This window comes from Paenibacillus sp. Marseille-Q9583, from assembly GCF_976954365.1.
On record NZ_CDRJTB010000032.1, the window covers coordinates 1 to 56,393 of the forward strand.

The 56,393-nt window shown below is 44.8% G+C and carries 70 protein-coding genes and 1 other annotated feature (1 of these 71 running past the window's edge); of the genes, 69 read left to right on the forward strand and 1 reads right to left on the reverse strand.

Annotated elements, in window-relative coordinates:
* The first annotated feature begins 418 nt into the window (after positions 1-418).
* The 12 genes from ACWNM1_RS15770 (at position 419) to gltX (ending at position 14,109) form a co-directional block, all read left to right on the forward strand.
* Complete coding sequence (locus ACWNM1_RS15770; RefSeq protein WP_449601701.1) at positions 419-1,591, forward strand: GNAT family N-acetyltransferase; 1,173 nt, start codon at positions 419-421, stop codon at positions 1,589-1,591.
* A gap of 387 nt (positions 1,592-1,978) precedes the next feature.
* Positions 1,979-2,440, forward strand: coding sequence for a CtsR family transcriptional regulator (locus ACWNM1_RS15775; protein WP_042131251.1), 462 nt, complete (start codon positions 1,979-1,981; stop codon positions 2,438-2,440).
* Positions 2,441-2,470: 30 nt separating this feature from the next.
* Entirely contained in the window at positions 2,471-2,995 is a 525-nt protein-coding gene (locus tag ACWNM1_RS15780) for a UvrB/UvrC motif-containing protein (protein ID WP_042192214.1), read from the forward strand.
* 28 nt (positions 2,996-3,023) lie between these two features.
* On the forward strand, positions 3,024-4,088 hold the full coding sequence (locus ACWNM1_RS15785) for a protein arginine kinase (protein WP_042131249.1): 1,065 nt from the start codon (positions 3,024-3,026) through the stop codon (positions 4,086-4,088).
* Positions 4,089-4,123: 35 nt separating this feature from the next.
* On the forward strand, positions 4,124-6,592 hold the full coding sequence (clpC, locus tag ACWNM1_RS15790) for an ATP-dependent protease ATP-binding subunit ClpC (RefSeq protein WP_042131248.1): 2,469 nt from the start codon (positions 4,124-4,126) through the stop codon (positions 6,590-6,592).
* Positions 6,593-6,784: 192 nt separating this feature from the next.
* The gene (gene radA, locus ACWNM1_RS15795; RefSeq protein ID WP_042131247.1) at positions 6,785-8,152 is read left to right on the forward strand and encodes a DNA repair protein RadA; all 1,368 of its coding nucleotides are present in this window, start codon (positions 6,785-6,787) and stop codon (positions 8,150-8,152) included.
* Positions 8,153-8,166: 14 nt separating this feature from the next.
* Entirely contained in the window at positions 8,167-9,243 is a 1,077-nt protein-coding gene (gene disA / locus ACWNM1_RS15800) for a DNA integrity scanning diadenylate cyclase DisA (RefSeq protein WP_449601702.1), read from the forward strand.
* Positions 9,244-9,307: 64 nt separating this feature from the next.
* Entirely contained in the window at positions 9,308-10,045 is a 738-nt protein-coding gene (pssA, locus tag ACWNM1_RS15805; RefSeq protein ID WP_449601703.1) for a CDP-diacylglycerol--serine O-phosphatidyltransferase, read from the forward strand.
* A gap of 179 nt (positions 10,046-10,224) precedes the next feature.
* Positions 10,225-11,313 (forward strand): PIN/TRAM domain-containing protein, encoded by a 1,089-nt coding sequence (locus tag ACWNM1_RS15810; protein WP_339267430.1) that lies wholly within the window; start codon positions 10,225-10,227, stop codon positions 11,311-11,313.
* A gap of 95 nt (positions 11,314-11,408) precedes the next feature.
* Positions 11,409-12,107, forward strand: a complete 699-nt coding sequence (ispD, locus tag ACWNM1_RS15815; RefSeq protein ID WP_076286858.1) for a 2-C-methyl-D-erythritol 4-phosphate cytidylyltransferase — start codon at positions 11,409-11,411, stop codon at positions 12,105-12,107.
* A complete protein-coding gene (gene ispF, locus ACWNM1_RS15820; protein WP_449601704.1) occupies positions 12,104-12,592 on the forward strand; it encodes a 2-C-methyl-D-erythritol 2,4-cyclodiphosphate synthase in 489 nt (162 codons plus the stop codon). Before ispD ends, ispF begins: the two co-directional genes overlap by 4 nt.
* Before the next feature lie 53 nt (positions 12,593-12,645).
* Complete coding sequence (gltX, locus tag ACWNM1_RS15825; RefSeq protein ID WP_449601705.1) at positions 12,646-14,109, forward strand: glutamate--tRNA ligase; 1,464 nt, start codon at positions 12,646-12,648, stop codon at positions 14,107-14,109.
* Here the strand turns inward: gltX and ACWNM1_RS15830 are convergent.
* Positions 14,089-14,487 (reverse strand): hypothetical protein, encoded by a 399-nt coding sequence (locus ACWNM1_RS15830; RefSeq protein ID WP_449601706.1) that lies wholly within the window; start codon positions 14,485-14,487, stop codon positions 14,089-14,091. The genes gltX and ACWNM1_RS15830 overlap by 21 nt on opposite strands.
* Positions 14,488-14,620: 133 nt before the next feature.
* Here ACWNM1_RS15830 and cysE point away from each other — a divergent pair, with 133 nt between their 5' ends.
* From cysE to ACWNM1_RS16115, 57 genes are all read left to right on the forward strand, one after another.
* Positions 14,621-15,313 carry a serine O-acetyltransferase gene (gene cysE / locus ACWNM1_RS15835; RefSeq protein WP_042192199.1) on the forward strand — a complete coding sequence of 231 codons (693 nt, stop codon included), beginning with the start codon at positions 14,621-14,623 and terminating at the stop codon, positions 15,311-15,313.
* A 49-nt stretch (positions 15,314-15,362) separates the two neighbouring features.
* Entirely contained in the window at positions 15,363-16,772 is a 1,410-nt protein-coding gene (gene cysS / locus ACWNM1_RS15840; protein ID WP_449601708.1) for a cysteine--tRNA ligase, read from the forward strand.
* Complete coding sequence (locus tag ACWNM1_RS15845; protein ID WP_449601709.1) at positions 16,769-17,203, forward strand: Mini-ribonuclease 3; 435 nt, start codon at positions 16,769-16,771, stop codon at positions 17,201-17,203. The genes cysS and ACWNM1_RS15845 overlap by 4 nt, the downstream gene beginning before the upstream one ends.
* Before the next feature lie 37 nt (positions 17,204-17,240).
* Entirely contained in the window at positions 17,241-18,005 is a 765-nt protein-coding gene (gene rlmB / locus ACWNM1_RS15850; RefSeq protein ID WP_042131237.1) for a 23S rRNA (guanosine(2251)-2'-O)-methyltransferase RlmB, read from the forward strand.
* A gap of 2 nt (positions 18,006-18,007) precedes the next feature.
* On the forward strand, positions 18,008-18,529 hold the full coding sequence (locus ACWNM1_RS15855; protein WP_076286854.1) for an NYN domain-containing protein: 522 nt from the start codon (positions 18,008-18,010) through the stop codon (positions 18,527-18,529).
* Positions 18,530-18,687: 158 nt separating this feature from the next.
* Complete coding sequence (sigH, locus tag ACWNM1_RS15860) at positions 18,688-19,332, forward strand: RNA polymerase sporulation sigma factor SigH (protein WP_036680496.1); 645 nt, start codon at positions 18,688-18,690, stop codon at positions 19,330-19,332.
* A gap of 391 nt (positions 19,333-19,723) precedes the next feature.
* The gene (gene rpmG / locus ACWNM1_RS15865) at positions 19,724-19,873 is read left to right on the forward strand and encodes a 50S ribosomal protein L33 (RefSeq protein ID WP_076099620.1); all 150 of its coding nucleotides are present in this window, start codon (positions 19,724-19,726) and stop codon (positions 19,871-19,873) included.
* A gap of 20 nt (positions 19,874-19,893) precedes the next feature.
* Entirely contained in the window at positions 19,894-20,085 is a 192-nt protein-coding gene (secE, locus tag ACWNM1_RS15870; protein WP_036680497.1) for a preprotein translocase subunit SecE, read from the forward strand.
* A 21-nt stretch (positions 20,086-20,106) separates the two neighbouring features.
* Entirely contained in the window at positions 20,107-20,640 is a 534-nt protein-coding gene (nusG, locus tag ACWNM1_RS15875; protein ID WP_036680499.1) for a transcription termination/antitermination protein NusG, read from the forward strand.
* Positions 20,641-20,715: 75 nt separating this feature from the next.
* Positions 20,716-21,141, forward strand: a complete 426-nt coding sequence (gene rplK, locus ACWNM1_RS15880) for a 50S ribosomal protein L11 (RefSeq protein ID WP_042131235.1) — start codon at positions 20,716-20,718, stop codon at positions 21,139-21,141.
* Positions 21,142-21,223: 82 nt separating this feature from the next.
* The gene (gene rplA / locus ACWNM1_RS15885) at positions 21,224-21,916 is read left to right on the forward strand and encodes a 50S ribosomal protein L1 (RefSeq protein WP_036680504.1); all 693 of its coding nucleotides are present in this window, start codon (positions 21,224-21,226) and stop codon (positions 21,914-21,916) included.
* A 67-nt stretch (positions 21,917-21,983) separates the two neighbouring features.
* Positions 21,984-22,136: a sequence feature (ribosomal protein L10 leader region), on the forward strand.
* Between the two features lie 64 nt (positions 22,137-22,200).
* Entirely contained in the window at positions 22,201-22,704 is a 504-nt protein-coding gene (gene rplJ / locus ACWNM1_RS15890) for a 50S ribosomal protein L10 (RefSeq protein ID WP_042192187.1), read from the forward strand.
* A gap of 66 nt (positions 22,705-22,770) precedes the next feature.
* A complete protein-coding gene (gene rplL, locus ACWNM1_RS15895; RefSeq protein WP_036680508.1) occupies positions 22,771-23,130 on the forward strand; it encodes a 50S ribosomal protein L7/L12 in 360 nt (119 codons plus the stop codon).
* 208 nt (positions 23,131-23,338) lie between these two features.
* The gene (locus ACWNM1_RS15900) at positions 23,339-23,938 is read left to right on the forward strand and encodes a class I SAM-dependent methyltransferase (RefSeq protein WP_449601711.1); all 600 of its coding nucleotides are present in this window, start codon (positions 23,339-23,341) and stop codon (positions 23,936-23,938) included.
* A gap of 423 nt (positions 23,939-24,361) precedes the next feature.
* Entirely contained in the window at positions 24,362-27,907 is a 3,546-nt protein-coding gene (rpoB, locus tag ACWNM1_RS15905; protein WP_042131231.1) for a DNA-directed RNA polymerase subunit beta, read from the forward strand.
* Positions 27,908-28,021: 114 nt separating this feature from the next.
* Positions 28,022-31,633 (forward strand): DNA-directed RNA polymerase subunit beta', encoded by a 3,612-nt coding sequence (rpoC, locus tag ACWNM1_RS15910; protein WP_042192182.1) that lies wholly within the window; start codon positions 28,022-28,024, stop codon positions 31,631-31,633.
* Between the two features lie 179 nt (positions 31,634-31,812).
* Positions 31,813-32,064 carry a ribosomal L7Ae/L30e/S12e/Gadd45 family protein gene (locus tag ACWNM1_RS15915; RefSeq protein ID WP_042131229.1) on the forward strand — a complete coding sequence of 84 codons (252 nt, stop codon included), beginning with the start codon at positions 31,813-31,815 and terminating at the stop codon, positions 32,062-32,064.
* A gap of 133 nt (positions 32,065-32,197) precedes the next feature.
* Complete coding sequence (gene rpsL / locus ACWNM1_RS15920) at positions 32,198-32,617, forward strand: 30S ribosomal protein S12 (protein ID WP_036680518.1); 420 nt, start codon at positions 32,198-32,200, stop codon at positions 32,615-32,617.
* Positions 32,618-32,661: 44 nt separating this feature from the next.
* A complete protein-coding gene (gene rpsG, locus ACWNM1_RS15925) occupies positions 32,662-33,132 on the forward strand; it encodes a 30S ribosomal protein S7 (protein ID WP_036680520.1) in 471 nt (156 codons plus the stop codon).
* Between the two features lie 47 nt (positions 33,133-33,179).
* Entirely contained in the window at positions 33,180-35,258 is a 2,079-nt protein-coding gene (gene fusA / locus ACWNM1_RS15930) for an elongation factor G (protein ID WP_283909224.1), read from the forward strand.
* A gap of 109 nt (positions 35,259-35,367) precedes the next feature.
* A complete protein-coding gene (tuf, locus tag ACWNM1_RS15935; protein ID WP_042192178.1) occupies positions 35,368-36,558 on the forward strand; it encodes an elongation factor Tu in 1,191 nt (396 codons plus the stop codon).
* A 273-nt stretch (positions 36,559-36,831) separates the two neighbouring features.
* Complete coding sequence (locus ACWNM1_RS15940; RefSeq protein ID WP_449601720.1) at positions 36,832-38,157, forward strand: protoglobin domain-containing protein; 1,326 nt, start codon at positions 36,832-36,834, stop codon at positions 38,155-38,157.
* A gap of 225 nt (positions 38,158-38,382) precedes the next feature.
* Positions 38,383-38,691, forward strand: a complete 309-nt coding sequence (gene rpsJ / locus ACWNM1_RS15945) for a 30S ribosomal protein S10 (protein WP_017692074.1) — start codon at positions 38,383-38,385, stop codon at positions 38,689-38,691.
* A gap of 42 nt (positions 38,692-38,733) precedes the next feature.
* Complete coding sequence (rplC, locus tag ACWNM1_RS15950) at positions 38,734-39,357, forward strand: 50S ribosomal protein L3 (RefSeq protein ID WP_076286852.1); 624 nt, start codon at positions 38,734-38,736, stop codon at positions 39,355-39,357.
* Positions 39,358-39,382: 25 nt separating this feature from the next.
* Positions 39,383-40,006 carry a 50S ribosomal protein L4 gene (gene rplD / locus ACWNM1_RS15955; protein WP_042192174.1) on the forward strand — a complete coding sequence of 208 codons (624 nt, stop codon included), beginning with the start codon at positions 39,383-39,385 and terminating at the stop codon, positions 40,004-40,006.
* Positions 40,006-40,299, forward strand: a complete 294-nt coding sequence (rplW, locus tag ACWNM1_RS15960; RefSeq protein ID WP_036680537.1) for a 50S ribosomal protein L23 — start codon at positions 40,006-40,008, stop codon at positions 40,297-40,299. Before rplD ends, rplW begins: the two co-directional genes overlap by 1 nt.
* 27 nt (positions 40,300-40,326) lie before the next feature.
* A complete protein-coding gene (gene rplB / locus ACWNM1_RS15965; RefSeq protein ID WP_042192171.1) occupies positions 40,327-41,157 on the forward strand; it encodes a 50S ribosomal protein L2 in 831 nt (276 codons plus the stop codon).
* A 76-nt stretch (positions 41,158-41,233) separates the two neighbouring features.
* Positions 41,234-41,512: a 30S ribosomal protein S19 gene (gene rpsS / locus ACWNM1_RS15970; RefSeq protein WP_036652940.1), complete on the forward strand. Its 279-nt coding sequence runs from the start codon at positions 41,234-41,236 to the stop codon at positions 41,510-41,512.
* A 33-nt stretch (positions 41,513-41,545) separates the two neighbouring features.
* The gene (rplV, locus tag ACWNM1_RS15975; protein WP_036680546.1) at positions 41,546-41,878 is read left to right on the forward strand and encodes a 50S ribosomal protein L22; all 333 of its coding nucleotides are present in this window, start codon (positions 41,546-41,548) and stop codon (positions 41,876-41,878) included.
* 13 nt (positions 41,879-41,891) lie between these two features.
* The gene (gene rpsC, locus ACWNM1_RS15980; protein WP_042192169.1) at positions 41,892-42,557 is read left to right on the forward strand and encodes a 30S ribosomal protein S3; all 666 of its coding nucleotides are present in this window, start codon (positions 41,892-41,894) and stop codon (positions 42,555-42,557) included.
* A gap of 2 nt (positions 42,558-42,559) precedes the next feature.
* Entirely contained in the window at positions 42,560-42,994 is a 435-nt protein-coding gene (gene rplP, locus ACWNM1_RS15985) for a 50S ribosomal protein L16 (RefSeq protein WP_042131224.1), read from the forward strand.
* Positions 42,984-43,181 carry a 50S ribosomal protein L29 gene (gene rpmC / locus ACWNM1_RS15990; protein WP_019908232.1) on the forward strand — a complete coding sequence of 66 codons (198 nt, stop codon included), beginning with the start codon at positions 42,984-42,986 and terminating at the stop codon, positions 43,179-43,181. Before rplP ends, rpmC begins: the two co-directional genes overlap by 11 nt.
* A gap of 43 nt (positions 43,182-43,224) precedes the next feature.
* Positions 43,225-43,491: a 30S ribosomal protein S17 gene (gene rpsQ / locus ACWNM1_RS15995; RefSeq protein ID WP_042131223.1), complete on the forward strand. Its 267-nt coding sequence runs from the start codon at positions 43,225-43,227 to the stop codon at positions 43,489-43,491.
* Positions 43,492-43,529: 38 nt separating this feature from the next.
* Complete coding sequence (gene rplN / locus ACWNM1_RS16000) at positions 43,530-43,898, forward strand: 50S ribosomal protein L14 (RefSeq protein WP_036680556.1); 369 nt, start codon at positions 43,530-43,532, stop codon at positions 43,896-43,898.
* Positions 43,899-43,947: 49 nt separating this feature from the next.
* Positions 43,948-44,301, forward strand: a complete 354-nt coding sequence (rplX, locus tag ACWNM1_RS16005; protein ID WP_076286851.1) for a 50S ribosomal protein L24 — start codon at positions 43,948-43,950, stop codon at positions 44,299-44,301.
* 31 nt (positions 44,302-44,332) lie between these two features.
* Positions 44,333-44,875 (forward strand): 50S ribosomal protein L5, encoded by a 543-nt coding sequence (rplE, locus tag ACWNM1_RS16010; protein ID WP_042131222.1) that lies wholly within the window; start codon positions 44,333-44,335, stop codon positions 44,873-44,875.
* 49 nt (positions 44,876-44,924) lie between these two features.
* Complete coding sequence (locus ACWNM1_RS16015; protein WP_013312154.1) at positions 44,925-45,110, forward strand: type Z 30S ribosomal protein S14; 186 nt, start codon at positions 44,925-44,927, stop codon at positions 45,108-45,110.
* Positions 45,111-45,142: 32 nt separating this feature from the next.
* Positions 45,143-45,541 (forward strand): 30S ribosomal protein S8, encoded by a 399-nt coding sequence (gene rpsH, locus ACWNM1_RS16020; RefSeq protein ID WP_036680560.1) that lies wholly within the window; start codon positions 45,143-45,145, stop codon positions 45,539-45,541.
* A 30-nt stretch (positions 45,542-45,571) separates the two neighbouring features.
* Positions 45,572-46,114: a 50S ribosomal protein L6 gene (rplF, locus tag ACWNM1_RS16025; RefSeq protein WP_042192166.1), complete on the forward strand. Its 543-nt coding sequence runs from the start codon at positions 45,572-45,574 to the stop codon at positions 46,112-46,114.
* 84 nt (positions 46,115-46,198) lie between these two features.
* On the forward strand, positions 46,199-46,567 hold the full coding sequence (rplR, locus tag ACWNM1_RS16030; RefSeq protein WP_042131220.1) for a 50S ribosomal protein L18: 369 nt from the start codon (positions 46,199-46,201) through the stop codon (positions 46,565-46,567).
* Between the two features lie 27 nt (positions 46,568-46,594).
* Entirely contained in the window at positions 46,595-47,092 is a 498-nt protein-coding gene (gene rpsE, locus ACWNM1_RS16035; protein ID WP_036652980.1) for a 30S ribosomal protein S5, read from the forward strand.
* A gap of 14 nt (positions 47,093-47,106) precedes the next feature.
* Positions 47,107-47,292 (forward strand): 50S ribosomal protein L30, encoded by a 186-nt coding sequence (gene rpmD, locus ACWNM1_RS16040; protein WP_036680567.1) that lies wholly within the window; start codon positions 47,107-47,109, stop codon positions 47,290-47,292.
* A gap of 40 nt (positions 47,293-47,332) precedes the next feature.
* Entirely contained in the window at positions 47,333-47,773 is a 441-nt protein-coding gene (gene rplO, locus ACWNM1_RS16045) for a 50S ribosomal protein L15 (RefSeq protein WP_036680569.1), read from the forward strand.
* Positions 47,773-49,071, forward strand: coding sequence for a preprotein translocase subunit SecY (secY, locus tag ACWNM1_RS16050; RefSeq protein ID WP_042131218.1), 1,299 nt, complete (start codon positions 47,773-47,775; stop codon positions 49,069-49,071). Before rplO ends, secY begins: the two co-directional genes overlap by 1 nt.
* Positions 49,072-49,167: 96 nt before the next feature.
* Positions 49,168-49,812, forward strand: coding sequence for an adenylate kinase (locus ACWNM1_RS16055; protein ID WP_042131217.1), 645 nt, complete (start codon positions 49,168-49,170; stop codon positions 49,810-49,812).
* Positions 49,813-49,816: 4 nt separating this feature from the next.
* On the forward strand, positions 49,817-50,569 hold the full coding sequence (gene map / locus ACWNM1_RS16060) for a type I methionyl aminopeptidase (RefSeq protein ID WP_042192159.1): 753 nt from the start codon (positions 49,817-49,819) through the stop codon (positions 50,567-50,569).
* Between the two features lie 11 nt (positions 50,570-50,580).
* Positions 50,581-50,889: a KOW domain-containing RNA-binding protein gene (locus ACWNM1_RS16065; RefSeq protein ID WP_076300964.1), complete on the forward strand. Its 309-nt coding sequence runs from the start codon at positions 50,581-50,583 to the stop codon at positions 50,887-50,889.
* A 2-nt stretch (positions 50,890-50,891) separates the two neighbouring features.
* Positions 50,892-51,107 (forward strand): translation initiation factor IF-1, encoded by a 216-nt coding sequence (gene infA / locus ACWNM1_RS16070; RefSeq protein WP_036652996.1) that lies wholly within the window; start codon positions 50,892-50,894, stop codon positions 51,105-51,107.
* Positions 51,108-51,160: 53 nt separating this feature from the next.
* Complete coding sequence (rpmJ, locus tag ACWNM1_RS16075) at positions 51,161-51,274, forward strand: 50S ribosomal protein L36 (RefSeq protein ID WP_003322638.1); 114 nt, start codon at positions 51,161-51,163, stop codon at positions 51,272-51,274.
* A 19-nt stretch (positions 51,275-51,293) separates the two neighbouring features.
* The gene (gene rpsM, locus ACWNM1_RS16080; protein ID WP_036680583.1) at positions 51,294-51,662 is read left to right on the forward strand and encodes a 30S ribosomal protein S13; all 369 of its coding nucleotides are present in this window, start codon (positions 51,294-51,296) and stop codon (positions 51,660-51,662) included.
* Between the two features lie 19 nt (positions 51,663-51,681).
* Positions 51,682-52,077 carry a 30S ribosomal protein S11 gene (gene rpsK / locus ACWNM1_RS16085; protein WP_019908251.1) on the forward strand — a complete coding sequence of 132 codons (396 nt, stop codon included), beginning with the start codon at positions 51,682-51,684 and terminating at the stop codon, positions 52,075-52,077.
* Between the two features lie 130 nt (positions 52,078-52,207).
* The gene (locus ACWNM1_RS16090) at positions 52,208-53,152 is read left to right on the forward strand and encodes a DNA-directed RNA polymerase subunit alpha (protein ID WP_036680585.1); all 945 of its coding nucleotides are present in this window, start codon (positions 52,208-52,210) and stop codon (positions 53,150-53,152) included.
* A gap of 33 nt (positions 53,153-53,185) precedes the next feature.
* Positions 53,186-53,551, forward strand: a complete 366-nt coding sequence (gene rplQ / locus ACWNM1_RS16095) for a 50S ribosomal protein L17 (RefSeq protein ID WP_019908254.1) — start codon at positions 53,186-53,188, stop codon at positions 53,549-53,551.
* Between the two features lie 300 nt (positions 53,552-53,851).
* Positions 53,852-54,649 carry a tRNA pseudouridine(38-40) synthase TruA gene (truA, locus tag ACWNM1_RS16100; protein ID WP_339798887.1) on the forward strand — a complete coding sequence of 266 codons (798 nt, stop codon included), beginning with the start codon at positions 53,852-53,854 and terminating at the stop codon, positions 54,647-54,649.
* A gap of 313 nt (positions 54,650-54,962) precedes the next feature.
* A complete protein-coding gene (rplM, locus tag ACWNM1_RS16105; RefSeq protein WP_036680589.1) occupies positions 54,963-55,400 on the forward strand; it encodes a 50S ribosomal protein L13 in 438 nt (145 codons plus the stop codon).
* Between the two features lie 20 nt (positions 55,401-55,420).
* Positions 55,421-55,813: a 30S ribosomal protein S9 gene (rpsI, locus tag ACWNM1_RS16110; RefSeq protein WP_025706574.1), complete on the forward strand. Its 393-nt coding sequence runs from the start codon at positions 55,421-55,423 to the stop codon at positions 55,811-55,813.
* Positions 55,814-56,047: 234 nt separating this feature from the next.
* Positions 56,048-56,393, forward strand: the 5' portion of a protein-coding gene (locus ACWNM1_RS16115) for a phosphoadenylyl-sulfate reductase (RefSeq protein WP_449601713.1). The gene runs 347 nt beyond the window's last position; 346 of the gene's 693 nt are visible here — the first part of the coding sequence; the start codon lies at positions 56,048-56,050; its stop codon lies beyond the right edge, outside the window.

A 56,393-nucleotide genomic window follows, 5' to 3' on the forward strand; every position in this document is an offset into this window, starting at 1 on the left:
AATTAGACCACTGTTGAGTAATCGACAGTGGCTTTTTTGCGTTTATTATAGACTGTGGAAAACTTGTGGATAAACTTTTGGGTTTGCAGAAAAGTTACGCACATGTGGATAGATGATTGAAAGAGAAATGAGCCCTAAATATTGTGGATTAAATACATATTTATATGGATCTGTCAACAGAAAACCTAAGTAGTACACGGGTTGCTGTGGATATAGACGGGATTATGTGGATAGAGCTATTGATAAGTGGATAACTATTTTAACTTGGATGTGACAAGATTTCAAGACTATTTTTAAAACCGCATAGAGCTGTGGATAACTAAAAATAAAGTTATAAATAATGCAATAGATTAGCGCACAATTGACGCTCTTGTTATACTTATCCTAAAAGTAATTTTATAAAGGATGAGGTGAGTTTGTGGTAATAAGACAGTTACGTTCAGAAGAATTCGATGCAAGCATGAACTTGTCAGAATATGCTTTTCAGTACAAGCTTCCTAGTGAAAAAAGGGCAAGTGCTAAGGAAAGATTCAAGCCTGAACAGGTATGGGGTGCTTTTGAGGACGGAACATTGGAAGCTAAATTGACGATTATTCCTTTCCAAGTCTACATACAGGGCAGAGTGGTACCTATGGGTGGTATAGCAGGAGTGGCTACATGGCCAGAGAACCGCAGACAAGGACATGTGGCAAATCTTTTGTCTCATGCGCTGCATACGATGAATGAGGCAGGTCAAAAGCTCTCTTTTCTACACCCGTTCTTGATTCCGTTTTATCGTAAATTTGGCTGGGAGGTTTATTGTGAATATAAGAAATACTCTATTCCAGTAGCGAAGTTTCCCAAAAAGGTTGAAGTTGAGGGCAAGGTTAAACGGGATATCAAAGATATCGACGTGTTGGATAGCCTATACAATCGATTCGCTGTCAGTTATAACGGGACACTTAAGCGCGATTTGGGTTGGTGGGAGAACTCTGTTCTAGATGATGAAGGAAAGAGTGCGGTTTTTTACTCCAAGAGTGGTGAACCAGAGGGATATGTGCTGTATAAGGTAGAGAACAGAGAACTGGTCATTGATGAATTTGTTTTTTTGAATGAACAAGCTCGGCAGGGGCTGTGGACATTTCTTGCGAACCATGATTCGATGGTGACCGGTGCATCCTTAAAGCTGGTGCCTTCGGATGATATGTTACCTTTCTTGCTGCCAGATCCACGTATAGGACAAGAGAATTATCCTTATTTTATGGGGCGGATTGTTAATGCCAAGTCATTCATTGAAACTTACACCTTCAGAGGAAACAGTAGTCAAAAGAAGCAGCTTATATATATCGAAGATAAGTATGCAGCTTGGAATGATGGGTTATGGGCATGGAATATCTCTAATGAGGGCTCGGCTACTTTGACACGAGTGGAAGGGGAACGGGCGGAAGCAGACTTGAGCTGTGATATAGGCACTTTGACGGCCTTGATGCTTGGATACAAACGACCAACAGAGATGGCTCGTTATGGAAGTGTCTCTGGCCACGCAGCAGCACTGGAATGGTTTGAAGAAATTATTCCACAAGCACAGACAGCTTTATTTGATCATTTTTAAAAATATAAGAAAGTATAAGTTTCACGCTATACATTATCCTTATATTTCTCGCATAAACGCTTATCGTCCTAATAAGGATACCGAAGGCGTTTATTCTTGACAAAAATTAGGCTCTCCCCTTCGAAAGAAGTTGGGAGAGTTCTTTATTTCCGAATACATTCGCTGAAAAAAGTGAAAAATAAGAGAATCCACTTGGAATTAGCACAGAATATGTTATAATATTAAAAAGTCAAAGAAAGTCAAAGTCAACGAAGCTTAATGACAGCGATCCGATCCTTTGAACACGTGGGATTATCCACAAATGTTTAAGTTCAATTAAAGACCATTGTCATTATGAATGCAAGTTGCAATCGGTATTATAAAGATTTAAGCACTGGAGGATGAGTGATGCGCAATATCTCTGATATTATCGAACAATATCTGAAGAATATTTTGCATGAAAGTCCCGAAGGTACGGTGGAAATCCAGCGAAATGACCTGGCGGACCAGTTCTCATGCGTACCGTCACAGATCAATTATGTCATCAGTACACGCTTTACTCTGGAAAAAGGTTATGTGGTGGAAAGTAAGCGTGGTGGCGGGGGATATATTCGTATTCAACGTTTTGAATTACCACCAAACGTGGCACTGCATGCCCATTTAAACCATACTATAGGTGGCGGGATTGATCAGAACGCTGCTGAAGGGCTGATTTATCAGCTGGAGGAAGCTGGTTTTCTAAGTAAGCGTGAAGCGTGCCTTATGCGCGCTGCTGTTTCTCGGGAATGCCTAACGGTTAAGATTCCATACCGGGATGAGATTCGTGCCAAGATTATGAAGGCGATGTTAATCTCTTTGTTAGGCAAATAATTGTCAACCATAAGGGAGGGGCTTTCGCTTATGCAATGCCAGGAATGTGGCGTCAAGCCGGCAACACTCCACTTCACTAAGATCGTGAATGGAGAGAAGACGGAGTTTCATATCTGCGAGAGCTGTGCACGGGAGAAGGGTGAACTCATTCCCGGAACGGCTGGAGGATTCTCTATTCACAGTCTGCTCTCAGGTCTGCTTGATCTTGAAGGTGCCGGCAAGGAGAAGTCGGCTGCAACGAAGACAACGCAGAGTCTGCAATGTGAGAATTGTGGGATGACTTACTCCCAGTTTAGCAAATTAGGCCGTTTTGGCTGTAGCTCCTGTTATGAATATTTTAACAGCGCACTGGACCCGCTTTTTAAGCGAGTGCACGGCAGTACTTCACATGTAGGTAAGATTCCGAAACGTGCAGGAGCTCAGATTGTGTTTAGACGCCAAATTGATGAACTCAAGCAGGAATTACAGCAAAGTATTACACAAGAAGAATTCGAGAAAGCAGCGGAGCTGCGAGATCAGATTCGTAAACTTGAAAAAGAAATAGCACAAGAGTAAAGTCTTTGATATATAGGGGGGATATGACATGTCAAGTCTCCGATTTACTGAACAAGCGCTTAGTGATTGGATGCGTTCTGGAGGTAGTCACTCCGAGATTGTAATTAGCAGTCGTATGCGTATTGCCCGTAATCTAGAGCATCTTCCGTTCCCAATGCTGGCTTCCTTAGAGCAATCGGAAGAAGTATTAGAGCTACTGGCTCCTGTGTTTCATGAGGAAGCAGCTGCAGATTTCGGATCTTTTCAACTCCTAAAGCTTGATGAAGTGAATGAACTGGACAAAAAGGTACTGGTTGAGAAGCATCTAATCAGTCCTAACTTGGCTAATGATTCGCGCAGTGCGGCTGTCTTATTAAATGAAGATGAGTCGGTCAGTATCATGATTAACGAAGAGGACCATCTGCGAATCCAATGTCTGTTTCCTGGTCTTCAGGTCAGAGAAGCATGGGAACGTGCGACGGCGATCGATGACATATTCGAGGCAGCTGTTAATTACGCTTTTGATGATAAAAGAGGATATTTGACTAGTTGTCCCACCAATGTTGGTACTGGGCTTCGTGCCTCGGTAATGCTGCATCTACCAGCGCTTGTAATGACTCATCAGATCAATCGCATATTGTCTGCAGTGAACCAAGTGGGATTGACTGTAAGAGGAATTTACGGTGAGGGTAGCGAAGCAGTAGGGAACATCTTTCAAATTTCTAATCAAATCACCCTCGGTCAAACGGAAAGTGAAATTATAGAGAACCTTCACAGTGTAGTTACCCAGATTATTGAGCATGAGCGAAATGCACGTGAACGGTTGCTTGTTGATTCCGCCCTGAGAATAACAGACCGAGTGAAGCGTTCTTACGGAATTTTATGTTATGCAGCTCTTATGGAGCTTAAAGAATCTGCTCAACGCCTATCTGATGTGAGACTTGGGGTTGACCTTGGCATTCTGGAAGGTCTTTCGATTTCAGTGCTTAATGAACTTAACGTTAAGACACAGCCAGGATTTCTGCAAAAGATGTTCGGCGATGAGCTGAACGCTACTGAACGAGATATGTATCGGGCAAAACTGCTCCGAGAAACACTGGGAACACAACATTAATATAGATATTTATTATTCATGGAGGTGCAGGAGATATGATGTTTGGAAGATTTACGGAACGCGCACAAAAAGTGCTAGCGCTGGCGCAGGAAGAAGCTGTTCGTTTAGGACACAACAATATTGGTACAGAACATATTTTGCTCGGACTTATTCGTGAAGGAGACGGCATTGCTGCTAAGGCATTAATAGCTTTAGGGCTAGGTCTTGAAAAAATCCAGGACGAAGTGGAGACACTGATTGGCAGAGGTCAAGAACAGCCTACGAACATTGCTTATACTCCTCGCGCTAAAAAAGTGATTGAGCTGTCGATGGACGAAGCCCGCAAATTGGGTCATACGTATGTTGGCACTGAGCATATTTTGCTTGGACTTATCCGTGAAGGGGAAGGTGTCGCGGCTCGTGTGCTTAATAACCTCGGCATCAGCTTGAACAAAGCTCGTCAACAAGTTCTTCAGCTCCTAGGAAGCAGCGAGGCTGCCTCTAGTCATAGCGGGACTCCGGCTAACGTCAGCACACCGACCCTAGATGGTCTTGCGCGCGATTTGACCGCCTATGCTAAGGAGGGCAATCTAGATCCAGTTATCGGCCGTAGTAAAGAAATTGAACGTGTTATTCAGGTACTGAGTCGCCGGACTAAGAATAACCCGGTACTGATCGGTGAACCTGGTGTTGGTAAAACAGCTATCGCTGAAGGACTTGCACAAAAGATTATCAATAATGAAATCCCAGAAACACTTCGCGACAAACGCGTCATGACGCTCGACATGGGCTCAGTAGTGGCTGGAACAAAATATCGCGGTGAGTTTGAAGACCGCCTCAAGAAAATTATGGATGAGATTCGTCAAGCAGGTAATATCGTGCTCTTTATCGATGAGCTTCATACGCTGATCGGTGCTGGTGGCGCGGAAGGTGCGATTGACGCATCTAACATTCTGAAGCCGGCTTTAGCCCGTGGAGAACTTCAGTGCATTGGTGCGACTACGCTTGACGAATATCGTAAATATATTGAAAAAGATGCAGCATTAGAGCGTCGTTTCCAACCGATTACGGTGGATCAGCCATCTCCAGAAGAAGCAGTCCAAATTCTGTTCGGACTTCGCGATCGTTATGAAGCGCATCACCGTGTGAAGATTACGGATGAAGCTATAGTGGAAGCAGTGAAGTTGTCCGATCGTTACATCCCGGATCGTTTCCTGCCAGATAAAGCGATTGACCTTATCGATGAAGCAGGATCTAAAGTAAGGCTTCACTCTTACACCATCCCGCCAAATCTGAAGGAACTTGAAATGCGCTTGGATGATATCCGTAAGGAGAAGGATTCCGCAGTGCAGAGTCAAGAGTTTGAAAAAGCGGCGGCCTTGCGTGATACAGAGCAAAAAATCCGTGAAGAGCTTGATACGACTAAGAATCAATGGAAAGAAAAACAGGGTCGCACGGATTCAGAGGTTACACCTGAAGACATCGCACAGGTTGTAGCTAGCTGGACGGGTATACCTGTAAGCAAGCTGAAGGAAGAGGAGACCGACCGTCTACTTAACATGGAGGCTTTACTGCATGAACGAGTGATCGGTCAGGACGAAGCTGTTAAGGCAGTTAGCCGGGCACTACGCCGTGCGCGTGCGGGTCTTAAAGATCCGAAACGTCCAATGGGTTCCTTTATCTTCCTCGGTCCTACTGGTGTAGGTAAAACTGAGTTGGCTCGTGCATTGGCTGAAGCCATGTTCGGCGATGAGAATGCGGTCATTCGTATTGATATGTCGGAATACATGGAGAAGCACTCCACGTCCCGCTTAGTCGGAGCCCCTCCTGGATATGTTGGCTATGAAGAAGGTGGCCAATTAACTGAGAAGGTACGCCGTAAACCTTATTCTGTAGTGCTGCTTGATGAAATTGAAAAAGCGCACCCAGAAGTATTCAACATTCTGCTGCAAGTTCTTGAAGATGGTCGTTTAACTGACTCTAAAGGACGGGTAGTCGATTTCCGTAATACATTAATTATTCTGACTTCTAACGTAGGCGCACAAGCGATCAAGAAGAATTCGACACTTGGATTCACAGCTGTGCAAGATGCTGGAGCAGAATACGGTAATATGAAGGGCAAGGTTATGGAAGAGCTTAAGAAGAGCTTCCGTCCTGAGTTCTTGAACCGGATTGACGAAATCATCGTCTTCCATTCCCTCGATGAGAAGCATATTGCTGAAATCGTTACATTGATGTCTGATGAGTTGCGCAAGCGGCTGCGTGAATATGATGTTGATTTCGTTCTCACGGATGCGGCGAAGGCTTTCCTGGCTAAGGAAGGTTACGACCCAGCCTTTGGTGCACGTCCATTACGTCGTGCGATTCAGAAGCATATTGAAGACCGTCTTTCCGAGGAATTGCTCCGAGGAAATATCCAAAAGGGTGATTCGCTCAACATTGATGAAGTTGGCGGAGAACTTGTAGTGAATAAAGTGGATGCTCCTGTAGCGCCATTGCTTGAAAAAGAAGTAGAATCCGAATAAAAAAACGGAATTAAAAAAGCTTCCGCTCCTCAGTTTATAGAGGGGCGGAGGCTTTTTTAATATAAATTTATCACTTAAAAATATACATTTAGTACAAATTCCGAATGACCTTTCGTTAAAGGGGCAGAAATGGTAAACTTTCATTAGAAGAAAATATCCGCAATTTAAAAGTTCGGACCGTAAGGAGAACAAATGGCTAAACCAAAAACTAAATTTTTTTGCACCGATTGTGGATACGAATCGCCAAAATGGTTCGGAAAATGTCCCGGGTGCCAAGCTTGGAACTCCATGGTGGAGGAAACGGAAAGCGTAGTCAAAACACAGGGAATGAATGCCCCTATTTTTCATAGTAAAGAAAAGGCACAATCGATCATAAGTATAGAAAGTGACAAGGAACCGCGCATACTGACAGGTATAGGTGAGCTTAACCGTGTTCTCGGTGGGGGGATCGTACCAGGATCGCTGGTACTAGTAGGGGGAGACCCAGGAATCGGTAAATCTACGCTCTTATTACAGACGTCGCATGCTCTGACAACTCAGGGATTGCGAGTGCTGTACATTTCGGGCGAAGAATCGGTAAGGCAAACTAAACTACGTGCGGATCGCCTCGGTGCGTTGTCAGCTGAGCTATATGTACTATGTGAGACGAATATGGAAAGCATAGAAGAAGCGATTGAACAAATTCAGCCGCAATTTCTTGTTATCGATTCGATTCAGACTGTATTTATGCCAGAAGTAACTAGTGCGCCAGGCAGTGTGACCCAGGTTCGGGAATGTACGACAAGATTTATGCGTATCGCTAAGATTCGGGGGATTGCTACAGTTCTCGTTGGGCATGTCACCAAGGAAGGCGCTATTGCAGGCCCACGGATGCTTGAACATATGGTGGATTGTGTGCTGTATTTTGAGGGAGAGCGGCATCATACGTATAGACTCCTGCGGGCTGTAAAGAACCGCTTCGGTTCAACGAATGAAATCGGCATTTTCGAAATGGGTGAAGTGGGTCTAACAGAAGTAGAAAATCCATCGGAGCTCTTCTTATCGGAGCGTCCACTCGGCGTAGCCGGATCTACAGTCGTGGCTAGTATGGAAGGGACTAGACCGGTGCTTGTTGAGCTTCAGGCTCTTATCGCTGCCACTCATTTCCCCTCCCCACGCCGGGTGTGCACAGGTATGGATCACCAGCGGATGGCACTCATTATCGCTGTACTTGAGAAGCGGATGGGCATGTTCCTGCAAAATCAGGATGCATACCTTAATGTTGCTGGAGGAGTGAAGCTGGATGAACCGGCGATTGATTTAGCAGTAGCTGTTAGTATCGCTTCCAGCTTTCGTGATATTTCAACAAAACCTTACGATGTTTTCTTCGGTGAAGTAGGACTTACAGGTGAAGTAAGAGGTGTTTCACGCGCGGAAATGCGTGTGAAGGAGGCCGCGAAGCTAGGCTTCCGGCGGGTGATCATGCCAGAGAAAAGTTTGAAGGGCTGGAAGCACCCGCAAGATATCCAGATTATTGGCGTCAGTACCGTAGCAGATGCACTATCGGTCGCGTTAGATTAGGGGGCACAGGGATTATGAAAGAATATAACCAATTAGAGAATATGAATGATCTGCTCAGACTGGCGGCACCGGGGACACCCTTTCGGGAAGGTCTTGAGAATGTGCTGCGCGCTAAGACGGGAGCACTAATCGTCGTTGGATATAGTCCTGAGGTGATGGAGGTAGTGGATGGAGGATTCTCCATTAACTGCGATTTTTCGCCCAATTATTTATATGAGCTCGCCAAAATGGACGGTGCCATTATTCTTAGCGAGGATTTGAAACGCATTTTGTATGCAAATACACAGCTAATTCCGGATTCGTCCATCTCTTCAATCGAGACAGGCATTCGTCACCGGACCGCCGAGCGCGTAGCGAAGCAAACAGGTAAACTGGTTGTTTCTATTTCACAGCGCCGCAATATCATTACCCTGTATCAAGGTTCCATTCGATATGCATTAAAAGAAATCGGAGCTATTTTGGCTAAAGCTAATCAAGCGATTCAGACCCTCGAAAAGTACAAAGCGGTTCTTACACAAGGACTGACGAATTTATCTGCTTCGGAGTATGAGGGAATCGTAACCGTGGCCGAAGTGGTCGGAGTGATTCAGCGGGTAGAAATGGTTCTACGCATAAAAATGGAGATTAAACGATATATAAATGAATTAGGCAACGAAGGGCGCTTAATCAGCATGCAGATGGAAGAACTGGTTGGAAATACAGAGGAAGAAGCATGGCTCTTATACAGAGACTATGCTAAGGAAGAGCAAGAAGATAAAATTCGTGAAATTATTGCCGGCCTCAAACGTATTAGTGATGATGACCTAATGGATGACAACCATATTGCTCGATTGCTGGGCTACTCTTCTACGGCAATTTCTTCCGAAGAGGTGGTTACTCCGCGTGGATATCGTCTGCTTAACAAGATTCCGCGGCTTCCAAATGTGATCATTCATAATCTGGTGGAGCGGTTTGAAATGCTGCCTAATTTGATGTCTGCAACCATAGCTGAACTGGATGAAGTGGACGGAATTGGGGAGGTGCGGGCTCGTAATATTCAGGATGGGCTCAAACGTTTACAGAAGCAAGTTCTTATTGACAGGCAAATGTAAATAACATACAATCACGTAATATTGGAGCTGTTTAAGGCCAATGTGAGAAAATTGAGGTGAAGAAATGATACAAAAATCAATTCCGAGTCTTTTTACGATAGGTAACTTGATGCTCGGAATGTTTGGTATCATGATGGCGTTTGACGGTAAAGTTAGCATGGCCGCTATCATGGTTATTATTGCTATGCTGTTAGACGGATTGGATGGCCGAGTTGCTCGTGCACTTAAATGTGAGAGTGAATTTGGTAAAGAATTGGACTCTTTGTCTGATGTCGTTTCTTTTGGAGTAGCACCGGCTGTTATTATGTACGTCTCAAGCCTGCATGATTTAAATTCTGCATTAGCCTGGACAGTAACTGCAATTTTCCCGGTGTTTGGTGCATTGCGCCTTGCTCGCTTTAATGTTCTTCCAGGGGTTCCTGGTTATTTCATCGGATTGCCAATTCCTGCTGCTGGTGGTGTACTTGCCACACTAGCTCTTTTTAATAAAGATGTTTCTGCTCCATTTATGATCGTGGCTACATTGCTCTTATCGTATTTGATGGTCAGCACTGTTAAATATCCTAATTTCAAGAAGGTTGGATTACCTAAGAAAGTGGTTGTCGGAGCGCCACTAGTCATTGTTGTTGCCGTGGCTGTAGCTGTTGTGTTCCCTGAACAAATTGCTAAGCTAATCTTCGTCTTACTTGGGATTTACGCGTTATATGGTTTTAAACAAAACATCGATCGATTGACAGCCAGACGCCGTCACCGTCGTAGAAGACGTTCTGAAGATAAAGTGTATCACTCGAAGAACGGTTAAAGCAGTCTTGTAGTAAGGTTGAACTAATATAATTTTGGCTAGAGGCTTTGTCGTCCTTAGGGGGTGGCAAAGCCTTTTTGCAATTCCAGCGCTACCCCGAGTTTATCGTCTTGAAAATTGGAACATACTGGTGAGGTATAGATCATTCAAGGATGAATAAAAAGGAGGTGCGTTAGGTTATGTGGAAAAAAGTGATATTGTCTTTTGCTTTAATATGTGGTGCTTGGTCTGGTTTTTCGCTATACCATGCGCTTGAAAAAGGATTCCCCAAGGGGATGGAAAAGCTAAGTGAAAGTTTACCTGTAGAGGGAAGCATTTTATTTACGGTGCTGGGTGCCATTATTTTTTTGTTTGCGGGGTCTTTATGCGCGGAATGGGGAGGTTCAAAACTGCGGGAGGCGGTTCTGTACTGTTCGCGTATACCAATGAATGAATTGGCTGCAGGTGCAGCTGGACTTACAGGGGGGCTTTTGCTATCTCTTCTGTTATATCCTGCGATGATTTGGCTTGGTAAAGCTGGGCAGTTGCTGCAGGTACCCGTTACGTTAGCTTTTGGATATATGGGACTGCGGATCGGTCTGGAGAAAAAAGAGGAACTAGCTGCACTTTGGACAACTGGACGCTGGGGACAAGCGGCTGAGCCGGAAGGTAGAGGCCTGGAGGAGCATAAAATCCTCGATACAAGCGTTATTATTGATGGTCGGATCGCCGACATTTGCAAAACCGGATTTATTGAGGGCACGATAGTCATACCGGAATTCGTACTTGAGGAGCTCCAGCATATCGCAGATTCTTCCGATCTACTGAAACGGAATCGCGGACGGCGAGGACTTGATATTCTCAATAAAATTCAAAAAGAGCTCGATGTGAAGGTATTAATTTACGAGGGAGATTTTGAAGAGATCTCTGAGGTGGATAGTAAGCTGGTGAAGTTAGCGAAGGTACTGCGAGGTAAAGTAGTTACCAATGACTTTAACTTGAATAAGGTTTGCGAATTACAAGGAGTCTCAGTCCTGAATATTAATGATCTTGCGAATGCCGTGAAGCCCGTAGTGTTGCCTGGTGAGGAAATCGTAGTTCAGGTCATTAAGGATGGCAAAGAGCATGGACAAGGCGTAGCCTATTTAGACGATGGAACAATGATCGTTGTGGAAGGCGGACGGGAATATATCGGAACTACGATGGAGGTACTCGTCACGAGTGTGCTTCAAACTTCAGCTGGACGGATGATATTTGCGAAGCCAAAGCTCTTGGAAAAAGCACAATAAGCGTAGATAAAGTGCACGGCAAATGTCCTATGGGTTGGAAATGCCCGCCAAACACGTTATGATGGGAATATACGTGAAAGACAGGAGCCTGAGTAATGTCAAACGGTGTGGGCGTCGTCATTGTGGCGGCAGGCAGAGGAACGCGAATGGGGACTGTAGAGAGCAAGCAATATCTGTTACTGCAGGGTAAACCAATCATCGTTCATACGCTGGAAGTATTTCAGCAGCACGAATTGATTTCTGAAATCGTGCTCGTAACCGGTAAGGAAGATATTGAGCGCTGCCGGGAATGGATACAGCTCTATAAGCTGGACAAGGTTAAGGCTATAGTGCCTGGTGGATCTGAGCGTCAGCATTCCGTACATAAAGGATTGTTGAAACTTACGACACAGTGGGTAATGGTACATGATGGTGTTCGTCCGTTTGTGCAGCCGAATGAAATTGAGGCATGTTACGAGCGAGCGAAGCAGATCGGTGCTTCAGTTCTTGCTGTACCAGTCAAAGATACGATCAAACAGGTAGATAACGAAGGCAAAGTACTGTCTACGCCGGATCGGCGAAGTCTGTGGGCGATTCAAACCCCGCAGACTTTTCGTCTTTCTGAATTGCTGGATGCCTATGCGGCCGCGGAGCGGGATGGATTTCTAGGTACTGATGATTCCAGCTTGGCAGAGCGTGCTGGTATTCCGGTTTCTGTGGTAGAGGGAAGCTACAGAAATATTAAGATTACGACGCCAGATGATTTGGATTTTGCAGAATTCACAGAAAGAAACAGGGGAGAGGGACAATCATGATCGCTGTAGGACAAGGATTTGACGTACATCAACTGGTTGAGGGAAGGCCTTGTATTATTGGAGGCGTTACGATTCCTTATGAAAAAGGATTAATAGGACATTCCGATGCCGATGTGCTGCTGCACGCAGTAAGTGACGCGATTCTAGGCGCACTAGGACTTGGTGATATTGGCAGACATTTTCCGGACACAGATCCAGCGTTTAAGGACGCGGATAGCTTGAAATTATTAGAACAAGTGTGGGCACTTGCTATCGAGCGAGGTTATAAGCTTGGAAATATCGATTCAACGATTATTGCCCAAAAACCAAAGATGGCGCCATACATTCCACAAATGACGGAGATTATCGCTCGTGCGCTTCACGCGGACCCGTCCAAGGTGAACGTTAAAGCTACGACTACTGAACAGCTTGGTTTTGCCGGTCGTGGTGAAGGAATTGCCGCACAATCTATTGTCTGTCTACTCCAAGATGTGATATCATCTTGAGATGGTCTAAGTAGCAAATCTAAGTTTTAACCATATGAAGCGGAGGGAATATAATGACGGATCAAGTCCGGGTGCGTTACGCACCGAGCCCTACGGGACATTTACATATAGGTAACGCCAGAACGGCGCTGTTTAACTATCTGTTCGCCCGTAATAAAGGCGGTAAATTCATTATCAGAATTGAAGATACAGACGTGAAGCGCAATGTCGCAGGCGGCGAAGAGAGCCAGCTTAAGTATTTGAAATGGTTAGGCATGGATTGGGATGAGAGTGTTGATGTTGGCGGAGAGTACGGACCTTACCGCCAGACTGAACGTCTTGACCTATATCGTGTATATTGGCAGGATTTGCTGGATAAAGGTTTGGCTTACCGCTGCTACTGCACAGAGGAAGAACTGGAAGCAGAACGTGAAGAACAGTCTGCACGTGGAGAAACCCCTCGTTATTCCGGCAAACACCGTGATTTGACGGAAGAACAACGCCTTGCCTTTGAAGCTGAGGGACGAGTAGCTAGCATTCGCTTCCGTGTACCAGAAGATCGTACGTACACGTTCGATGATATCGTAAAAGGTACTATTTCTTTTGATACGAAAGAAATGGGTGATTTTGTTATCGTGAAGAAGGACGGAATTCCGACCTATAACTTTGCGGTAGCTGTTGATGATTATTTGATGGCTATCACCCATGTACTACGTGGGGAAGATCATATTTCCAACACACCACGTCAGCTTATGATCTATGAGGCTCTTGGATGGAAACCCCCAATATTTGGTCATATGACACTGATTGTCGGTGACAACCATAAGAAGCTTAGCAAGCGGGATCAATCTGTAATTACATTTATTGAGCAATATGATGAATTGGGTTACTTGCCTGAGGCTTTGGTTAACTTCATTTCTCTACTGGGCTGGTCGCCAGAGGGAGAAGAGGAGATCTTCAGTAAAGAAGAACTTATTTCTATTTTTGATGCGGACCGTTTGTCCAAAAGTCCGGCTGTATTCGATAAGCACAAGCTGGCGCATCTAAATAATCACTATATTAAGCATGCTGATCCTAAACGGATCTCGGCATTAGCGATTCCACATCTGCAAAAAGCGGGGAAAATACCGGCTGAGCTGAATGATGAGCAGCAGGCATGGGCAGAAAGCCTTGTAGCACTGTATCAAGAGCAGATGAACTCTGCCTCCGATATCGTAGAGCTATCTGAACTATTCTTCCGCAGCCATCTGGAGTTAGAAACAGAAGCGGCGCAGGTTCTGGCGGAAAGCCAAGTGCCTGAAGTCTTGTCTGCTTTCCTAGCTAAGGTTGAAGCTTGTCAGGATTTCAGTGCTAGTAATATGGCTGTACTGATCAAGGAAGTGCAGAAAGAAACAGGGCACAAAGGCAAAGCGCTCTTTATGCCGATACGTGTGGCTTTGACCGGACAAACGCACGGACGTGATCTTAATATAACGATTGCTTTGCTCGGCCAAAACCGTGTCATCGAACGTTTGAAATCACAAATTAAAGGAGCTTAAGGTAGTATTACTTATCATTAAGGCTCTTGTCAGTCCCTTATCTTTTACGCTAAGATAGAACCATATGATAATAGCTGTGATCAGGAGAAGTACGTCCATAAAGGCAATTGCCAGAGAGAATAACCGAGAAAGGGATACCCTTTCGGGCTGGGAGTTATTCATTTGTCCGGGGCAGAACATGCGCCTGTGAGCTGCACGGTTGAACGATCCTAAAGGCTCGTTAGATCGCGCCGGGTACATCGCCGTTAATGATGCCAAGTGGAACGAAGGAACTCTGCCGATGGTAACAACAGCAGTCTGTTTGATTCGTTCAAGCAGAGTGGAACCGCGGTTAAACGTCTCTGCAGCTTTATGCTGCAGGGGCTTTTTTTGTTTCAAGGTATCTTTTCTAATATAACAAACCAAGCAAACACCCACAGCATATGTATGATAAGAATGATGGATTGGAGACAATACCTTCCTTGTGTACCTGTAAACGGGAGATGGGGGAGTCAAGAAGAGAGGAACCGTGATGTTTAAGCATATTAAGTCGGACATTCGGGCGGTATTTGATAACGATCCCGCTGCCCGCAGCTGGTTCGAGGTTGTCTTCACATATGCAGGGTTGCACGCCATTTGGGGTCACCGGATTGCCCATTCTTTTTTCAAACGCCGCTGGTATACAATGGCCCGTATGGTCTCGCAGTTTAGCAGATTTATGACCGGTGTTGAAATCCATCCCGGAGCTGTCATCGGAAATAGGCTGTTTATCGACCATGGTATGGGAATTGTTATTGGAGAAACCTGTGAAATCGGTGATGATGTTATTATCTATCAAGGTGTTACACTTGGGGGGACAGGGAAAGAAAAAGGTAAGCGCCATCCCACAGTTGGCAACAATGTAGTTATTGGTTCTGGTGCGAAGGTATTAGGATCGTTTCGTATCGGCGACAATTCAAATATAGGTTCGAATGCGGTTGTGCTGCGTGAAGTTCCAAATAACAGTACAGTAGTAGGAAATCCGGGCCGTGTAGTAAAACGTAACGGTGAACGTGTATCCGATCGCCTGGATCATACCAAGATGCCAGACCCGCTTGTAGATTCCCTTCGCTTTCTGCAAAAAGAGATCGAAGAGATCAGAGAGAAGCTTGGCGAAGAAGATAAGCAAAAGACCGCGCAGCGGCTAGTCGAAACTCAGCAGTACATTGGTGATTACGAAATTTAAGCATATCCGGTACTTATGGAATCGGGACAACAGAAAGGGTTGGAATAGAATGGCTTTACAAATTTACAACACAATGACACGCAGCAAGGAGCAGTTTGTGCCCCAAGAGTCGGGCAAAGTGAAAATGTATGTATGTGGTCCAACCGTTTATGGATATATGCATATCGGAAATGCTAGACCTATTATTGTTTTTGATATGGTCCGGAATTATTTGGAGCAACTCGGCAATGAGGTACGGTATGTTACGAACTTCACAGATGTAGATGATAAACTGATACGCAAAGCAGAAGAAATGAACACTTCAGTAGCAGAGGTTGCTGAGATTTTCATTAATGCTTATCGTGAGGATCTTGAAGGGCTTGGAGTAAAACCGGCAACATTGAATCCGCGGGTAACAGAAAGCATGGAGCTGATCATTGGATTCATTAAAGAGCTCGAGGAAAAAGGGTATGCCTACGAGAGTGGTGGCGATGTATACTACCGTACTTCCAAATTTGAAGACTATGGTAAGCTGTCCCGTCAGAATCTAGATGAATTACAGTTTGGTATTCGCGTGGAGGTAGACTCACGGAAAGAGAAACCTGAGGACTTTGTGCTGTGGAAAGCAGCAAAACCAGGTGAAGTGTACTGGCAGAGCCCATGGGGAAATGGACGCCCAGGCTGGCATATTGAATGCTCGGCCATGGCAAGAGAGTTCTTGGGGGATACGATGGACATCCACGGGGGTGGACAAGATTTGCAGTTCCCGCATCATGAATGCGAATGCGCTCAGACAGAAGCTCTGACGGGTAAGCCACTCTCTAATTACTGGATGCATAATGGATTTATCAACATCGGTGATGAAAAAATGTCGAAATCATTGGGTAACGGTTGGCTTGTGAAAGATATCCGTGGGCAATTTAAAGCTGGGACTATTCGTTATTTCATGCTATCGACCCATTATCGTAATCCGTTGAACTTCTCGGTGGATTCCATGACTTCAGCTGAAAAGAGCGTAGAACGTATCTCACTTGCAGAAAGTAACGTTAAGCATCGTCTTGAACTTGCTGCTGAAGGTGCTCAGGGTGAGGTCGGCTTAGAGATTAATGATAAGTTATCTGCTATTGTGGCCAATTTTCATGCTAGAATGCAGGATGACTTTAATACCCCTGATGCGATCACCGCTATGTTTGATTGGGTGAGTCTTGCAAACCATACCCTTGCGAATAGTGAGGCAGCCCCAGCTGATTTTGCTGCGCTATTGCAAGCTTTTGGGGAAATGAATGCTGTGCTGCGTCTGACACCTGAGCATGAAGAAGAAGAAATCGCGAGTGAAGAAGTTGAACGATTGATCGCAGAGCGGGTTGAAGCACGTAAGAATAAGAACTGGAGCCGGTCCGATGAGATCCGTGATGAATTAGGCCGCTTGGGCATATTGCTTGAGGATACTCCACAAGGAATGCGGTGGCGGCGGAAATGAGTGAGGAACGCAAGTTTCAGAACGGGTGGTTTCCTTACGAGCCTTCCAAACCTGCGCGACTCCTCTCACCAATTGTGCTTGCCTATGTAGGAGATGCCATTTACGAAGTGTCAGTTCGCCAGTATTTAGTATCTCTTCCGAATTTGCGCCCAAACCATTTGCATCGCTCTGCTACAGGACTTGTTTCCGCTAAGGCGCAGAGTGCAATTCTTGGATTTTTGGAGCCAAGTCTCACAGAAGAGGAAAAAGATGTCGCCCGTCAGGGGAGAAATGCTAAATCGGGAAGTATTCCTAAGAATGCAGATGTGCTTGAATACCGTCATGCTACTGCTTTTGAGTGTCTGATAGGTTACTTATACTACACAGGTCAACAGGAGAGAATACAAGAAATTGTGAACAGTGGCATACAGTTTATGTTGAAACAGGCGTGATAAGGCTTTTGCGAAATAGAGAATAGGAGAAGTGAACATGGAAGAAGATTTGAAGACAGAAGAGGAAATATTGGCTGGGAAGCATTCAGTGCTTGAGGCGCTTCGTGCGGGTCGTACATTAAATAAAATATGGATTGCAGAAACGGCTCAGAAGCATCTGACCGCACCAATCGTCGCTGAAGCACGTAAAGCGGGGATTGTCATTCAGCATGTGGACAAGCGTAAGCTGGATCAACTTGCTCCTGGAGTTCAACATCAGGGGGTAGTTGCTCAAGCCGCACCTTTTGCCTATGTCGAGGTAGATGATCTGCTGGCTGCAGCTGAAGCCAAAGGAGAGCCTGCATTCTTGATTTTGCTGGATGAGATCGAAGATCCGCATAACCTGGGGTCCATTCTGCGGACAGCAGATTGTACTGGAGTGCATGGGGTAATTGTACCTAAACGTCGTTCGGCTCAGATTACTGCTACCGTCTCCAAAACATCGGCGGGCGCCGTGGAATATGTTCCGGTTGCGCGGGTCACTAACCTAGGTCAGACCATTGATCGTCTGAAAGAGCAGGGAGTCTGGGTAGTAGGTACGGATGTGGATACAGATCAGAATCTGTTTGGATCCAATATTTTCACAGGACCGGTAGCTGTTGTAATCGGTAATGAGAATAAAGGGATGGGACGCCTGATTCGTGAAAAATGTGATGTATTACTTAAGCTGCCGATGGCCGGAAAGATCAATTCATTAAATGCCTCTGTTGCCGCAGGAGTCATTATGTATGAAGTGGTACGCCTTCGGCAACAGCAGGGATAACTATGGCCGACTGGCGCGATGTGCTGCTTGTGGACGGGTACAATATGATCGGTGGCTGGCCGGAACTTGCGGCACTGTCCCAGATTGGTATGCAGGAAGCACGCGACCGCTTGATGGATTTGCTGGCTGATTATCAGGCTTACTCAGGACGACGAGTTATTGCTGTGTTTGATGCATATCGCGTTCCAGGATTGGGTCGGTCATTTGTCCAGGGCAAAGTCCAGGTGTTTTTCACCAAGGAAAAAGAAACCGCAGATGAATGCATCGAGCGATTGGTTGGAGAATTTAGCAACCGACGTCGGCAAATCTATGTTGCAACGAGTGACTTTGTGGAGCAACATATTATTTTCGCCCAAGGTGCACTGCGGATTTCTGCAAGAGAATTGCACCTAGAAATTGAAGAGAACCAGAAACAAGTTAAAAAAGCTATCGAACCGGGAAGTATCAGTTCTACACGTCATTCTTTGGAAGACAAACTGCCTCCTGATGTGCGGAGTAAACTGGAAAATTGGCGTAGGCAGTGACAATAGGAAAGATTTAGGTAATATTTTTATTCCATTTTATGCTATTCCAGATTGTTTTTGGACAAATCCGGTTGACGGTGTAAGGTAACATAATATATACTGATCCTATATTTCGCGAAGTAACGATGTGTCTTGCGTTGCAGCCGGGGGGATTCTTGGTGAGTGTCGACCTCAAGGAAATAATGCTATCCGAGTATGATTTCATAAGTGATGAAGATATTGTCGAGGCTTTCCGTGGTGGCGACAGTGGCGCATTGGAACACTTAATTAATAAATACCGTAATTTTGTACGTGCTAAAGCCCGCTCTTATTTCTTGATCGGGGCAGATCGTGAAGATATTGTTCAAGAAGGAATGATTGGTCTATATAAGGCTATTCGTGACTTTAAAGGTGACAAGCTCTCTTCATTCAAGGCTTTTGCTGAGCTCTGCATAACACGTCAGATTATAACCGCTATTAAGACGGCCACGCGTCAGAAGCATATTCCGCTCAATTCTTATGTTTCTTTGGATAAGCCCATTTATGATGAAGATTCCGACCGGACGCTTATGGATGTCATTTGTGGAACTCAGGTACTAGATCCAGAAGAGTTAATTATCAATCAAGAAGAATTCATTGGACTTGAAGATAAGATGGCGGAGATTTTAAGTGACCTAGAGCGTAAGGTTCTGATGTTGTATTTAGACGGACGATCTTATCAGGAAATTGCTGAAGATCTGAAGCGACATGTAAAATCTATTGACAACGCTTTACAACGAGTAAAGCGGAAATTAGAAAGATATCTAGAAGTGCGTGACAATTAATGATATAATGAACACAAGAGGGCTCGTACATCGAGTTCTTTTTTTTAGTCTCATGAAATTGCTTAGGTAGAATTAAGAGCTAACACCATAAATTTCTATTTGAGTCGATTTTAGTCGTTGCCGTTGAGGGTAGGTTTATACACAGTCGGAATGCCCCATAATGATAAGGAAGACAGCGAAGTGTGAGGAAGAGATAGACCCAAGGACAGGGTACGGCCATATGACTATAACACCCGAAATTACCCAGTGCAGAACGGAATTCTTTCGTTGACACAGACCTTGACATTATGCTAAAGTGTTTTAGGTAGGCCTAAATTCGCGGCTTTTTTTAGGATCAATATTTACGTCTTCTAATTGTATTGTTAGAAGGACGTCTCGGGAGGTGCACATCATGCGGGTAATTATCACTTTGGCTTGTACAAGTTGCAAACAAAGAAACTATGCGACTACCAAAAACAAGCGAAATCACCCCGACCGCATGGAGATGAAGAAATTTTGCAAGTATTGTAACTCGCAAACTCCTCATCGCGAAACCAGATAGTCTGTGGAGGTGTAGTCGGCATGAAACGTAGTTTCAAGTCTATGTTTTCCTTTTTCACTGAGAGCTGGAGTGAACTCAAAAAAGTTCGCTGGCCAAGTCGTAAAGAATTGACCAACTATACATTGATCGTTCTCGGTACAATTGTAGTTGTCGCTATTTACTTCTGGGTTCTGGACATCGGTATTTCCGCTGTGATTGAAGCGATTATTTAGAGAGGTCCCAGGTGGCTTGATATGGAAAAAAGATGGTATGTCGTTCATACCTATTCTGGGTATGAGAATAAGGTCAAAGCCAATTTGGAAAAGCGCGTTGAGTCCATGGGCATGGAAGACAAAATATTCCGCGTTCTTGTTCCTATGGAAGAAGAAATCGTAAACAAAGACGGTAAGAAAAAAACCGTTATGCGTAAAGTTTACCCGGGTTATGTTTTGGTGGAAATGGTTCAGACTGATGATTCCTGGTATGTTGTCCGCAATACTCCGGGCGTTACTGGATTTGTTGGTTCGACAGGCTCAGGGTCTAAACCAACAGCTTTGCTTCCGGAAGAGGTAGAACAAATTCTGAAGCATATGGGCATGGTTGAACCTAAAGCGAAGATTGATTTCGAAATCAAGGAATCCGTACGTATTATGGTTGGTCCGTTTGCGAATTTTGTGGGATCCGTGGAAGAAATTTTGGCTGATAAGAGCAAGATCAAAGTGCATGTGAACATGTTTGGACGGGAAACCCCGCTAGAGTTGGATTTCACTCAAGTGGAGAAAATATAACATAAGCTAAGGGTTTCTTGTGGGAGAGCGCCATTGGCGTTCGAAGACCACTATTTTTGCAAGGAGGTGTCACTCATGGCTAAAAAAGTTATTAAAATGGTGAAACTGCAGATTCCTGCAGGGAAAGCGAATCCAGCGCCTCCAGTAGGTCCGGCGTTAGGTCAAGCAGGTGTCAACATCATGGCATTCTGTAAGGAATTTAATGCTCGTACTGCCGACCAGGCTGGCTTGATCATTCCGGTTGAAATTACAGTATTTGAAGACCGTTCCTTTACGTTCATCACTAAAACTCCTCCGGCTGCTGTTCTGCTTCGCATCGCTGCTAAAGTAGAAAAAGGATCCGGCGAACCAAACAAGAAAAAAGTAGCAAAAATCGGCCGCGCTGCGGTTCGTGAAATTGCTGAAACAAAAATGCCAGACCTTAACGCTGCATCTGTAGAAGCTGCAATGCGTATGGTTGAAGGTACTGCTCGCAGTATGGGTATCACAATCGAAGACTAGTAGTTTTCGAAGAATCGGTCATTCGTGACCCGCAAGTATGTGGGAGGAATTTCCGCTAACACCACAAAGGAGGAACATTTTCATGGCTAAACATGGTAAGAAATACCAAGAAGCTGCTAAGCTGATCAACAGCGAAGCGACTTACGAGCCTTCAGAAGCTGTAGAGCTTGTGAAAAAGGCAGCGACTGCAAAATTCGACGAAACCGTTGAAGCAGCAGTTCGTCTGGGTGTAGACCCGCGTAAACAAGACCAAGCAGTTCGTGGTGTTGTTGTCCTGCCTCACGGCACTGGTAAAACACAACGCGTGCTTGTATTTGCAAAAGGTGAAAAAGCGAAAGAGGCAGAAGCTGCTGGCGCGGATTTTGTTGGTGATCAAGACATGATCAACAAAATTCAACAAGGCTGGTTTGAATTTGATGTCTGCGTAGCTACACCTGATATGATGAGTGAAGTCGGTAAACTGGGTCGTCTGCTTGGTGGTAAAGGTCTTATGCCTAACCCTAAAGCTGGCACAGTTACATTCGATGTTTCCAAGGCTGTGCAAGAAATCAAAGCCGGTAAAATCGAATATCGTCTTGACAAAGCAGGTCAAATTCACGCGCCAATCGGCAAAGTGTCCTTTGATGCTGCACAATTGAACGATAACCTTAAAGCTCTTATCGACGCTTTGAACCGTGCGAAACCAGCTGCTGCTAAAGGTGTATACCTTAAAGGCATCTCGATTTCTTCCACAATGGGTCCTAGCGCTCGTGTGAACACAACCGTCTTCAGATAAATAAGGGTTGACTCTTTGAGTCAATTTTGATAATCTATAACAGTTGTGAAACTTAAGGTATCAATCTTAACCTTGAATATGCTTACCGTAGACAGTAGGTGCCTTAGTGCTTAATTCCCTACCGAGGTGTTGTGATAGAAACAAGAAGTAACGAGCTCGCTCGTATAACTTTCGTTTTATCAAGCCTTCGTGATTCTGCGGAGGCTTTTCTAATGCCTGCGTAGGAGCGGTGATGCTTTCCTTGGAAAGGACGCCGACACATAAATTTTCAGGAGGTGTATACATTGGCAAATGCAAAAGTAATTCAAGCAAAACAGGATGCGGTTGACGTTGTTACTGCGAAACTGCAAAACAGTCTTTCGACTGTTGTAGCGGACTACCGTGGATTGAACGTTTCCCAAGTGACTGAACTGCGTAAGCAACTTCGTGAAGCTGGCGTTGAGTTTCAAGTCCTGAAGAACACATTGCTACGTCGCGCAACTGCTGCGGCTGAGTTGACTGAGTTGGATGAAGTTTTGACTGGTCCAACAGCTATCGCATTCAGCACAACTGATGCAGTAGCTCCAGCTAAAATTTTGAACGATTTCGCCAAGAAAAACGACGCTTTGAAATTGAAAGGCGGCGTAGTAGAAGGACGTGTCATCGACGCGGACCAATTGAAAGCACTGGCTGAGCTTCCATCCCGCGATGGTTTGCTGTCCATGCTGCTTAGCGTACTTCAAGCTCCAATGCGCAACTTCGCGCTTGCAGTTAAAGCTGTTGCTGAAAAAGAAGAACAAAGCGCGTAAGCCTTTGGCTCTTGCAGCATAAATCAATACCACAAACAAATTTAAATTATAAATGGAGGTTCAATCATGAGTAAAGAAGCAATCTTGGAAGCAATTAAAGGCATGAGCGTATTGGAACTGAACGACCTGGTTAAAGCAATTGAAGAAGAATTCGGCGTAACAGCAGCAGCTCCAGTAGCAGCTGGCGGTGCGGTAGCAGCAGTAGCTGAAGAGCAATCCGAATTTGACGTAATTTTGACAGGCGCTGGCGCTTCCAAAATCAACGTTATCAAAATCGTTCGCGAAATCACAGGCCTTGGCTTGAAAGAAGCTAAAGACCTTGTAGACAACGCACCAAAAGCAATCAAAGAAAAAGTAAGCAAAGACGAAGCCGAAGCTACTAAAGCAAAATTGGAAGAAGCAGGCGCAGCTGTAGAAGTGAAGTAATTCCTTCTATACTGAAAACCCCTTGAACTTGTTCAAGGGGTTTATTTTATAAAAATATAAGAAAGTATAAGTTTCATACTATACTTTATCTTTATATTTCTCTGAAAGCTTACCGTCCTTATAAGGACATCAGAGGCGTTTATGCTTGATAGAGTTAGTAGGGTTGTGTGAATACAAACTATTAACATTAAGGAAAGGGAGGATAGAGATGTCGCAACATTATTATTCGCAGCAACCGGAAGTGCGTCATGACAGACGTACCATCGACACCGTTCTAAGAGGCAAAAGCTTTCGCTTCACAAGTGATGCGGGTGTGTTCTCTAAAGGAGACATCGATTACGGTAGTCGAGTTCTCATTGAAGCTATGGATATTCCGGACGGTTCAGCAGTGCTTGATGTGGGTTGCGGATATGGACCGATAGGCATAAGTGCAGCATACCTAGCCCCCAAAGGGCAAGTTACGATGATTGATATTAATAGTCGTGCGGTAGAACTTGCGCGTGAAAATGCCCAGCACAATGGAATCCGGAATGTTACGGTAATGGAAAGCGATGTGCTCGGCGCATTGAATGAACAACAAAAGTTCGATGTGATTCTTACCAATCCTCCGATACGTGCAGGAAAAGCTGTAGTACATCAGATTTTTGAAGAAGCTTATGAGCATTTAAATGAGGGTGGATTTCTGTGGATTGTCATTCAGAAGAAGCAGGGCGCTCCATCAGCGGTAGCTAAACTTGAAAGATTGTTCTCAAATGTAGAAGAAGTGGGCAAAGATAAAGGTTATCGTATTATTAAAGCTCAAAAATAAAAATCAATAGGTTATTGACATGTGATAGTGATAATGGTATTATTATAAAATGTCAGTATTAAGATAGGCTCCATGTCTTTAGTTTGCTGAAAATGTCAAGCGATATATTGTCGCCGGCTAGCGCAAGCCGTACGGCAAGTTTTTTGCGAATTGGTTCTCTATGCTCTGGCGTAGCGAGTGTTACGCGGTAATAGATAATAGCGCATAAACTGTTGCTTGGTGACGTATAATATGTACGTTTTGGGCAAATCTACTGGATAAGGAGTATTTTGGTCATGGATAAGTGCGCTCTTTTTTCGAAGATTTCGATAAGGGCTTTTCTTTTATTTATGACTGAATCCTTGTAGTATGGTTCCATTATACGGTTCCAAACAAGGGTTCGCAATCAATTTTTAAGTGAGTAGACATGAGGGGTGAGTAAAGTTGGCAGGACATCTTGTTCAGTATGGTCGACGCACTCGGCGGAGCTATGCGAGAATTAACGAGGTACTCGAGGTCCCGAACCTGATCGAGATCCAACAAAAATCTTATGATTGGTTTTTGGAGGAAGGATTGCGGGAAATGTTTCAGGACATCTCGCCGATCCAGGATTTCACAGGTAATTTGGTACTAGAGTTCATTGATTACAGCCTGGGTGAACCAAAATATACGGTTGACGACGCTAAAGAGCGGGACGTGACGTATGCGGCTCCTCTGCGTGTAAAGGTGCGGCTCATTAATAAGGAGACCGGTGAGGTCAAAGAGCAGGAAGTGTTCATGGGAGATTTCCCGCTGATGACGGAGACCGGCACTTTTATTATTAACGGTGCGGAACGGGTTATTGTCAGCCAGTTGGTTCGCTCTCCAAGCGTCTATTTCAGCACAAAAGTGGATAAGAACGGCAAAAAAACCTACACCGCCACAGTAATCCCGAACCGCGGAGCCTGGTTGGAACTTGAGACCGACGCTAAGGATATTATGTATGTTCGTATCGATCGGACTCGTAAAATTCCTGTTACCGTACTTTTGCGTGCTCTCGGTTTCGGTAGTGATGCCGAAATTCTGGAATTGCTTGGCAATGATGAATATATTCGCAATACGCTGGATAAAGACAACACGGACTCCACGGAGAAGGCGCTTATTGAAATTTATGAGCGTTTGCGTCCGGGCGAACCGCCGACACTAGACAATGCCAAAAGTTTGCTGGTCGCGCGTTTCTTTGATCCAAAACGCTACGACCTAGCTAACGTGGGCCGTTACAAAATCAATAAAAAGCTACACATTAAGAACCGTCTTTTCAATCAACGTCTTGCTCAGCCTTTGGTTGACGAAGCTACAGGAGAAATCCTAGCAGAGTCCGGTCAAATGGTCGATCGCAGACTGCTTGATGAATTGATTCCATACTTCGAAAAGAATGTTGCCTTTAAGAACTACCGTGTTACTGGTGGAGTTATGGACAGCGAAGATATTCCTCTTCAAACGATTGACGTATTCTCGCCAATTGAAGAAGGTCGGGTTATTAAGCTGATCGCTAACGGCAACATTGACAAGTCAGTTAAGCACATTACTCAAGCTGATATTATATCCTCGATCAGCTACTTTATTAATTTGCTTCACGGAATTGGTAATACCGATGATATTGACCATCTGGGTAACCGTCGTCTGCGTTCTGTCGGTGAACTTCTGCAGAATCAGTTCCGTATCGGTTTGTCCCGTATGGAGCGCGTTGTTCGTGAAAGAATGTCGATTCAGGATGCTAATGCAATTACGCCTCAAGCTCTGATCAATATTCGTCCGGTTATCGCGTCCATTAAAGAGTTCTTCGGTAGCTCCCAGTTGTCTCAGTTTATGGACCAGACGAACCCGCTTGCGGAACTTACGCATAAACGTCGTCTGTCTGCACTCGGACCCGGTGGTTTGACACGTGAACGCGCGGGCTTTGAAGTTCGTGACGTCCATCACAGTCACTACGGCCGGATGTGTCCAATTGAAACGCCGGAAGGTCCGAACATTGGATTGATCAACTCCTTGTCCACCTTTGCACGTATCAACGAATACGGCTTTATTGAAGCTCCGTATCGTTGGGTAGATCCAAAGACAGGTAAGGTAACTGAACAAATCGATTATCTGACTGCTGATGAGGAAGATAACTATGTAGTTGCTCAGGCTAACGTATTGATCGATGAAGATGGCTCCTTTAAGGAAGACATGGTAATCGTTCGTTACAATAAAGACTCTGACAACATTACAACAATGCCAAGTAATCGTGTAGATTACATGGACGTTTCACCTAAACAGGTCGTATCCGTCGCTACGGCGCTCATTCCGTTCCTTGAGAACGATGACTCCAACCGCGCTCTGATGGGATCTAACATGCAGCGTCAAGCCGTTCCACTTCTAATTCCTAAAGCTCCGCTCGTCGGAACAGGGATGGAACATAAATCCGCTAAGGATTCTGGCGTATGTGTTGTTTCTAAATATGACGGTATTATCGAACGCTCTTCAGCTAATGAAATTTGGCTGCGCCGGGTTGAGACTGTCGAAGGCAAAGAAGTTAAAGGCGATATCGTTAAATATAAATTACACAAATTTATGCGTTCTAACCAAGGTACCTGTATTAACCAACGTCCTCTAGCTAAAAGAGGGGATATTGTTAAGAAGGGTGACATCCTGGCGGACGGTCCTTCTACAGAAATGGGCGAACTTGCTCTTGGTCGTAACGTAGTCGTTGCGTTCATGACTTGGGAAGGTTACAACTACGAGGATGCGATCCTGTTAAGTGAAAAACTAGTTAAGGAAGATGTATACACTTCGATTCATATCGAGGAATACGAATCCGAAGCTCGTGACACTAAACTGGGACCTGAAGAAATCACACGTGATATTCCAAACGTGGGCGAAGAAGCTCTGCGCAATCTTGATGAGCGTGGAATTATCCGCATCGGTGCGGAAATCAGTGCTGGTGACATTCTAGTTGGTAAGGTTACTCCAAAGGGTGTAACTGAATTGACTGCAGAAGAGCGTCTCCTACACGCTATCTTTGGTGAGAAGGCTCGTGAAGTACGGGATACCTCTTTACGCGTTCCTCACGGTAGTGATGGTATTATCGTTGACGTTAAAGTATTTACACGTGAGAACGGCGATGAGCTACCTCCTGGCGTAAATCAATTGGTTCGTGTGTACATCGCTCAGAAACGTAAGATTTCTGAAGGTGACAAAATGGCCGGACGTCACGGTAACAAGGGTGTCGTTGCTCGTATCCTGCCAGAAGAAGATATGCCGTTCCTTCCAGACGGTACGCCGGTACAGGTTGTTCTTAACCCTCTAGGCGTTCCTTCTCGTATGAACATCGGACAGGTGCTTGAGGTCCATATTGGTATGGCCGCATTGCGTCTGGGAATTCACATTGCAACGCCGGTATTCGACGGAGCACGTGAGTACGACGTATTTGATACGATGGAAGAAGCTGGTATGCAGCGTAATGGTAAGACTGTATTGTACGATGGTCGGACAGGTGAACGCTTCGAACGCGAAGTTACTGTCGGCGTCATGCATATGATCAAACTGGCGCACATGGTTGATGATAAGATTCACGCCCGTTCAACAGGACCTTACTCACTAGTTACGCAACAGCCACTGGGTGGTAAAGCTCAGTTTGGTGGACAGCGTTTCGGGGAGATGGAAGTGTGGGCGCTTGAAGCTTACGGTGCTGCATATACATTGCAAGAAATTTTGACCGTAAAATCCGATGACGTGGTTGGTCGCGTGAAGACGTACGAATCCATTGTCAAAGGTGAAAATGTACCGGAACCAGGTGTTCCTGAGTCGTTCAAGGTATTGATCAAAGAACTGCAGTCCCTGGGTATGGATGTTAAGATTCTTAGCGGTGACGAGCAGGAAATTGAAATGAGAGAATTGGACGATGAGGACGAGACGTCAGGCGACAAGCTGAGCCTCAATTTAGAAGGCGCAGAAGTCGGAGTAGAATAATCACGTTGGAGCTTTAAAGTTCCATTTTATAAAGGACCGCGCCCTCTTTTGATGTAACAGTCAGAGGAGGGCAAAGCGGTACTAAATCAGGATTAGGTTAAGGAGGGTTGCTCCTTGTTGGACGTTAACAATTTTGAATTTATGAAAATCGGACTCGCTTCTCCGGAGAAGATTCGTTCATGGTCCCGCGGAGAAGTTAAGAAACCGGAAACCATTAACTATCGTACATTGAAACCGGAAAAAGAGGGTCTTTTCTGTGAGCGTATCTTTGGACCGCAAAAAGACTGGGAATGTCATTGCGGTAAATACAAACGTGTCCGTTATAAGGGCGTAGTCTGCGACCGTTGTGGCGTTGAAGTTACTCGTGCTAAAGTTCGTCGTGAACGTATGGGTCACATTGAATTGGCTGCTCCGGTATCTCATATCTGGTACTTTAAAGGTATCCCAAGCCGTATGGGTTTGGCACTAGATATGTCTCCAAGATCACTTGAAGAGATTATCTACTTCGCTTCGTATGTTGTAACTGACCCAGGTGAAACACCACTGGAAAAGAAACAACTTCTATCCGAGAAAGAATATCGTAGCTACCGTGAAAAATACGGTTACGGATTCCAAGCGGGCATGGGTGCTGAAGCTGTTAAGAAGCTTCTTCAAGACATCGACATCGAAAAAGAGCTGGAATTCCTCAAAGAAGAACTGCGTACGGCCCAAGGCCAACGTCGTAACCGGGCGATCAAACGTCTGGAAGTCATTGAAGCATTCCGTAACTCAGGCAACAAACCTGATTGGATGATCATGGATGTTCTTCCGGTTATTCCTCCGGAGCTTCGTCCGATGGTTCAATTGGATGGTGGCCGTTTTGCTACGTCTGATTTGAACGATCTTTATCGTCGTGTTATTAACCGGAACAACCGTCTGAAAAGACTGTTGGATCTTGGTGCACCTGACATTATCGTGCAGAACGAGAAACGGATGCTACAGGAAGCTGTCGATGCTCTCATCGATAACGGCCGTAGAGGACGTCCGGTAACGGGTCCTGGTAACCGTCCATTGAAATCTCTCAGCCACATGCTGAAAGGTAAACAAGGACGTTTCCGTCAGAACTTGCTCGGTAAACGGGTTGACTACTCTGGTCGTTCCGTTATCGTTGTAGGACCGTACCTCAAGATGTATCAGTGCGGACTCCCTAAGAAAATGGCGCTAGAATTGTTCAAGCCTTTTGTCATGAAGGAATTGGTTAATAAGGGCCTAGCCCACAACATAAAGAGCGCAAAACGTAAAGTTGAGCGTGTAAGTCCTGAAGTATGGGATGTACTTGAAGAAGTAATCAGAGAGCACCCAGTACTTCTAAACCGCGCACCAACACTTCACCGTCTCGGTATCCAAGCTTTTGAACCGATTTTGGTGGAAGGTCATGCTATTCGTCTTCACCCACTCGTATGTACGGCTTATAACGCCGACTTTGACGGTGACCAAATGGCGGTGCACGTTCCTCTGTCAGCAGAAGCTCAAGCGGAAGCACGTATTCTCATGCTTGCATCCGGTAATATCTTGAACCCTAAAGACGGAAAACCGGTTGTAACACCTTCCCAGGATATGGTACTTGGTACTTTCTACCTGACCATGGACAACAAGGAAGAAAAAGGATCAGGTATGATTCTGCGTACCGTAAATGAAGCTGTATCAGCTTACCAACGCGGAACTGCAGGTCTTCATGCTCGTGTAGCTATTCCAGTTAAAGCACTGGGTAAGACTTGCTTTACGGAAAAACAACAAGGTGCAATGTTGATTACTACGATCGGTAAGATTATCTTTAATGAAATTTACCCAAGTAGTTTCCCTTATATCAATGAAGCGACTAAGACTAACTTGCTGCATGGCACGCCAGAGAAATACTTTATCTATGAAAAAGGCGCAGATATTCGCGAGCTGATTGAATCCGCTCCTGAAGCCAGCGCTGTAGGTAAAGAATATCTGGGTCTGATTATCGCACGTTGTTTTGAAACTTATCATACAACCAAAACCTCTATGATTTTGGATAAAATTAAACAACTCGGCTTTACTTACTCCACACGTTCCGGTGTTACCGTTGCTGTGTCGGATGTTATCGTGCCTGAGGAGAAAGTTACGATTCTGAAAGAGTCCGAAGCTAAGGTAGATGTGGTTGCTAACCAATATCGCCGTGGTCTGATTACTAATGACGAACGGTACGACCGCGTTATTGAGATCTGGTCGAAGACGAAGGATGATCTTACGAACATCCTGCTTAAATCGATGGACCGTTTCAACTCTATCATGCTCATGGTTGACTCCAAAGCGCGGGGTAACAAATCGCAGATCACTCAGCTGGGTGGTATGCGTGGTCTGATGGCAACACCTTCGGGTCGGATTTTCGAATTGCCAATTAAAGCGAACTTCCGTGAAGGTCTTACGGTCTTGGAGTACTTTATCTCCACTCACGGAGCGCGTAAAGGTCTTGCCGATACCGCACTTCGTACTGCTGACTCCGGTTACTTGACTCGTCGTCTCGTTGACGTAGCTCAGGACGTTATCGTCCGTGAGGAAGATTGTGGAACAGATAAAGGATTTACAGTTAGTCGTATTCAGGATGGTAAAGAGGTTATTGAGGATCTGTATGACCGTATTGAAGGTCGTTACTGCTTCGAGACTGTCCGTCATCCAGAAACAGGCGAAATCATTGTTCACCGCAACGATTTGATTGACTCCGATAAAGCGGAAGCAATCGTAGACGCTGGTGTAACTAAGCTACAAATCCGCTCTGTACTAAGCTGCCGTGCTCGTCATGGTGTTTGTAAGAAATGTTACGGTCGTAACTTGGCAACTGGTAAACACGTTGAGATCGGTGAAGCAGTTGGTATTATCGCTGCACAATCTATCGGTGAACCAGGAACCCAGCTTACAATGCGTACGTTCCATACCGGCGGTGTTGCCGGTGATGACATCACGCAAGGTTTGCCGCGTATTCAAGAGTTGTTTGAAGCCCGTAACCCTAAAGGTCAGGCTACAATCAGTGAGATCGATGGTGTAATCAAGGAAATCCGTGAAACTAAGGATCGTCGTGAAATCGAGGTTCAAGGTGAAGCAGAATCCAAGACTTATTCCATTACTTATGGTTCACGTCTACGTGTCAGCGAAGGCCAAGAGATTGAAGCCGGCGATGAGTTGACAGACGGTTCGATTGACCCTAAAGAAATGCTGCGAATCAAAGGGATCCGTGGGGTACAAAACTACATTCTGCAAGAAGTTCAGCGTGTATATCGTAACCAGGGCGTTGAGATCAATGATAAGCACATTGAAGTTATGATCAAACAAATGCTTCGGAAGATCCGTATCATTGATGCAGGTGACACAAGTCTGTTACCAGGCGCGTTTGCGGATATTCATGAATATGAAGCTGCTAACAAGGAAGCCATCTTGTCAGGTAAAGAGCCTGCAGTTGCTAAACCGGTCTTACTCGGTATTACCAAGGCATCTCTTGAGACAGATTCCTTCTTATCCGCTGCATCTTTCCAAGAAACTACTCGTGTCTTAACAGACGCTGCTATCAAAGGCAAAGTAGATAAGTTGCTTGGACTCAAAGAAAATGTTATTATCGGTAAGTTGATTCCTGCAGGTACTGGTATGAATCGTTACCGTAACGTTAAGCTTAGTGATCCAAATGCAGAAAGCGCGCTTGAATCTTTAGAGCCGGTTCCTGCTGAATAAATTAGCAAACATGGTAGTGAACTCGTGTCATACCTAATCATAGGTGTGACACGAATATCTGCTGTGTATAATATTCATAAAAATTATTGCTGAATTTCTTGACACCATCTATTGATAATGCTAAAATGTCTAAGGTGCGTGAGTAGCCATGTTATCCTTGTTCATTGGAGGTAATGATTATGACTGATGATAGAGGACTACAGGATGCTCAGGTCAAGATCGGTACCAAACAAACCGTCAAGGCGGTAGAGTTGGGCCAAGCTGCAGAAGTCTATGTGGCAGAGGACGGAGATCAAAGGCTTACTTCCAGGATAGTTATGCTTTGTAACAAACAAGGTGTTAAGATCACATACGTGGATACGATGCTGAATTTGGGCAAGGCCTGCGGAATAGAAGTTGGCGCTGCGATGGCAGCCGTCTTAAAACAATAGCTACGGAAATGTTTTTGTACTGGGGTGAACTCCAGCAGCAAGAACTTTTCATTTGTCTTTTTATGAACCGCCTGGGTCTGTGGGCTTAGAGTTCTTAAATCGGCTATCATTTCAGGAAGGGGGTGGCAACAACATGCCAACAATTAACCAATTGGTTCGTAAAGGTCGTCAAGCCAAAATCGAAAAATCTAAATCTCCCGCTCTTCAAAAAGGGTATAACGCCCTCAAGCGTGAGGCTACAAATTTGAGCGCTCCGCAAAAACGCGGTGTGTGCACTCGTGTTGGTACTATGACTCCACGTAAACCAAACTCAGCGCTTCGTAAATATGCCCGTGTTCGTTTGACGAACCGTCTCGAGGTAACAGCTTATATCCCGGGTATCGGACATAACTTACAAGAGCACAGTGTTGTATTACTTCGCGGAGGTAAAGTAAAGGACCTTGCAGGGGTTCGTTACCATATCGTTCGTGGTGCATTGGATACAGCAGGTGTAGCTAACCGGATGCAAGCTCGTTCTAAATACGGTGCTAAACGTCCTAAAGCTAAGAAATAAGAAAAAATTCTAGAATAATAAACATTTAAGAAAGGGGGATATCCATGCCACGCAAAGGTCCAGTTACTAAGAGAGACGTATTGCCAGATCCGTTGTATAATAGCAAGTTGGTTACTCGTTTGATTAACCGCATTATGCTGGGTGGTAAAAGAGGTGTCGCTCAAAGCATTCTGTACAATTCATTCAAGTTGATTGAAGAACGTACGGGTAAAGATCCGATGGAAGTTTTCGAAGCTGCCATCAAGAATATCATGCCGGTTTTGGAAGTCAAAGCTCGTCGTGTCGGTGGTGCTAACTATCAAGTACCTATCGAGGTTAAACCAGAGAGACGTACTGCTCTGGGATTACGTTGGCTCGTAAACTACTCTCGCAACCGCGGTGAGAAGACGATGGAAGAGCGTTTGGCGGCTGAGATCATCGACGCTTCCAACAACACAGGCGCTTCTGTTAAGAAACGCGAAGATACACACAAAATGGCTGAAGCAAACAAAGCGTTCGCTCACTACCGTTGGTAGGATTAAAGTCATTCAAATAACTTATATTTTGAAGGGAGATCCATTTCATGGCTAGAGAGTTCTCCTTAAAAAATACACGTAATATCGGGATCATGGCGCATATTGATGCTGGTAAAACAACTACCACAGAGCGGATTCTTTTCTATACAGGCCGTACGCACAAAATCGGTGAAGTTCACGAGGGTGCTGCTACAATGGACTGGATGGAGCAAGAACAAGAGCGCGGAATCACGATTACGTCCGCTGCTACGACTGCTGCGTGGAAAGGTCACCGCATCAATATCATTGATACCCCAGGACACGTTGACTTCACTGTTGAAGTTGAACGTTCCCTGCGTGTATTGGATGGGGCAGTAGGTGTATTTAGTGCAAAAGAGGGCGTTGAGCCTCAGTCTGAAACCGTATGGAGACAGGCTGACCGTTATAACGTTCCACGTATTGCATATGTGAACAAAATGGACATTATCGGTGCGGATTTCCTTAACGTAATCGAAACTATGCGTGATCGCCTTCAAGCCAATGCAGTTGCTATTCAATTGCCAATTGGTGCAGAAAGTGATTTCACTGGTATTATCGACCTTGTTGAGCAAAAAGCACACATGTTCAGAGATGATCTAGGCCAAAACATCGAAGTAACGGATATTCCGGAAGAATATTTGGCCAAAGTTGAGGAGCTGCGTCTCGAGTTGATCGAGAAAGTTGCTGAACTTGATGAAGATCTGACTATGAAGTACCTGGAAGGCGAAGAAATTACAGTTCCGGAAATTAAAGCTGCACTGCGCAAAGGCGTAGTTGAAGTTAAATTGTTCCCTGTAATTGTTGGATCCTCCTACCGTAACAAAGGTATTCAGCTTATGTTGGATGCTGTTGTTGATTACTTGCCATCTCCTCTTGACGTTCCAGCTATCACTGGACATCTTGATGATGGAACTGAAGCAGTTCGTCATTCTTCGGATGAAGAACCGTTTGCAGCTTTGGCATTTAAAATCATGACTGACCCTTATGTAGGTAAACTTACGTTCTTCCGTGTATACTCTGGTGTTCTAGAGTCCGGATCTTACGTAGTTAATGCTACTAAGAACAAGCGTGAACGTATTGGTCGTATCCTTCAAATGCATGCTAACAGCCGTCAAGAGATTTCCATCGTGTATTCTGGTGACATCGCTGCAGCAGTTGGTTTGAAAGATACCAGTACAGGTGATACACTGTGTGATGAGAAGCATCCAGTAATTCTGGAATCAATGAACTTCCCTGATCCAGTTATCGAAATCGCTGTTGAACCAAAAACAAAAGCTGACCAAGATAAATTGGGCGTTGCTCTCGGTAAGTTGACTGAAGAGGATCCAACTCTTCGTGCTCATACTGATGAAGAAACAGGCCAAACTATCCTGGCTGGTATGGGTGAACTTCACTTGGACATCATCATCGACCGTATGCGTCGTGAGTTCAAAGTAGAAACCAATGTGGGTAAACCACAGGTTGCTTACCGCGAAACGTTCAAGGCACCTGCTCGCGTCGAAGGTAAATTTGTACGCCAATCTGGTGGTCGTGGTCAATACGGTCACGTATGGGTTGAATTTGAACCCCTCGAGCCAGGTACTGGTAGCAAATTCGAAAGTAAAGTTGTCGGTGGCTCGGTTCCTAGAGAGTACATCGCTCCTGCACTTGCGGGTATCGAAGAACAAATGAAAAACGGCGTACTTGCAGGCTTCCCGCTTGTAGACGTTAAAGCTACCATCGTTGATGGTTCTTACCATGATGTCGATTCCAACGAAATGGCATTTAAAATTGCCGGTTCGATGGCGCTTAAAGCAGCTAAAGACAAGTGTAAACCTGTCCTGCTTGAGCCAATCATGAAAGTAGAAGTAACTGTTCCTGAGGAATATATGGGTGATGTTATGGGTATGCTGAACTCCCGCCGTGGCCGTATCGAAGGTATGGATTCCCGTGGTGGAGCGCAAATTATCCGTGCTAAGGTGCCTCTTTCCGAAATGTTCGGATACTCTACAACTCTTCGTTCTGGTACTCAAGGACGTGGCGTATTCTCAATGGAGCTTTCTCACTATGAAGAAGTTCCTAAGTCCATTGCGGAAGAGATCGCTGCTAAGAACAAAGGCGGAGAATAATTACTAGTTTTAACTTGCCGTCCGAGTATAATTACTCAGTCATCTAAGATAAACATATATGCGGGCGGCTCAAATATAAGGAACCCCACATTAAGGAGGAACTGTTCAAATGGCAAAGGCAAAGTTTGAACGTAACAAACCGCACGTTAACATCGGTACTATTGGTCACGTCGACCATGGTAAAACGACTCTGACTGCTGCAATCACTACTGTATTGTCCAAAACTTACGGTGGCGCAGCTATCGCATTCGATCAAATCGACAAAGCTCCTGAAGAGCGCGAACGTGGTATCACAATCTCCACTTCCCACGTTGAATATGAAACTCCTAACCGTCACTACGCTCACGTAGACTGCCCTGGTCACGCCGACTATGTTAAAAACATGATCACAGGCGCAGCGCAAATGGACGGAGCTATCCTGGTTGTATCCGCAGCTGATGGCCCTATGCCACAAACTCGCGAGCACATCCTGTTGTCCCGTCAAGTAGGTGTTCCATACATCGTTGTTTTCTTGAACAAATGCGACATGGTTGAAGACGAAGAGTTGTTGGAATTGGTTGAAATGGAAGTTCGTGACTTGCTGAGCGAGTATGACTTCCCAGGCGACGACACTCCAATCATTCGTGGTTCTGCTCGTGAAGCTCTTCAAAACCCAGAAGGCGAATATGCTAAGAAGATTGTTGAAATGTTCGAAACAATCGACGAGTACATTCCACTTCCAGAGCGTCAAACTGACAAACCATTCTTGATGCCTGTCGAAGATGTATTCTCCATCACTGGCCGCGGTACTGTGGCAACTGGTCGCGTAGAACGTGGAACAGTTAAAGTCGGAGAAGAAATCGAAATCGTTGGTATTCACGAAGAAACTAAGAAATCCGTAGTTACGGGCGTAGAAATGTTCCGTAAATTGTTGGATTCCGCTCAAGCGGGCGACAACATCGGAGCTTTGCTTCGTGGTGTAGACCGTACTATGATCGAGCGTGGTCAAGTATTGGCTAAACCGAACTCTGTTAAACCACACACTGAGTTCACTGCTCAAATCTACGTTTTGACTAAAGAAGAAGGCGGACGTCACAAACCATTCTTCACTGGTTACCGTCCACAGTTCTACTTCCGTACAACTGACGTAACTGGCATCATCAACTTGCCAGAAGGTACTGAAATGGTTATGCCTGGTGATAACATCACTGTAACTGTTGCTTTGATCTCCCCTATCGCTATTGAAGAAGGTACTAAATTCTCCATTCGCGAAGGTGGACGTACAGTTGGAGCAGGTAGCGTAGCTTCCATCCAAAAATAAATTCGTTTCTATCTGCGGGTAGACTCTGAATCATAGTGCCCCGGATTCTTCTTGCGGAGAATCCGGGGCTTTTTGTTGTTTTATAGGATAAACCTTCTTAAATTCGACAATATACGATAAAATAATCGATTAATTCTACAAAATTCAACAAAATTCTACGATAAATTGTTTACAATTTTAATAATCATAGAGTAAAATGAAAGGAAGATGATATTGTAAAAAAATAGTAATTAAGGGGAGAGTGATAACATGGGAAAATGTCCTTTTTCATTCATGCATGCTATAACATCACGTAATCATAATGAGGATTCTCACACCCCTAATTTGATAGAAAATAAACACCAGACTAAGCGTACTGAAGATTTTTTTCATACTCTTGAGGGTTATGACGAACTCAATGAGCAAATGAGAATGATTGATCTATCTGAATCAGATTTGAACTTATTACGTAGGGTAAAGCCTAGCGTTGAAAAGAATATAGACTATATAATTGATCAATTTTATAATTCGGTATTAGGTGTGGATAAACTCGAAGCCATTATATTGGAGCATAGTAGTATCGAGAGGTTGAAAACAACACTCCGCGAGCATATCATTGAAATTTTTGATGGCAAAGTTGATGAAGAATACATAGCAAAGCGAATGAAGATTGCTAATATTCATAAAAGAGTAGGACTTGAGCCTAAATGGTACTTATCTGCTTTTCAAAATCTTCAGAACGTTTTTATAAAAGTTATCTATAATGAGACACATGATGACAATACACGTCTACATGTAGTTAAGACCGTAACTAAGCTGCTTAACCTTGAACAACAACTTGTCCTAGAGGAATACGAGAAGGAGAACGTCAAAGAGAAGGAACTGCAATACCTTTTGGTTAAAAATGAATTAAAGCAGAAAATTGCTGAATTCAGCAGCGAATTAATAGATTTTAGTATCGACACAAATGCCGCTGTGAAGCAGCTAGTAGCCAGTAGCAATGAAGTGAGTAGAACATTCCAACGTACAGTTACATCTGCTGTAGGGTCGCAGGGGTTGGCTACAGATGGACATGAGCATTTGGATAGCTTAACAGGACAGATTAATCTTATTTATCAAAGTACTAGTGAAATGGAACATTCAGTCCACGAATTAAGCAATTCCTCTAAACAAATTCAAAAAATCGTAAACTCAGTTAAAGATATTGCAGATCAAACTAAAATTCTTTCACTTAATGCAACGATAGAAGCCGCTAGAGCCGGAGTGCATGGTAGAGGATTTAGTGTAGTTGCTCAAGAAGTTAGTCGGTTGGCAGAGGATACGAAGAATACTGTAATTCAGATCATAGAGCTGACTTATAAATCGGGAAGTCTCACACAACAGGTCGTTGAGGAGATACGTAAGGTACAAGAGCTAACCAAAAGTGGGAAACATCAATCGATTGAGACTAGTCTTTTGTTTTCCGAAATTGTAGAGGCGATGAGGAGTAGCACACAAGAGATTGTTATAGTAGAAGAAGAAATAAGAACATTGATTCAGACAATAGAGGGAATTGGGTCAGCAACAGCACAGACTGCGGAGTCAGCAGAGATTTTTAAGTCTGCCACTGATAATCTTTAACCTATATAATAGTAATAAAGCACGGATGAAAAAAATATGCATTGTTTTGTTATTTTAGCTTGCAATACTGCTGCCTATTATATATAATAATAAATGTTGTTCTGAGACGTTGCGATGATGTGAGAGGTTACTGACACACCCGGCCCCTTTGCCATGAGGTCGACGTCAGAAAATTTTCACGGAGTATGTCCGATAATAAATTGGGCGATAGAAGGAGGGACTAAAATGGCAAAGCAAAAAATTCGTATTCGCTTGAAAGCATACGACCACAGAATTCTTGATCAATCCGCAGAGAAAATCGTTGAAACTGCAAAACGTTCGGGTGCTGGTGTATCTGGACCGATTCCGTTGCCAACTGAGAAGCAAATCATTACTATTCTCCGTGCGGTACACAAGTACAAGGATTCCCGTGAACAGTTTGAACAACGGACTCACAAACGTTTGATCGATATTGTGAACCCAACACCACAAACTGTGGATGCCTTGATGCGCTTGGATCTACCGTCCGGTGTAGATATCGAAATCAAATTGTAATTCTATTTTTAGCAACTTAGGAAAAGAAAAGAGGTGTCAACATTGAAAGGTATCTTAGGAAAAAAACTCGGTATGACTCAAGTGTTTACTCCAGAAGGTAACGTAATTCCTGTTACTGTTATCGAAGCAGGCCCTTGTGTAGTACTGCAAAAGAAAGACCTGAATATCGACGGATATGAAGCAGTGCAATTGGGCTTTTCTGATAAAAAAGAAAGTCGCTCCAATAAGCCTGAACAAGGTCACGCCAAAAAGGCAAATGCAACACCTAAGCGCTACGTTCGTGAAATTCGTGGTGTTGACCTCGGGTCTCTCGAGGTTGGACAAGAACTGAAGGCTGATATTTTTGCTGAGGGCGAATTTGTTGACGTAACTGGCACATCTAAAGGTAAAGGTTTCCAAGGTAACATCAAACGTTGGGGACAAAGCCGCGGACCAATGGCACACGGATCGCGTTACCACAGAAGACCGGGTTCCATGGGTTCTATCCAAGCTAACCGTGTTCCGAAGGGCAAACGCCTCCCAGGACATATGGGTCACACGACTATCACTGTTCAAAAGCTTGAAATCATCAAGGTTGACGTTGAACGTAACGTATTGCTGGTTAAAGGCGCTATCCCAGGTCCTAAAAACAGCTTCGTGAAAGTTAAACAAACCGTTAAGAAATAATTACCTAAGAAAGGAGGAACATGAAATGCCAAAAGTAACACTTTTTAATATTAGTGGCAACGAAGTTGGTGAAGTAGAACTTAGCGATACAGTATTCGGTATTGAACCGAATGAGCACGTTCTACACGAAGCTGCGCTTATGCAAAGAGCTTCCCTTCGTCGTGGTACACACAAAGTAAAAGGACGTTCTGAAGTTCGTGGCGGTGGACGTAAGCCTTGGAAACAAAAAGGTACAGGTCGCGCTCGTCAAGGATCCATTCGTTCTCCACAATGGAAAGGCGGCGGCGTTGTCTTCGGACCAACACCACGTAGCTATTCCTGGAAATTGCCTAAGAAGGTTCGTCGTTTGGCGATCAAATCCGCTTTGTCCTCGAAAGTGCTCGAGAATGACATTATCGTATTGGATAGCTTGACAATGAATGCTCCGAAGACGAAAGAATTCGCAGCAATCTTGAACAACCTGAAAGTGGAACGCAAAGCTTTGATCGTAGCTACTAGCTATGATGATAACGTAGCACTTTCCGCTCGTAACATCCCTGGGGTGAAATTCGTAGCGGCTGACGGCATTAATGTTCTTGACGTACTGACGTACGACAAACTGATCATCACTAAAGAAGCAGTTCTGAAGGTAGAGGAGGTGTTCGCGTAATGAAAGATCCTCGTGATATTATCAAACGTCCGGTGATTACGGAACGTACTTCCGACTACATGAGCGAAATGAAATACGCTTTTGAAGTGGATATCCGTGCTAACAAAACCGAAATCAAAAAAGCTGTCGAGGCTATTTTCAAAGTAAAAGTAACTAATGTGAACACAATGCGCGTGCCTGGCAAACTGAAACGTTATGGTAAATATTCTGGTTACACTCCAGAGTGGAAAAAAGCCATCGTTAAGCTTAGCCCGGACAGCAAGCCGCTTGAATTTTTTGAAGCGGTAGAATAATACTCTTAAAGTAAGGAGGAAACTATAGTGCCAATCAAAAAGTACAAACCGACCTCTCCGGCAAGACGCCATATGTCTGTGTCTACGTTTGAAGAAATCACAACAAACCAGCCAGAGAAATCGTTGCTTTCTCCGCTGTTCAAACATGCGGGACGCAACAACCAAGGTAAAATTACGGTTCGTCACCATGGCGGCGGACACAAACGTAAATACCGTATTATCGACTTCAAACGGACTAAAGACGGCATACCAGGTAGCGTTGCTACAATCGAGTATGACCCGAACCGTACATCTAATATTGCTTTGATCCACTATGCTGATGGAGAGAAACGTTATATCATCGCTCCTAAAGGCCTAAAAGTTGGGGATAAAGTAGAGTCCGGCCCAACAGCCGACATCAAAATTGGTAACAGTCTTGCGCTGGAGAACATCCCAGTGGGTACAGTTATCCACAACATTGAGTTGAAACCAGGTAAAGGCGGACAATTGGTTCGTGCTGCTGGTACAGAAGCTCAATTGCTTGGTAAAGAAGAAAAATACTGTTCCGTTCGTTTGTCATCCGGTGAGGTTCGTAAGATCCTTAGCGTATGCCGTGCAACTATCGGTTCCGTAGGTAACGAAGATCATGAATTGATCAAAATCGGTAAAGCTGGACGTAGTCGCTGGCTGGGCCGTCGCCCTGAAGTACGCGGTGTAGTAATGAACCCGAACGATCACCCACACGGTGGTGGTGAAGGCCGCGCTCCAATCGGACGTAAATCGCCTATGTCTCCATGGGGTAAACCAACCCTTGGTTACAAAACGCGTAAGAAAAACAAGGCATCTGATAAATATATCGTTCGCCGCCGCACAAAATAAGACGCTTCTGGCAAGTTAATAAAGCGCGAAGCGTCGATTCGCGGTTTGAAGAACCGGATGAAGGGAGGATTCACACATGGGTCGCAGTTTAAAGAAGGGGCCGTTTATCGATGGCTACCTGCTTAAAAAAGTTGAGGAACTGAACGAGGCTGAAAAAAAGGTTGTAGTTAAAACTTGGTCCCGTCGCTCAACCATTTTCCCTCAGTTTATCGGACATACGTTTGGTGTATATGACGGCCGTAAACACGTGCCTGTATACGTAACAGAAGATATGGTAGGTCACAAGTTGGGCGAGTTCGCGCCAACACGTACTTACAAAGGCCACGCGGGTGACGATAAGAAAACAAGAAGATAATAATAAGGTCTCTGTTTGAAAGGAGGTTAAACAATGGAAGCAAAAGCACATGCAAGATCGGTGCGGATTTCCGCTCGTAAAGCGAAACTGGTTGTTGACTTGATTCGTGGTAAGCAAGTGGGGGAAGCAATTGCTATTCTTCGCCACACTCCGAAATCCGCTTCTCCGGTCGTTGAGAAGTTGCTTAATTCGGCAATTGCGAATGCTGAGCATAACTATTCTTTGGACGTGAACAGTTTGTTCGTTAGCGAGGTTTTCGTTAACCAAGGACCTACTATGAAACGTTTCCGTCCGCGCGCCATGGGCCGCGCAAGTCGGATCAATAAACGCACGAGCCACATTACACTGGTGGTATCTGAGAAATAAGGAGGGATAACACGTGGGTCAAAAGGTAAATCCAATCGGACTCCGGATCGGGATCATTCGCGATTGGGAATCTAAATGGTATGCAGGAAAAGATTTCGGTACTCTTCTGATGGAAGACGTCAAAATCCGGGAATACCTTAAAGGTAAATTGAAGGATTCCGCTGTTTCCCATATCGAGATCGAAAGAGCGGCTAACCGCGTGAACGTTACAATTCACACTGCTAAACCAGGTATGGTTATTGGTAAGGGCGGAGCAGAAGTAGAAGTACTTCGCAGCGCAGTTACAGCAATCGCTGGTGGCAAAAAAGTACACATCAACATCAATGAAATCAAGCACCCTGAATTGGATGCAATTCTTGTAGCTGAGAGCATTGCTCAACAATTGGAACGTCGTGTATCGTTCCGTCGTGCACTCAAACAAGCGATTCAAAGAACAATGCGTTCTGGCGCAAAAGGGATTAAAACTCAAGTAGGCGGACGTCTTGGCGGAGCTGAGATTGCTCGTTCAGAAGGTTATAGCGAAGGAACAGTTCCACTTCATACGCTTCGTGCCGATATCGATTACGGAACGGCTGAAGCACATACAACTTACGGTCTTATCGGCGTAAAAGTATGGATCTACCGTGGAGAAGTTCTTCCCCCAGCTAAGAAACAAGCTGCTCAGGAAGGAGGCAACTAATCATGTTGGTACCAAAACGCGTAAAACACCGCAAGCAACAACGCGGACACATGAAGGGTATGGCAAAGGGTGGTACTGAATTGAACTTCGGCGAATTCGGCCTGGTTGCAATGGAACCATCTTGGATCACTAACCGTCAGATCGAAGCTGCTCGTATCGCAATGACACGTTATATCAAACGTGGCGGTCAAGTTTGGATCAAGATTTTCCCAGATAAGCCTATTACTCAAAAGCCTCTCGAGGTTCGTATGGGTAGTGGTAAAGGTAACGTTGAAAAATGGGTAGCTGTAGTTAAACCGGGCAAGATTATGTTCGAACTCGGAGGCGTGTCGGAAGAAATCGCTCGTGAAGCGATGCGTCTTGCCGCTCACAAGCTGCCTGTAAAGACTAAGTTTGTGAAACGTGAAGAATTGGGTGGTGAAGCAAATGAAAGCTAATGAACTTCGCAACTTAACCACTGCTGAGATTGAACAAAAGATCGCTGGATTCAAAGAGGAACTTTTTAATCTCCGTTTCCAATTGGCAACTGGCCAACTGGACAACCCGACTCGGATTCGTGACGTGCGTAAGGAAATAGCTCGTGCTAAAACCGTAATCCATCAAAGAGTGCTTGGGATTAGTTAAGTGAGACGGATCTCAGATCCGTATTCAGGAAGGAGGCTAACTAATGAGCGAAGAACGTAATGCACGTAAAGTGCTAATCGGTAAAGTGGTCAGTGATAAAATGGATAAAACCATCGTAGTCGCTGTTGAAACCTATAAGAAGCATAACTTGTACCACAAACGCATCAAGTCTACGAAGAAATTCAAAGCACATGATGAGGAAAACGTTGCGAAAATTGGCGATACCGTAAAAGTCATGGAAACTCGTCCGTTGTCCAAGGACAAACGTTGGAGACTAGTTGAAGTGGTTGAAAAAGCGGTTATCATCTAAGATAATCAAACGAGTTTTTCCGGAAGGAGGAAATTATAATGATTCAACCATTTACACGCTTGCATGTGGCTGACAACTCTGGTGCGAAGGAACTGATGTGTATCCGCGTACTGGGTGGTACTGGACGCCGTACAGCAGCAATCGGTGATTTGATCGTTTGTTCCGTTAAACAAGCAACACCAGGCGGCGTTGTCAAAAAAGGTGATGTTGTTAGAGCGGTAGTTGTTCGTACGAAACGTTCCGTTCGTCGTAAAGATGGATCTTACATCGCATTCGACGAAAATGCAGCTGTTGTTGTTAAAGACGACAGAAGCCCTCGTGGAACACGTATCTTTGGACCAGTTGCTCGCGAACTTCGCGATAAAGACTACATGAAGATCGTTTCCTTGGCACCGGAAGTAATCTAATAAACACGAGCACCAATAAGTTGAAGGTTAGTTATAGGAGGTGTAATAAATGCCTAGAGTGAAAAAAGTTCTGGAATCCCATAACAATAAACTGCACGTGAAGAAAGATGATGTGGTGCTTGTGATTAGTGGTAAAGACAAAGGCAAAAAAGGCCGTGTCATCGCTGCTTATCCTCGTGAAAACCGCGTTCTGGTAGAAGGCGTCAATATGGTGAAAAAACACCAAAAGCCGAACCAGCTGAATCCACAGGGTGGAATTATTGAGCAGGAAGCTTCGATTCATGTGTCCAACGTAATGCACATCGATCCGAAGTCCGGCAAAGTAACACGTATCGGTTACAAAGTATTGGACAACGGTAAAAAAGTTCGGATTGCTAAAAGATCCGGAGAGATTATCGACTAATCTAGCCCTTAAGAAAGGAGGTTAAATCTTCATGGCAGCAAGAATGAAAGAACGTTATCTCAACGAAATAACACCTGCTTTGATGCAGAAGTTTAACTATACAACTGTTATGCAAGTGCCTAAGATCGAGAAGGTTGTCATCAACATGGGTGTGGGTGACGCTGTTCAAAACTCCAAAGTACTTGATGCTGCAGTTAATGACATGCAGTTGATCGCTGGTCAAAAACCAGTAATCACTAAAGCTAAAAAATCCATCGCTGGTTTTAAACTACGCGAAAATATGCCGATTGGGGTTAAAGTAACACTGCGCGGCGAGCGTATGTATTACTTCTTGGACAAATTGTTCAACGTAACGCTTCCACGCGTACGTGACTTCCGTGGTGTTTCCACTAAAGCCTTTGACGGCCGTGGTAACTACACACTTGGTCTTAAAGAACAATTGATCTTCCCCGAGATCGAATATGACAAAGTGGATAAAGTCCGCGGTATGGACATCGTTATTGTAACGACTGCTAAGACGGACGAGGAATCCCGCGAGCTGCTGGGTCAGCTGGGAATGCCTTTCGCAAAATAAAGTCGGTTAATCCATTTTCTCCGAAAATGTTTAGGAGGTGTCAGGCTAAGTGGCAAAAACTTCGATGAAAGTTAAACAACAACGTACGCCTAAGTTTAAAGTACGTGCATATACACGTTGCGAACGTTGTGGTCGTCCACATTCGGTACTGCAAAAGTTCAAAATTTGCAGAATTTGTTTCCGTGAATTAGCTTATAAAGGCCAGATCCCTGGCGTGAAAAAAGCAAGTTGGTAAGAAGTTTATAAACGGGAAGGAGGTTTACACACATGACTATGTCTGATCCTATTGCAGATATGCTTACTCGTATTCGTAACGCTAACATTGTGCGTCACGAAACGGTAGAAATGCCTGCTTCTACTATGAAGAAACAAATCGCTGACATTTTGAAGCGTGAAGGTTTCATCCGCGATGCGGAATTCGTTGAAGATAGCAAACAAGGGATTATCCGTATCTTCTTGAAATACGGCCCTAACCAAGAGCGTGTTATTTCTGGTTTGAAAAGAATCAGTAAACCAGGCCTTCGCGTATACACGAAGAGCAATGAAGTGCCTCGTGTACTCGGTGGTCTAGGAATCGCGATTATCTCCACATCTAAGGGAGTTATGACCGACAAAGAAGCTCGTCAATCAAAATCTGGCGGAGAAGTTGTCTGCTACATTTGGTAATAAACGTCACAAGATAAGGAGGTGCAACACATGTCTCGTATTGGTCGTAAACCAATCGCAGTACCTAGCGGTGTAGATGTCACTTTGGACAACGCCGTTATTACAGTAAAAGGTCCAAAAGGTTCTTTGACTCGTGAGCTTCATAAAGACATGAAGGTTACAGTTGAAAATAACGAAATTACCGTTGTTCGTCCGTCGGATAACAAATTGCATCGTTCACTTCACGGCACAACCCGCTCCGTTGTCAACAACATGGTAGCAGGCGTGACTGAAGGTTTCTCGAAATCTCTGGAATTGGTTGGGGTCGGATATCGTGCAAGCAAATCCGGAGATAAAGTCGTTCTGAACGTTGGTTACTCTCACCCGGTTGAAATTACACCGGAAGCAGGTATTGAGTTTGAAGTTCCTGCGAACACGAAGATCATCGTTAAAGGTATCGATAAAGAACGTGTTGGCGCATATGCTGCTAAAATTCGTTCCGTTCGTGAGCCAGAACCGTATAAAGGTAAAGGTATCAAATATGAAGGCGAGCGTATCATCCGCAAAGAAGGTAAAGCTGGTAAGAAAAAATAACCAGTTTGAACTTAATTGTAAGATACCCCGTGCATCTTAAAGTGAAGCTGTTTACGGCAAACTGAAGGGAGTGAAAGGGAAGTCATGATTACAAAAGAAGATAAAAACAAGGCTCGTCTCAAAAGACACCTGCGTGTTCGTAAGAAGATCCAGGGAACTACTGAGCGTCCACGTTTGAACGTATTCCGTTCTTCAAAACACATCTACGCTCAACTGATCGATGATGTTAAAGGGGTTACTATCGTATCCGCTTCTACACTTGATAAAGAACTGAGCGCTAACATCGGTAATGGCGGCAGCGTTGAAGCTGCAGCGAAAGTTGGCCAATTGGTCGCTGAGCGTGCTAAAGAAAAAGGCTATGCAGTGGTCGTATTCGACCGCGGAGGTTACTTGTACCATGGACGAATTCAAGCATTGGCTGACGCAGCTCGCGAAGCTGGTCTTGAATTCTAGAATAATTCTTAAAAGGAGGTTAACGACTTGCGTGTAGATCCGAACAGTTTAGAACTGACAGAAAGAGTTGTACACATTAACCGTGTAGCAAAAGTTGTAAAAGGCGGACGCCGTTTCAGCTTTAGTGCACTCGTTGTTGTGGGCGATGGCAATGGCTACGTCGGTGCTGGTATCGGTAAAGCCGGCGAAGTTCCGGATGCCATCCGTAAAGGCATTGAAGACGCCAAGAAAAACCTGATTCACATTCCAATCGTAGGAACTTCGATTCCCCATCTCGTTACTGGCCACTTCGGCGCAGGACGCGTGTTGCTGAAACCAGCATCAGAGGGTACTGGCGTTATCGCTGGCGGTCCAGTTCGTGCGGTATTGGAATTGGCAGGCGTTGGCGACATTTTGACAAAATCACTGGGTTCTTCGAATTCCATGAACATGGTCAATGCAACTTTGGAGGGACTTTCCCGTCTGAAACGCATTGAAGAGGTCGCGAAACTTCGCGGCAAATCTGTCGAAGAATTGCGCGGTTAAGGAGGGGAACGTCAATGGCAAAATTGCAAATTACCCTCGTACGTAGTGTAATCGGACGTCCAGAAACACAACGTGTTACTGTTAAGACGCTCGGCCTACGTAAACTCAACACGACAGTGGTTCACAATGACAGTCCTGCAATTCGCGGAATGATCAACAAAGTGAGTCACTTGCTATCTGTAACTGAAATTGAAGGCTAATCGCCTCGTATAAATTAACAAACATAAGGAGGTGCAAACGATGAAGTTACATGAACTTGCTCCAGCTCCTGGTTCCCGCAAAGAACGCAATCGCGTTGGTCGTGGACCAAGTAGCGGAAATGGTAAAACTTCCGGTCGCGGTCACAAAGGTCAAAACTCACGTTCTGGCGGTGGTGTTCGTCCGGGCTTCGAGGGTGGACAAAATCCGCTCTATCGTCGTCTGCCTAAACGTGGTTTCGTCAATCCTACCCGTAAAGAGTATGCGATTGTGAACCTTGAAGATCTGAATAGCTTTGCAGAAGGAACAGAAGTGACTCCGCAGTTGTTGCTTGAAACTGGTGTTGTCAAGAATTCCAAAAGCGGCATTAAGATTCTCGGCAATGGTGAGTTAACCGTTAAATTGACTGTACAAGCAAATAAGTTCTCTCAATCTGCGGTAGAGAAAATCGAGGCTGCCGGCGGTAAAACCGAGGTGATCTAATGTTCAAGACGCTTAAGAATATCTGGCATGTGGAAGATTTGCGCAAAAAGATCCTGTTTACCTTGTTCATTCTGATTATCTACCGTATCGGTTCGTTTGTACCGGTTCCTGGTGTGAACAAAGATGTACTGGAAACAGCAAATCAAAGCGGTGACGCTTTGATGGGACTTTTGAACACCTTCTCGGGCGGAGCGCTCAAAAACTTCTCGATATTTGCGATAAGTATTTATCCGTACATTACAGCATCCATCATCGTGCAATTGCTGTCGATGGATGTTGTTCCTAAGTTTGCTGAATGGGCTAAACAAGGGGAGCACGGTAAAAAACAACTAGCGCAAATCACTCGTTATGGTACTGTGATTTTAGCCCTGATCCAAGGTTTTGCTACGTCGATAGGGTTTAACCGGATTTATGGAACTCAAATGATGCCGAATGCGACATTTGCTGACTACTTACTGGTTGCCATTATCTTGACGGCTGGTACTTCTTTCCTGATGTGGCTTGGTGAACAGATTACCGAAAAGGGAATCGGGAACGGGATTTCGATCCTGATTTTTGCGGGAATCGTCGCCGCCATCCCGGGATATATCACGAGTACGGCTAACTCAAGCTTTATTCAGCCGGATCAAGTGTTCCTGAATATTCTTAAAGTCGTTATTGTGCTGATTGTGATTGTAGCGATTATTACAGCAGTTATCTTCGTACAGCAAGGCATTCGGAAGATTCCTGTTCAATACGCTAAACGCGTAGTCGGCAACAAAATGTACGGTGGACAGAATACGCACATTCCGCTGAAAATTAATGCGGCTGGTGTAATTCCGGTTATCTTCGCCGTATCACTGCTTCAGTTCCCAGTTGTTCTCTCCAGTTTCTGGTCAACACATGCCTGGGCTCAATGGATTGCCAAGTATTTGGCAACTGATGCACCACTTGGTATGCTTCTGTATGTAGTGATGATCATCGGGTTCACGTTCTTCTATACGTTCGTGCAGATGAATCCTCAGCAGATGGCTGATAACATGAAGAAGAATGGTGGTTACATTCCAGGTATCCGTCCTGGTAAAGCTACTGAGAAATATTTGACTAGAGTAATGTCTCGTCTGACTATGTCCGGCGCATTGTTCCTGGCTTTGATCTCTGTATTGCCGATGTTCTTCGGTGCTTTATCTGGATTGCCTAAAGAAGTTCGAATTGGTGGTACTTCACTGCTAATCGTAATCGGTGTGGCATTGGATACTATGAAGCAGATCGAGAGCCAATTGATCAAACGCCATTACAAAGGCTTCATCAATAAATAGGCGATAGGTTCCGGTGAAGCGTAATTTTTTATTCTTCCCGGCACCTATTGTGCTGTTTCTTGCTTGGTGGCGAACTTTTGGGGGGAGAGAGAAATCGTGAACATTTTATTCATGGGCCCTCCTGGGGCAGGCAAGGGAACACAAGCAGCTGAGATCATAAAAGAGTTTGGCATTCCGCATATTTCGACAGGAGATGCTTTCCGTTTGGCAATCAAACAAGAGACTCCAGTCGGATTGAAGGCTAAATCATTTATTGATCAAGGTTTGCTTGTACCAGATGATGTGACCATTGGTATAGTTGAAGAACGGCTGCAGCAGTCCGATTGCGAAAAAGGATTTCTATTGGATGGTTTTCCAAGAACTCTTTCGCAAGCGGAAGCGCTGGATGAAATTCTAAGCCGTTTGAATACTTCTTTGGATCATGTCATCAACTTGAATGTTGACCGTGGACTGTTGATGGCGCGTCTTACTGGACGTCGTATCTGCACAGTTTGCGGAGCATCCTACCATTTAATCTTCAACCCGCCGAAGCAAGATGGCATTTGCGACATTGATGGCGGTGAATTGTATCAACGTCCGGATGACAACGAAGAAAGTGTAGGCAAGCGTCTGGATGAGTATGACAATAAGACAGCGCCGCTGCTTGCATTTTATGATAATAAAGGTCTTTTGCGTCAGGTAAATGGGGAAAACGAAATCAATGTCGTTTCTTCTGAAATCGTATCTTTATTGCGGGGTTAATGTAATGATCATTTGTAAATCCGAACAGGAACTTGCCTTTATGAGGGAAGCTGGTCGAATTGTTGCCGAGAGTCACCGTCTTATTGCTGAGGCCATTGAGCCTGGCATTACAACGGGCGATCTCGACAGAATCGCCGATCAATACATTCGCAGTCAAGGTGCTGTGCCGTCTTTCAAAGGCTACAACGGTTTTCCTGCCAGCATTTGCGCTTCAGTCAACGAACAATTAGTGCATGGATTTCCAGGTAAACGCAAACTGATCGAAGGCGATATTGTAACGCTGGATATCGGTGCAGAGTACCGCGGTTATCACGGTGATTCCGCCTGGACCTACGGTGTGGGCAGCATTTCCGAAGAGGCTCAGCGTTTGCTGGACGTTACGGAAGGCTCCTTGTACGCGGGACTGGCGTTAGTTAAGCCGGATGTGCGCTTGTTTACAATCTCCCATGCTATCCAGCAATACATCGAAGAGGCTGGTTTCTCAGTCGTACGTGAGTATGTTGGTCATGGTATTGGGGCAAAACTGCATGAAGAACCGCAAATTCCGAATTATGGCATAGCGGACCGCGGACCACGTCTGAAACCGGGTATGGTACTCGCGATTGAGCCGATGGTAAACGTAGGAAAGAGACATGTCAGAACGCTGGAAGATAACTGGACTGTCGTTACGGTGGATGGCTCACTATGTGCTCACTTTGAGCATACAGTAGCAGTTACTCCGGACGGCATGGAAATTTTCACAAAACTGAATGCGTAGGTGATCTCCACTTGAATACTGTGAGCAGCCCGCAGGTTGGTCAATTAGTGAGAATTCTCAAAGGCAAAGATGCCGGAGAGGCAGCCGTTGTTATCGCAGTTGTTGATAGCAGATTTGTATACATTGCAGATGGAGACAAACGTAAGTTTGATGGGCCAAAGAAGAAGAATATTCTTCATCTTGAGCTCATACCCTTCATCAGCAGTGAGGTTGTGAACAGTTTGGAAGAAACTGGGCGGGTAACAAACGGAAAGCTGCGTTTCGCAGTGACGAAGTATGCTGGCCCAACCGGAATAAGTGCTTATGAGAAAGGAGACTAACTGTGGCTAAGGAAGATGTCATTGAAGTAGAAGGTACTGTCCTTGAACCGTTGCCAAATGCAACGTTTAAGGTTGAGCTTGAGAACGGTCATCAAATACTTGCCCATGTATCCGGTAAATTGCGGATGCACTTTATCCGTATTTTGACCGGAGACAAAGTGGTCGTGCAGTTATCGCCTTATGATTTATCAAAAGGTCGTATAACTTACCGTAAATAGATGGGAACTACGAAAAAAGTTTTGCTTCGCAAAACTTTGAGGAGGTAATTAACATGAAGGTAAGACCTTCTGTAAAGCCCATTTGCGAGAAATGTAAAGTAATCCGCCGCAAAGGGACTGTTATGGTGATTTGCGAAAATCCGAAACACAAACAAAAACAAGGTTAAGAAGGGGGTGTAGCGTAAAATGGCTCGTATAGCTGGAGTGGATTTGCCACGTGACAAACGCGTTGAGATCGCCTTGACTTATATTTTCGGAATCGGTAAAACGACTTCTCAGAAAATTCTTAATGAAACAGGCATTAGCGCTAATACACGTGTCCGTGATTTGACGGAAGATGAAGTCAGCAAACTGCGTGAAACGATCGACAAAACGGTTAAGGTTGAAGGTGACCTGCGTCGTGAAATTTCCTTGAATATTAAACGTCTTACTGAGATCGGCTGTTACCGCGGTGTTCGTCACCGTCGTGGATTGCCTGTTCGCGGTCAACGTACTAAAACCAATGCCCGTACCCGGAAAGGCCCGCGTCGTACGGTAGCAAACAAGAAGAAATAATAAGGGGGGATAAGAGACAATGGCTAAACCGAAAAAAGTCGTACGTACCAAACGTCGCGACCGTAAAAATATCGAATCCGGCGTGGCACATATTCGTTCCACGTTCAATAACACCATCGTTACCATCACAGATCCTCACGGAAATGCAATTTCCTGGGCAAGCTCCGGCGGCCAAGGATTTAAAGGTTCCCGTAAGTCGACTCCATTCGCAGCGCAAATGGCAGCTGAATCAGCAGCTAAAGCAGCTATGGAGCACGGCATGAAGTCGGTTGAGGTTATGGTTAAAGGACCGGGCGCGGGCCGCGAAGCAGCCATCCGTTCCCTTCAAGCTGCAGGGCTTGAAGTTAACCTTATTAAAGACGTAACTCCGGTTCCTCACAATGGATGCCGTCCGCCGAAACGTCGTCGCGTATAGTGAAATCAGTATTGTAAATGTGGTATAATTCTGACGCATCTGCTAATAATAGGTGTTTAGGCATACTACATGATGCACCTGATGGGGTGACAGTTTCATATAGGAGCGACGTTGAAGGAGGGGTAAACTCGTGATAGAAATCGAAAAGCCGAAGATTGAGACCGTAGAAGCTAATGATGAAGGTACCTATGGGAAATTCGTAGTTGAACCGTTGGAACGTGGGTATGGCACGACTCTGGGGAATTCACTTCGCCGGATATTGCTTTCTTCGCTTCCAGGAGCCGCAGTGACTTCGGTCCAAATTGACGGCGTTCTGCATGAGTTCTCGACCGTTCCAGGCGTAATGGAAGATGTGACGGAGATCATTCTGAACCTTAAAGCCTTGTCCCTGAAGATTCATTCAGACGAGGAAAAAGTGTTTGAGATTGATGCCGAAGGGGAAGGCATCGTTACCGCAGGTGATATCCGTGCGGACAGCGATGTTGAGATCCTCAACCCGGATCTTCACATTGCAACGCTGGGACCTGGTGCGAGACTTCACATGCGTATTTTTGCAGGCCGTGGTCGCGGCTACGTCCAAGCGGACCGGAACAAACGCGACGATCAGCCAATTGGCGTTATCCCGGTTGACTCCATCTACACTCCTATTTCACGCGTTAACTACGGCATAGACAATACACGTGTTGGTCAAGTGACCAACTACGACAAATTGACGCTTGAAATTTGGACAGATGGCAGTATTAGACCGGAAGAGGCTGTAAGCCTCGGAGCCAAAATTTTGAACGAGCACCTCGTATTGTTCGTAGGTCTTACGGACGAAGCGAAAGACGCCGAAATTATGGTTGAAAAAGAAGAAGACAAAAAAGAAAAAGTGCTAGAGATGACAATCGAAGAGCTTGATCTTTCTGTCCGCTCCTACAACTGCCTCAAACGTGCTGGTATTAATACCGTACAAGAGCTTACCACGAAGACTGAAGAAGATATGATGAAGGTGCGTAACCTTGGTCGTAAATCTTTGGAAGAAGTTCAGGAGAAGCTTGAGGAACTTGGTTTGGGACTACGTACAGAAGAATAACTACAGATTGTTACAGTAAAGGAGGGAAAACACATGGCATACCAAAAATTGGGCCGTGATTCCAGTGCGCGTAAAGCGTTATTTCGCGACATGGTAACGGATCTATTTTTATACGAGCGCATCCAAACAACGGAAGCTAAAGCGAAAGAAGTTCGTTCTATCGCTGAAAAGTTGATCACTAAAGCTAAAAAAGGCGATCTTCATGCTCGTCGTCAAGTAGCTGCATTTGTTCGCCGCGAGACTGTTGATGGTGAACAAGATGCAATTCAAAAATTGTTCTCTGACATTGCTCCTCGTTACACAGAGCGTCCAGGTGGATACACTCGTATCCTGAAACTCGGACCTCGTCGTGGGGACGCTGCGCCTATGGTTTATCTTGAATTGGTAGACCGCGCGTAGTATCACAAGTATTGATTTCCGATGCTTCCCTTTCATTCGGCCCTCTTTGGAGTAAAGATGGGGGAAATATCAGCGTTATTGTGCTGCAGAGGCGCAAGACTCTGCTGTACTAATAACCGTGGGAATCACCTTGGTTCAATTGAAGGAGCTCCCGCAGGGGCTCTTTTTTTTGAAGTAATGGAGTGAAGTGTTAATGGATGCCGTCCTTCTAGGGACGGCAAAGCCATTTCTTCCTCTTGAATAAGATCAGACAGTGCTTCGATCGACGTTTCTGCTGAACGGTTTAAAAAGGAGAACGGAATGCGTAATCTATTGATGAAGGTCAATTATGACGGAACAAATTATGATGGCTTTCAGACCCAGCCTCAGGGCAATACGATTCAAGATCGGCTGGAGCAAGCGATACTCCATCTGACAGGTGAGGAGCTTAAGATTACTGCTTCTGGTCGCACAGATGCCGGAGTACACGCCTACGGTCAGCCTTTTAACTTTACGACCTCCTCTCGAATCCCACTTGAACGTTGGTGTCTGGCGCTTAATGCCCGGCTGCCACAAGATATCGTGGTTACTGAGGCTAGGGAAGTACCGCTGACGTTTCACTCTCGTAGAGGAGCTAAGCGTAAAACTTACCGATACACGATTAACGGCAACAGGTTTCCAGACCCGTTTCAACGGCGCTGGCAGCTTCATCATCCGGTGAGGTTGGACATTCCTGCGATGCAGCAAGGCTTAACGCATATTTTAGGGACACATGACTTCACTTCGTTTGCTTCACGGAAGTCTACTAAGGCCTCTCATGTACGAACGATCTTTGAAGCTCATATGGAAGTAGACCGCAGCATGTGCCGTCCCTCTTCATTAGATCAGGGAGTGATCCAAACTTATATAACGGGTAGTGGATTTCTTCAGCATATGGTTCGCATTATTATGGGGACTTTGATCCATGTGGGGGAAGGTAAAATAGATGCTGATCATGTTGCTGAGATATTGGCGGCATGTGATCGTTCTGCTGCTGGTCCAACAGCTATGGCCAAGGGGTTGGCTTTGTGGAGTGTAGAATATGACGAGACTGAAAGTGAATCTTTTTTTCAAATATAAGAATGTATAAGTTTCACGTAATACATTATTCTTATATTTCTTGCATAAACGATAACCGTCCTTATAGGGACGCTAAAGGCGTTTATACTTGTATAAATTTCTTCCTGAATAATAGGCTGAATGTTTAAAAATCACTTGCACTTGTTATGTTTATACTGTAATATAAAAGTTGTGTTTTCTTGATGGCTATCCCACAGCCCCGATCAAGGAAATGCCAAAAAAATGCTTTGCTTAACTCACATAATTGTAATTCAATGAGAAACAAGATATACGAAACAGAAGATTTTCGTACGAGAACAAGGAGGAAACATTCATGCGTACCACCTATATGGCGAAGCCGAACGAAGTTGAACGCAATTGGCACATTATTGATGCCGAAGGCAAGACACTCGGTCGTTTGGCCAGCGAAGCCGCTGCTTTGATCCGTGGCAAACACAAACCGCAATTCACTCCACACGTTGATACAGGAGATTTCGTTATCGTAATCAACGCTGAGAAGATTCACTTGACTGGTAAGAAATTGCAAAACAAGAAATACTACCGTCACTCGATGCACCCAGGTGGCTTGAAAGTTACTAATGCTGAAACTTTGCTGAATACTAAACCAGAACGCGTAATTGAATTCGCTGTTCATGGTATGATTCCTAAGACTCGTCAAGGGGACCACATGAAGCTGAGATTGAAAGTATATGCAGGCGCCGAGCATCCACATGCAGCACAAAAACCTGAAGTTTACGAACTTCGCGGATAAGAATAGAGGAGGACAGTTTCATGGCACAAGTACAATACTATGGGACAGGTCGTCGTAAACATTCGGTAGCACGTGTTCGCCTTGTACCGGGTGAAGGACGCATTGTCATTAACAAACGTGAGATGGACGAATATTTCGGTGTGGAAACACTGAAAATGATCGTAAAACAACCTTTGAACCTGACTGAAACACTAGGCAACTACGATGTAATCGTTCTTGCACATGGTGGCGGCATTTCCGGTCAAGCTGGAGCAATTCGTCACGGTATCTCCCGTGCATTGCTTAAAGTTGACCCTGAATATCGCGGTGCTCTTAAGAAAGCTGGCTTCCTGACTCGTGACCCACGTATGAAGGAACGTAAGAAATACGGCTTGAAGGCTGCACGTCGTGCGCCTCAGTTCTCGAAACGTTAATATTTATCAAGAATTCAACCCTTGGCCTTTACGGTCGAGGGTTTTATTTTTTTCAGCAGCCCCTTTCGAACAAAAATGGGCTTTTTTTGCATTCATTTACTAATTCGGAGGGTTGAAACTCATTGACTTCCTCAGTAAAAGTTATATACTATTTCATATAGAAATAGTTGGTTTTATTACTTCTTTTACCTCATTTATTCATACGATTAATATTTTGGATGGAGGAATACCTTAATGAACCTGCTCGAGAAGGAAGAATTGATCAGAATAAAGGCCGAAGAATTAGAAAGTGCTTCACCCGAGGATATTATCCGCTGGGCTGTAGAAACATTTCCTAACATTACTTTTGCCTGCAGCTTTGGTGCCGAAGATGTAGTGCTTGTTGATATGCTTCACAAAGTTAGTCCATCTACTGATGTCTTTTATCTCGATACAGATTATCATTTTAAGGAAACCTACGAAACCAGAGATTTGATGGCAGACAAATACGGATTAGAGTTTGTACGAGTGTCTCCGCAACTCACAACGCAGGAGCAAGCACTTCAATACGGTGATGCGCTATGGACCGTTGACCCTAATC

What these genes read in the sequence shown, in the direction of transcription:
- rplQ (WP_019908254.1), top strand. Translation starts at nt 53,186, where the DNA reads ATGGCATACCAAAAATTGGGCCGTGATTCCAGTGCGCGTAAAGCGTTA.
- rplV (WP_036680546.1), top strand. Translation starts at nt 41,546, where the DNA reads ATGGAAGCAAAAGCACATGCAAGATCGGTGCGGATTTCCGCTCGTAAA.
- rplO (WP_036680569.1), top strand. Translation starts at nt 47,333, where the DNA reads ATGAAGTTACATGAACTTGCTCCAGCTCCTGGTTCCCGCAAAGAACGC.
- ispD (WP_076286858.1), top strand. Translation starts at nt 11,409, where the DNA reads ATGTCAAACGGTGTGGGCGTCGTCATTGTGGCGGCAGGCAGAGGAACG.
- radA (WP_042131247.1), top strand. Translation starts at nt 6,785, where the DNA reads ATGGCTAAACCAAAAACTAAATTTTTTTGCACCGATTGTGGATACGAA.
- rplR (WP_042131220.1), top strand. Translation starts at nt 46,199, where the DNA reads ATGATTACAAAAGAAGATAAAAACAAGGCTCGTCTCAAAAGACACCTG.
- pssA (WP_449601703.1), top strand. Translation starts at nt 9,308, where the DNA reads ATGATACAAAAATCAATTCCGAGTCTTTTTACGATAGGTAACTTGATG.
- rplM (WP_036680589.1), top strand. Translation starts at nt 54,963, where the DNA reads ATGCGTACCACCTATATGGCGAAGCCGAACGAAGTTGAACGCAATTGG.
- rlmB (WP_042131237.1), top strand. Translation starts at nt 17,241, where the DNA reads ATGGAAGAAGATTTGAAGACAGAAGAGGAAATATTGGCTGGGAAGCAT.
- rpsQ (WP_042131223.1), top strand. Translation starts at nt 43,225, where the DNA reads ATGAGCGAAGAACGTAATGCACGTAAAGTGCTAATCGGTAAAGTGGTC.
- gltX (WP_449601705.1), top strand. Translation starts at nt 12,646, where the DNA reads ATGACGGATCAAGTCCGGGTGCGTTACGCACCGAGCCCTACGGGACAT.
- rpsH (WP_036680560.1), top strand. Translation starts at nt 45,143, where the DNA reads ATGACTATGTCTGATCCTATTGCAGATATGCTTACTCGTATTCGTAAC.
- rpsJ (WP_017692074.1), top strand. Translation starts at nt 38,383, where the DNA reads ATGGCAAAGCAAAAAATTCGTATTCGCTTGAAAGCATACGACCACAGA.
- ACWNM1_RS15785 (WP_042131249.1), top strand. Translation starts at nt 3,024, where the DNA reads ATGTCAAGTCTCCGATTTACTGAACAAGCGCTTAGTGATTGGATGCGT.
- fusA (WP_283909224.1), top strand. Translation starts at nt 33,180, where the DNA reads ATGGCTAGAGAGTTCTCCTTAAAAAATACACGTAATATCGGGATCATG.
- rpmD (WP_036680567.1), top strand. Translation starts at nt 47,107, where the DNA reads ATGGCAAAATTGCAAATTACCCTCGTACGTAGTGTAATCGGACGTCCA.
- rpmC (WP_019908232.1), top strand. Translation starts at nt 42,984, where the DNA reads ATGAAAGCTAATGAACTTCGCAACTTAACCACTGCTGAGATTGAACAA.
- map (WP_042192159.1), top strand. Translation starts at nt 49,817, where the DNA reads ATGATCATTTGTAAATCCGAACAGGAACTTGCCTTTATGAGGGAAGCT.
- rpmJ (WP_003322638.1), top strand. Translation starts at nt 51,161, where the DNA reads ATGAAGGTAAGACCTTCTGTAAAGCCCATTTGCGAGAAATGTAAAGTA.
- clpC (WP_042131248.1), top strand. Translation starts at nt 4,124, where the DNA reads ATGATGTTTGGAAGATTTACGGAACGCGCACAAAAAGTGCTAGCGCTG.
- ACWNM1_RS15780 (WP_042192214.1), top strand. Translation starts at nt 2,471, where the DNA reads ATGCAATGCCAGGAATGTGGCGTCAAGCCGGCAACACTCCACTTCACT.
- rplL (WP_036680508.1), top strand. Translation starts at nt 22,771, where the DNA reads ATGAGTAAAGAAGCAATCTTGGAAGCAATTAAAGGCATGAGCGTATTG.
- cysE (WP_042192199.1), top strand. Translation starts at nt 14,621, where the DNA reads ATGTTTAAGCATATTAAGTCGGACATTCGGGCGGTATTTGATAACGAT.
- rplX (WP_076286851.1), top strand. Translation starts at nt 43,948, where the DNA reads ATGCCTAGAGTGAAAAAAGTTCTGGAATCCCATAACAATAAACTGCAC.
- rpsK (WP_019908251.1), top strand. Translation starts at nt 51,682, where the DNA reads ATGGCTAAACCGAAAAAAGTCGTACGTACCAAACGTCGCGACCGTAAA.
- ACWNM1_RS15775 (WP_042131251.1), top strand. Translation starts at nt 1,979, where the DNA reads ATGCGCAATATCTCTGATATTATCGAACAATATCTGAAGAATATTTTG.
- cysS (WP_449601708.1), top strand. Translation starts at nt 15,363, where the DNA reads ATGGCTTTACAAATTTACAACACAATGACACGCAGCAAGGAGCAGTTT.
- rpsS (WP_036652940.1), top strand. Translation starts at nt 41,234, where the DNA reads ATGGGTCGCAGTTTAAAGAAGGGGCCGTTTATCGATGGCTACCTGCTT.
- rplA (WP_036680504.1), top strand. Translation starts at nt 21,224, where the DNA reads ATGGCTAAACATGGTAAGAAATACCAAGAAGCTGCTAAGCTGATCAAC.
- rpsI (WP_025706574.1), top strand. Translation starts at nt 55,421, where the DNA reads ATGGCACAAGTACAATACTATGGGACAGGTCGTCGTAAACATTCGGTA.
- nusG (WP_036680499.1), top strand. Translation starts at nt 20,107, where the DNA reads ATGGAAAAAAGATGGTATGTCGTTCATACCTATTCTGGGTATGAGAAT.
- truA (WP_339798887.1), top strand. Translation starts at nt 53,852, where the DNA reads ATGCGTAATCTATTGATGAAGGTCAATTATGACGGAACAAATTATGAT.
- ACWNM1_RS15845 (WP_449601709.1), top strand. Translation starts at nt 16,769, where the DNA reads ATGAGTGAGGAACGCAAGTTTCAGAACGGGTGGTTTCCTTACGAGCCT.
- ACWNM1_RS15855 (WP_076286854.1), top strand. Translation starts at nt 18,008, where the DNA reads ATGGCCGACTGGCGCGATGTGCTGCTTGTGGACGGGTACAATATGATC.
- disA (WP_449601702.1), top strand. Translation starts at nt 8,167, where the DNA reads ATGAAAGAATATAACCAATTAGAGAATATGAATGATCTGCTCAGACTG.
- rplW (WP_036680537.1), top strand. Translation starts at nt 40,006, where the DNA reads ATGAAAGATCCTCGTGATATTATCAAACGTCCGGTGATTACGGAACGT.
- ACWNM1_RS15900 (WP_449601711.1), top strand. Translation starts at nt 23,339, where the DNA reads ATGTCGCAACATTATTATTCGCAGCAACCGGAAGTGCGTCATGACAGA.
- rpsL (WP_036680518.1), top strand. Translation starts at nt 32,198, where the DNA reads ATGCCAACAATTAACCAATTGGTTCGTAAAGGTCGTCAAGCCAAAATC.
- secY (WP_042131218.1), top strand. Translation starts at nt 47,773, where the DNA reads ATGTTCAAGACGCTTAAGAATATCTGGCATGTGGAAGATTTGCGCAAA.
- ispF (WP_449601704.1), top strand. Translation starts at nt 12,104, where the DNA reads ATGATCGCTGTAGGACAAGGATTTGACGTACATCAACTGGTTGAGGGA.
- secE (WP_036680497.1), top strand. Translation starts at nt 19,894, where the DNA reads ATGAAACGTAGTTTCAAGTCTATGTTTTCCTTTTTCACTGAGAGCTGG.
- ACWNM1_RS15940 (WP_449601720.1), top strand. Translation starts at nt 36,832, where the DNA reads ATGCATGCTATAACATCACGTAATCATAATGAGGATTCTCACACCCCT.
- rplE (WP_042131222.1), top strand. Translation starts at nt 44,333, where the DNA reads ATGGCAGCAAGAATGAAAGAACGTTATCTCAACGAAATAACACCTGCT.
- ACWNM1_RS15915 (WP_042131229.1), top strand. Translation starts at nt 31,813, where the DNA reads ATGACTGATGATAGAGGACTACAGGATGCTCAGGTCAAGATCGGTACC.
- tuf (WP_042192178.1), top strand. Translation starts at nt 35,368, where the DNA reads ATGGCAAAGGCAAAGTTTGAACGTAACAAACCGCACGTTAACATCGGT.
- rplD (WP_042192174.1), top strand. Translation starts at nt 39,383, where the DNA reads ATGCCAAAAGTAACACTTTTTAATATTAGTGGCAACGAAGTTGGTGAA.
- ACWNM1_RS15810 (WP_339267430.1), top strand. Translation starts at nt 10,225, where the DNA reads ATGTGGAAAAAAGTGATATTGTCTTTTGCTTTAATATGTGGTGCTTGG.
- rplN (WP_036680556.1), top strand. Translation starts at nt 43,530, where the DNA reads ATGATTCAACCATTTACACGCTTGCATGTGGCTGACAACTCTGGTGCG.
- rpsG (WP_036680520.1), top strand. Translation starts at nt 32,662, where the DNA reads ATGCCACGCAAAGGTCCAGTTACTAAGAGAGACGTATTGCCAGATCCG.
- rplK (WP_042131235.1), top strand. Translation starts at nt 20,716, where the DNA reads ATGGCTAAAAAAGTTATTAAAATGGTGAAACTGCAGATTCCTGCAGGG.
- rplP (WP_042131224.1), top strand. Translation starts at nt 42,560, where the DNA reads ATGTTGGTACCAAAACGCGTAAAACACCGCAAGCAACAACGCGGACAC.
- rpmG (WP_076099620.1), top strand. Translation starts at nt 19,724, where the DNA reads ATGCGGGTAATTATCACTTTGGCTTGTACAAGTTGCAAACAAAGAAAC.
- rpsM (WP_036680583.1), top strand. Translation starts at nt 51,294, where the DNA reads ATGGCTCGTATAGCTGGAGTGGATTTGCCACGTGACAAACGCGTTGAG.
- rplF (WP_042192166.1), top strand. Translation starts at nt 45,572, where the DNA reads ATGTCTCGTATTGGTCGTAAACCAATCGCAGTACCTAGCGGTGTAGAT.